Below are 51828 nucleotides of genomic sequence, written 5' to 3'. Positions count from 1 at the left end.
TGGCGTATTCCTTAGGATTCGATGTTATCGGTAAGTATTTAAGACATAAAAGTTATGCCTGTTCGGTTTTTCTTATCTGATTTTTAATATCTAAATATCCTGCTATATTTTAGCACTACAAAAAGTCTCTTAAAGAAAACTAGTTTGTATATCGATATTATGCTTCTCAATGTATGCAATTAGTTCGCGGTACGAATTCAAAAGATACGGTCTGTTACCCCAGTTATTTCCTTCATCATTAACGCCAGGATGAATAAATGTCCCATTTTGATTAATAAAATGTTTGCTATCTTCTAGACATAACTGAGTGTGTGTCCAATCAACATTAAAAATTGCATCAAAAGCTGTTAGAAATTCTGATATTAAACGATTTAACTCTTTGTGTGCTTTAAATCCGCCTGATTTTTGGATAGCTAAAGCCCGAGATAGGTCGAGTATTTCTTCAAGAAGGTTTCTATCAGAACGCAAGTCAGCAATGTCTGCTCTATCACTACTTTTTTTAATTATATCTCTAACTTTTTCTTCGAGTTCAGGCCAAAACTGCTCAAACACTTTATGAAGTACACCTTCTTCCAGTGTGTTGGAATTGTTGGCTTTATTTAGATCTGATATTAACCTCTTAAAGTCAGATTTTTCAAATAATGTTGCTTGGAATTGTGTTAGTGGTCCATGTATATCACTAGTTTCTAGTCCAATTAATATAGGGCAAACTAAAGAGTTTTCGACTTTTTTGGAGATTGCACCGGCCTCAAACATTAGCCACTGACTATTTATATTTTCGGGAGTAACACAAAATATTCCTGCCATCGAACTGTCTAGTTCAGCAGCGATATCGGATGACCAACGTGTACCTTTTTCAATATCACTGGGAGTGAAATAAGGTTTTATAGTCTGTAAAACAGTTGGTAGCCATTCTCGAATGCATTCGGCAACTCTTTTACTTATATCGCCAGACCAACTAATAAATACTTTCATTTTATATAGACCTTTTATATTTCTGATTTTTAATAAAAACCTTTAAATTATTCGTATGAATTTTTTTGGTTAACTTAGTAAATGTATAATTTATTATTTAAAATAATTTATCAGTTTCCTAGTCTGTCTACTATTTAAATATAGTCTAGACGTAACATTTTTTTAATGGACAGCTAAAGTCAAGGGTAACTTATTACACATGTTCCCTGCGAAGTTGTCGCAGGCTCGGGCACATGGATGTGCCATCTGAGCCGTTAGGCGATTTTTGTTGGAGTATGAGACCTTGCTGTTATTAATGAATGAGCAATGCATGTAACTTCGCTAGGGTGAGTGCTGCGTAGCAGCGTTTTGAACGAGAGCCAGGAATGGCGAACTGGCAGTTAGACATGGACGTTGTTCGCCGAGGGATTTCCAAAAGGGGAACAGGCGCTTTTTCCCTTTTGGTCGGGTGTTGGGTGAAGCCCCACGACTTTGATGTAGATTTTGATTTAAAAATCCAAACGAAGTTTGGAAATGGGGTATGCGTGAGCCATCAATTATAATCAATGGCTCCTTTGAGAGGTGTACTGGCCTAATCCATCATTTTTGCGTCACATTCCGGTACGCTTGTCGCAGGTGTCAGCGTTTTGAGGAGTGCAAAACGTAACTGGTGTGTATATTGTTTCTTCATACTTTTGTTTTGTGACAATTTTATAAAGCGTCAAAATTGCCTGTCTTCCCATTTCATATGGATTTTGACCTACATTGACATGAGCAAGACCATCTTTCAGCATCGTTAACTGCTCTGGTGACGTATCAGTAATAATGATGACGATTTCTTTGTTGTTAATTTTTTCTTGGTATGGAGTAATCATTTCACGATAGATCGCATCATTATTTTGTGCCCAACCACCAACGGCGATAAAAGAGTCTGCCTTCACAGGCTTACCTTTCATTACTGATTCCATTTGTTTTACGGCTTGACTAAGTTGATCAAAGTTAAAAAAAGGTTCTCTAACTTCTGTCCAGCCAAAGTCGCCATTAAGTAATTCCCCTGGCGGAGTATCGTATTTTTGCCCTGATAAGGCGGAACGTACACCCATAAGTCTTAAATTCAGATTGGGGGAATCTGGCCGCCCAGAATGCATTATCAACGTTCCGCCATTTGGCCGTAGCTTTTTTAACTGTTCACCCAATGACTTACCCAGTTCAAAATTGTCAGTGCCTATATAAGCTAGGCGTAAATTCTTAGGTTCTTCTTTGATAGAAGCATCAAAATCAGAGTCATAGGTAACAATTGGTATTCCGGCTTCTTTTGCTCTTTTTAGGCTATTTTCAACGAGGTATTTAGATTGTGTAACCGCGACCGCGATACCATCGATACCTTCATCAATCAGTTGATTTATTACCTGATCTTGCAATCTAACACTGCTTATTTCGGGTCCTCGATATATACATTCCACGCCTTCAATTTGTGCTGCAGCATCTATACAGCCCGTTTTGCTTTGATCAAAAAAAACACTATAAAATTTTGGCACTACGGCAAATTTCAGTTCTTTTCCATAGACTGATGATATTAGTAATTGGCTTAATGCAATGAACAACAAAAATAATCTCACCACACTTCCTCCTAAAAAATAATCAGACAGCAACTTAACGCTTTACAATCGAATGTAGCAAAGGAATGGATTTAAAGATATGAGATACCTCCGTGTTATTGAACATTATTGTTCAGAATCAGTAGTCCACAATAGAATGGCGAACGGGTAGTTAGATATGAACTTTGTTCGTCAAGGGATCATCCAAGGGCGAAGGCCAACGGCCGTTTTGAGCGCGAGATAGGGATATCGAGCTGGCAATTTAACATGGACGTTTTTGATAGGACGAGCAGTCCTCCTTGGTCGATTCTCTAATAAAAAATCAGGGGGTGAAGCCCCACGACGTTGATTTTGATTTCGATTCGAAAATCAAAACGAAGTTTGGAAATGGGGTATGCGTGAGCCACCAATGATGATCAATGGCTCTTTCGAGAGGTTATTCTTCTGGAACAGTAAATGCGGCTTCAACTTTTTCTAACTCTTGCTCGGTTTTAAGCTGAAACGCTTGTTGCTTTTTAAGCTTGGCTTCTTCTTCAAGTGCGGCTTCTCTTTGTTTAAATTCGTGTCTTTCTAGTTTAGTCAGAAACTTAAACGCGAGCTTGTTGCCTAGCACGTAGGTGACCACGTCTTCACCTTTTGTGCGACGTTCATCGACGCGTTGTGAAAAACGGGCGTTATCGCGGGCTTTACGTTCTGCGGCATTTAACTTACTCATAATCTGTTCTCCTCATTTAGTTAATCACGGTAGTGTTCCACTACGTTCAGTTAAACAAATGAGTTGTGTTGCACATTCATAAAGCTGATTGGGCGGGATTCTACCATAAGCGCTCACGAAAGCTGTGGGATTAAAATCTACCATCCCATCACCTGCGTTAACTTTGCGCACATAAGAAAGATGCGGCTGGAGTCTCTTTTAAGATACACCACGAACACCGAAGCGACAGGCATTCACCTATTCCTGCGAACTGACCGTTAGACATGGACCTCGTTGGCAGAGGAGAGCCAAGAGGGGATTGCATGTGATTCTCTTTAGGTCGGCTATTGATTTGTCCTTTGGTTTAGAAATTCAAACGAAGTTTAAAACTAGACTTTCTTAGTGGCGTAACGCAAATGCCGTAACTGTATTGTTGCAAACCGTACCGTTGCAAACTGGTCAAGGCTTGCGTAAAAGCCGAAACAACATTGGTATTCAAAGGCAACTCTCAGTAAACTTTCGCTCCCATGTTTTGATCCGGTGTTGTGATGACCTTTCCTGAGCTTTCTTCTTTCCCTGAGTCGTTAACTTTTGCTGAGCTTGGCTTAAATTCGGCGTTACTTGAGGCCTTGCCTGCAAGTCTTAAACATCCGACTCGGGTGCAGCAACTCGCGATTCCGGCCATTCTTGCGGGACGGGATTTGTTAGCCTTAGCACAAACTGGTAGCGGCAAAACCTTAGCTTTTGGTTTGCCACTTCTACAACAACTTTTGTTGCAACAGCAAACACAGTTGCAGGGGGCTAAATCTGTGCAGGCCCAAAATGCGCAGGCTTTAGTGCTGGTGCCTACACGGGAATTAGCGCTGCAAGTGACTGAGGCGCTGCAAACCGTGGCTGGTCAATTATCGACTCCGTTGAACATTCAGCTTCTGTGTGGCGGGGTCGCATTGGAAGACCAATTGGCCGAACTCACTGCCAAGCCGCAGGTGTTAGTGGCAACCCCTGGGCGTTTACTGGATTTATGTAAACAATCTCACATCAGCCTCGATTCGATAAAACATCTAGTACTGGATGAAGCTGACCGCCTGCTAGAAATGGGGTTTTGGCCTGATGTGCAAAAGCTGATGGCATTTATGCCTAAGCTTAAGCAAACCTCGTTGTTTTCTGCCACTTTGCCCGAGGCTTTGGATACATTAACCGAAAAGCTGCTGGTGAATGAGCCGCTGCGGGTCGAAGCCCACAAAGTGAATTCAGTGGCTGGTGAAATCGAAGAACAGCTCTATTTAGTCAATAAGGGCAGTAAAGCGCAGGTATTGATTGCGCTGTTAAAACAATATCAATGGCCGCAGGTGCTGGTGTTTATCAGCGCCCGTGATGATGCCGATGCCGTTGCTAAACGGCTCGCCAAAGCGGGGATGAAAGTCGCCGCGCTACACGGTGAAAAAGATCAAACCGTGCGCAGCCAAACCTTGGCCGACTTTAAAGCCAATCGCATTCAAGTATTAGTGGCGACAGACTTAATGGCGCGTGGCATTCATGTTGATGCTTTGCCAGTCGTTATCAATTTGGATTTGCCCATGAGTGCGCCTGTGTACGTGCACCGCATTGGCCGCACCGCCCGCGCTGGCGAAAAAGGGTTAGCGATTTCCCTCGTGTGCCACGGTGAAATGGCAACTTTAACGGCAATTCGCAGCTTAACCGCGCGGGAGTTACCGCTGGCATTATTGGCTGACTTTCCAGTAACCGATAAGCCGAGTGAAAATACCAGTGATGGCACCGCAGATAGCAAGGTTGAGCGTAAGCGACCACCACGTGATAAACAGGCGAATCGCCGTAGCATCAATAAGCATAGCGCCAAAGCGTTTAAAGGTAAGCGCTGAGCTTGAGGCTATTCATTATGAAGCTAGAGTAGAGTGAAACTGGAGTGATGCAATCCTGAAACAAGAGTGAAGCCATCTTCAAGCAAGGATGGAAGCGATTCATAACGTTCAAGCTTGGCGTGCTGCTATCACTAAACCGATAACAGAATAAAGCGCATTGGCCGCTGTTAACGCTTTCGCTCTGGGTGTAACGTAGTGACTTATTTACATTAAGGGAGCTAAGTTATGGCATCGACATTGGCGTTAAGTAAAGCACTTCATAAAGTGGTGAATAACGGTTTAACGACTGAGCACTTTGTACTTAGGCCATTCCAGCGAGCGGATCTTGAGGCCTTTACCGCCTATCGAGCCGACCCTAAGGTCGCCCAATATCAAAGCTGGACGGATTACCGCTATAGCGATGCAGTCGCGCTGTTCGACAATATGGATTACGCACAATTTGGTGCGGCGGATACGTGGTTTCAACTGGCGATTGTCAGTGGCGCGTCGGGAGCGATACCTGCCATGTTGGTAGGCGATCTGGCGCTGCACTTTATTGATGAGCAGCAGGTGGAAATTGGCTTTACGATTGCGCCTGAGCATCAAGGTAAACATGTCGCTTTTGAGGCCGTCAGCGCATTGCTGGATTACCTCTTTATTGAATTACATAAGCATCGCGTTATTGCGATCACCGACGCACAAAATCTTGCCAGCTGCCGCTTACTCGAAAAACTCCACTTTAGGAGCGAAGCCCATTATGTGAAAAACATCTTCTTTAAAGGCGCGTGGGGCGATGAGTATCTCTATGCCTTGTTAAAGGAGGAGTATTAATAGACCAAGGCAAAAACAAAACCGCATAAAAGAATAACAGCACAAAGGTAGCTAATGCGTTTTTCATTTTGGGTAAATTGAGTAAGCCTTGGATCATCTTGTGTAGAGAGAAAGCCATGTTGTAGTGACTCGTGAATGTAGGCGCTTCTGGCTGTTCTGAGCCGGGTTTTCATCGGATTCGCCGAAGCTTTATGCCATTCTTCTGGGTAATACTTTTCAACGTGACGCTGGATGTTAGCAAAATTTTTAAATCGAACGACTAACAGAATAGTTATACATAGGTTCGCGATTACGATGAAATACATGATGGTAAAGAGTTTATTCAATAAAGACAGATAGCTAAACTAATCTAATGCAGGCTTAAAAATCTAGCTGTAACTTTTTAGAACGTTAAAGTCCGACTTTTGCATGAGCCATATATGAGCCATTGACCTGCGGGTTTTGTACTTGGTGTAGAGTATGAAGCCAAGCAGAATGCCCAATCCCATTTGGCTTATCTTGTCTATCTCAGTAAAATCTCTTCATTAGTTGAGCCAGTTTGGCTCAAGGATCTTCACGCCCGTCATGGGATTTAAGGAGTGCCAGATGAAATCAATGCGTTTAGGCTTAGTGGGTTTGGCGGTCGTGCTCGGATTATCGGCCTGCGCAACCACGCAATCGCCAACTGGGCGGGGGCAGACTTTGCTCTTTTCAGCGGCGCAGATGCAGCAGATGGGTGATGCTTCTTTTGAAGAGATGAAAAAGCAGCAAAAGGTGAGTAGCGATAAAAAGCTGACGCAATACGTGAATTGTGTCGCTAATCGGGTAACAGCAGTGCTACCGGATCAAACCCAGCGCTGGGATGTCGTCTTGTTTGACTCTGAACAAGTTAACGCCTTTGCACTGCCGGGCGGCCACATTGGTGTCTATAGCGGCTTACTGAAGGTCGCCAATGGTCCTGATCAGCTTGCCACTGTGCTCGGTCACGAAGTGGCGCACGTGTTGGCGCAACATGGTAACGAGCAGGTTTCTCGCGGACAGTTAACGGGCGTCGGTATGCAAATAGCCGATGCGGCGTTGGGGGCGAGTGGCGTGTCGAATCGCAACTTATATATGTCGGCGTTAGGACTCGGTGCTCAGGTTGGGGTCATTCTGCCTTTTGGCCGCGCTCAAGAGAGCGAAGCCGATGTGATGGGCTTAGAGCTGATGGCGCGAGCCGGTTTCGATCCGGCGCAAAGTGTGACCTTATGGCAGAACATGTCGAAGGTGGGCGGCAGTCAGGGGCCAGAATTATTATCGACCCATCCTTCGAACAGTAACCGTATCGCTCAGTTGCAACAACTGCAAGGGCAGATGCAGCCACTCTATGCCAGTGCTAAAACCCAAGTGAAGAATCAATGTGTGGCGCCGAAATAAGCTACACGCTGCATAGCGAAGTGCCACTTAGCTGAGTGTTAGCGGTTGTTTTCTGGCCGATATGCGTCCTTAGCCTATTTACGCTTTTGGATAAATACGCAATAAGTGTGTAAAAAAGCCGCCTTAGTTAAATAAGCAGTCAGTTTATCAGCATAGGTCGCGGAACTATGGTAAACTGGCGCGCAAAATTCCACTGATAAATTGAGAGTCGTTAATTATGTCTGATAAATTCAGTACTGTTGAACAGCAAGCAAGCTACGGTGTAGGCCGTCAAATGGGTGAGCAACTGGCCGCCAATTCTTTTGATGGTGTGGATATTCCAGCCGTTCAAGCGGGTTTAGCCGATGCGTTTGCCGGTTTAGAAAGTGCTGTGTCTATGCAAGATCTGCAAGTTGCTTTCACTGAAATCAGCGGTCGTATTCAAGCTGCTCAAGAGCAAGCTGCTGCAGCTGCGTCTGCTGAAGGCGATGCGTTCTTAGCTGAAAATGCTAAGCGTGATGGCGTGACTGTGACTGACTCTGGTCTGCAGTTCGAAGTATTAGTCCAAGGTGACGGTGCTACTCCAACTTACGAAGATACAGTGCGTACTCACTACCATGGTTCTTTCATCAATGGTGATGTGTTCGATAGCTCTGTAGTTCGTGGCCAACCAGCTGAGTTCCCAGTATCTGGTGTTATCGCTGGCTGGACTGAAGCACTGCAACTGATGCCAGTAGGCACTAAGTTGAAATTATTTGTTCCACATCACCTAGCTTACGGTGAGCGTGGCGCGGGGGCATCGATTCCTCCTTATTCAACTTTGGTATTCGAAGTTGAATTATTAGATATCATCTAATATTGATAAAACGCCTAAGCCTGTCTTAGGCGTTTTCTTATGGAAGACAAAGAAAGATTGAGGAGATTGAAATGAGTGGACAAGTGAGAGTGGCAATCGTCGGTGCCGGTGGTCGTATGGGACGCACTCTTATTGAAGCGGCTTACAATCACGACCATATATTGCTGGGTGCCGCTATTGAGCGCGCTGGCTCTAGTTTAGTGGGCGTGGATGCGGGTGAGCTAGCTGGTGTGGGTAAATTAAAGGTCATGATCATGGATTCGCTGGATTACGCGACCGATGATTTTGATGTCTTGATTGATTTCACTGCGCCAGACGCCAGTATTGTCCATTTAGATTGGTGTGTGCGCCATAAGAAAGCCATGGTGATTGGCACAACCGGTTTCAATCATGCTCAAAAAGAACAGATCAATGCCTTTGCCGAGCAAACGCCGGTAGTGATGGCGCCGAATATGTCTGTGGGTGTCAACCTGATGTGGAAATTGCTCGAACTGGCTGCCGAAGTCATGGGTGATTACACGGATATCGAAATTATCGAAGGTCACCACAGACACAAAAAAGATGCGCCGTCGGGGACAGCCCTGAAAATGGGTGAAGTGATTGCTAAGACCTTAGGTCGCGATCTAGAGAAATGTGCCGTGTATGGCCGCGAGGGGATCACGGGTGAACGCGATCGTGAAACCATAGGTTTTGCGACTATTCGTGCCGGTGACTTAGTCGGTGAACATACGGCCATGTTTGCCGATATCGGTGAGCGTTTAGAGATCACCCATAAAGCCTCGAGTCGTATGACCTTTGCTAACGGCGCTATGCGCGCCGCCCACTGGCTAGTGGAGCAAAAACCGGGCTTGTATGATATGCAGCAGGTTTTAGGTTTGCATTAATATTAAAAACGCCGATATGGCGTTTTTTTTTGCACCCAGATACCAATGGGTGGACGGTTTCGCGTTTTTCCTGTAAACTCGCTGGAATTTGTCAAAATTTCGTAAATTAGCGGAAATTGGTATCTTAACATAACATAAAAACATTATATTTCAGTGGCTTGGCTCTTTATGGAGGTCGCGTTGACAAAGTCTGCCTTACTCGTACTCGAAGATGGAACTGTATTCTCTGGCACAGCAATTGGTGCCGATGGTCTCTCTGTTGGTGAAGTTGTTTTTAACACTTCCATGACAGGTTACCAAGAAATTTTAACTGATCCATCCTACTCACGCCAGATTGTAACATTAACCTACCCACACATAGGCAACACTGGTACCAATGATGAAGATGTTGAATCCGATGGGGTTCACGCTTGTGGTCTTATCATTCGTGATCTTCCGCTCATCGCAAGTAGTTTCCGCAATCAACAAAGCTTAAGTGATTATCTCAAAGCGAACAATGTCGTTGGCATAGCAGATATCGATACCCGCAAGTTAACTCGTATTCTCCGTGAAAAAGGTGCACAAGCCGGTTGTATTATGGCAGGTGCAGATTTAGACGAAGCAAAAGCGCTCGCCGCTGCCAAAGCCTTCCCCGGTTTAAAAGGCATGGATCTCGCTAAAGAAGTCACAACTAAAGCGGCCTATCCATGGCGCAAAGGTAGCTGGCGTTTAGTGGGCGGTTTACCTGCAGATACGCCAGAAAATGAGCTTAAATACAAAGTAGTAGCCTACGACTACGGCGTTAAGCAAAACATTCTGCGTATGTTAGTGGACCGCGGTTGCGACGTCACTGTTGTGCCAGCTAAAACCTCTGCCGCCGACGTGCTGGCGATGAATCCCGATGGTGTGTTCCTTTCGAACGGCCCTGGCGATCCAGAACCATGCGATTACGCAATTGAAGCGATTCAACAGATCCTGAAAACCGACACACCGATTTTCGGTATCTGTTTAGGTCATCAGTTGTTGGCTCTGGCCTCAGGTGCAAAAACCTTAAAGATGAAGTTTGGTCACCATGGTGCAAACCACCCAGTGAGCAACATCGAGAAAGGTAACGTGATGATCACCAGCCAAAACCACGGTTTTGCTGCCGATGAAACCACGCTACCCGCCAACATTAAGGTGACGCATAAGTCGCTGTTTGATGGTTCACTGCAAGGTATCCATCTTACGGACAAACCTGCGTTTAGCTTCCAAGGTCACCCTGAAGCGAGCCCGGGCCCGAACGATGCCGCACCTCTGTTCGATCACTTTATCGAGCTTATTGAACAATACCGTCAGAACGCCAAGTAGTACGCTAGCTAGGAGAAGAGAGAAGCAATGCCAAAACGTACAGATATAAAGAGTATTCTTATCCTAGGCGCCGGCCCAATCGTGATTGGTCAGGCATGTGAATTTGACTATTCTGGCGCACAGGCGTGTAAAGCGCTGCGTGAAGAAGGCTACCGTGTCATTCTGGTGAACTCTAACCCTGCCACCATTATGACTGACCCAGAAATGGCCGATGCCACTTATATCGAGCCGATTCACTGGGAAGTGGTCCGTAACATTATTGCTAAAGAACGCCCAGATGCGATTCTGCCAACCATGGGCGGCCAAACCGCACTGAACTGCGCATTAGAACTCGAAGCTAAAGGCGTACTGAAAGAATTTAACGTCGAGATGATTGGCGCGACCGCCGATGCCATCGATAAAGCTGAAGATCGTAGCCGCTTTGATAAAGCGATGAAAAGTATCGGTCTTGACTGTCCACGTGCGGGTATTGCCCACAACATGGAAGAAGCTTACGGCGTACTCGATCAAGTGGGTTTCCCTTGTATTATCCGTCCATCTTTTACTATGGGTGGCTCGGGCGGCGGTATCGCCTACAACAAGGAAGAGTTCGAAGAGATCTGTTCACAGGGCTTAGAATTATCGCCAACGAGTGAACTGCTGATCGACGAATCACTGATCGGTTGGAAAGAATACGAGATGGAAGTGGTACGTGACCGCAACGATAACTGCATTATCGTCTGCGCCATCGAAAACTTCGATCCTATGGGTGTACACACTGGCGACTCTATCACAGTTGCGCCAGCACAAACCCTGACAGACAAAGAATACCAAATCATGCGTAACGCCTCTATGGCCGTACTGCGTGAGATTGGTGTTGAGACAGGCGGTTCGAACGTACAGTTTGGTATCAACCCGAAAGATGGCCGTATGGTTATCATCGAGATGAACCCACGTGTATCGCGCTCTTCAGCATTGGCATCAAAGGCAACGGGTTTCCCTATTGCGAAAATCGCCGCTAAGTTAGCGGTCGGTTTTACCCTTGATGAGCTGATGAACGACATCACTGGCGGTCGCACGCCAGCGTCATTCGAGCCTGCTATCGATTACGTTGTGACTAAAGTGCCACGCTTTAACTTTGAAAAGTTTGCTGGCGCCAATGATCGCTTAACCACACAGATGAAATCTGTGGGTGAAGTGATGGCGATTGGCCGTACTTTCCAAGAGTCACTGCAAAAAGCCTTACGTGGTTTAGAAGTTAACCGTAACGGTTTGGACCCTATCACAGATATGGCAAAACCTGAGGCAATGCAACGTATTCGCCTTGAGCTTAAAGAGCCAGGTTGCGACCGTATTTGGTACATAGCCGATGCGATGCGTGCGGGGCTGAGCTTAGATGAAATCTTTAAGCTGACCAATATCGACCCTTGGTTCCTCGTACAAATCGAAGAGCTGATCAAGCTTGAAGGTGTGGTTGCTGAAGTTGGGCTGGCTGGTCTGGATCATGACTTACTGCGCAAACTGAAACGTAAAGGTTTTGCTGATGCGCGTCTGGCCGATGTATTAGGCGTGAACGAAGCCGAAGTGCGTAAGCTGCGTGACAAGTTTGACCTGCACCCTGTCTACAAACGTGTGGATACCTGTGCGGCTGAGTTTGCAACAGACACAGCTTACATGTACTCAACATACGAAGAAGAATGTGAAGCTAACCCATCGACCCGTGACAAAATCATGGTGTTAGGTGGCGGGCCAAACCGTATCGGTCAAGGTATCGAGTTCGATTATTGCTGTGTGCACGCGGCGTTAGCGCTACGTGAAGACGGTTATGAAACCATCATGGTGAACTGTAACCCTGAAACCGTTTCAACCGACTACGACACTTCAGACCGTCTGTACTTCGAACCAGTCACACTGGAAGACGTATTAGAAATCGTCCGTATCGAGAAGCCAAAAGGCGTTATCGTGCAGTACGGTGGTCAAACGCCATTGAAATTGGCCCGTGCCTTAGAAGCCGCTGGCGTGCCTGTAATTGGTACTAGCCCAGATGCAATCGACCGCGCCGAAGACCGTGAGCGTTTCCAGCAAGCGATTCAACGCTTAGAGATGAAGCAGCCTGAAAACGATACCGTGACTACGGTTGAAGGTGCTGTGATTGCCGCTGAGCGTATCGGTTATCCGTTAGTTGTGCGTCCATCCTATGTACTGGGCGGCCGCGCGATGGAAATCGTCTACGACAAGCAAGATTTGCTGCGTTACTTCAATGAAGCCGTGAGTGTATCGAACGCGTCGCCAGTATTACTCGATCGCTTCTTAGATGATGCGATTGAAGTGGATATCGACGCAGTATGCGACGGTGAAATCGTGGTGATTGGCGCGATTATGGAGCATATCGAACAAGCGGGTGTTCACTCAGGTGACTCAGGCTGTTCGCTGCCGCCATACACGCTAAGCCAAGAGATCCAAGATCGCATGCGCGTTCAAGTCGGTAAGTTGGCGATGGAACTCGGTGTTGTTGGCTTGATGAACGTACAGTTCGCCGTGAAAGATAACGAAATCTATATGATTGAAGTTAACCCACGTGCTGCCCGTACTGTGCCATTTGTGTCTAAAGCGACCGGTGTGCCTTTGGCTAAGATTGCCGCGCGCGTGATGGCGGGTCAAAGCTTAACGTCGCAAAACTTCACTAAAGAAGTGATCCCACCTTTCTACTCAGTGAAAGAAGTGGTGTTGCCCTTTAACAAGTTCCCGGGTGTTGACCCACTGTTAGGCCCAGAAATGCGCTCTACCGGTGAAGTCATGGGCGTGGGCGATACGTTCGCCGAAGCCTATGCCAAGGCGCAGTTAGGTGCCACTTCTGAAGTGCCTAAGTCGGGTCGTGCATTATTGTCTGTGCGTAACAGCGATAAGAAACGCGTTGCCGATTTAGCGGCTAAGTTAATCGAGCTCGGTTACCAAATCGATGCCACTCACGGTACTGCGATTATCCTTGGCGAAGCGGGTATCAACCCACGTCTAGTGAACAAGGTACACGAAGGTCGTCCACACATTCTCGATCGCATCAAGAATGGTGAATACACTTATATCGTGAACACTACCGAAGGTCGCCAAGCGATTGAAGATTCTCGTCAATTGCGCCGCGGTGCACTGCGTTACAAAGTTAACTACACCACGACCATGAATGCTGCATTCGCCACGTGTATGGCCCATGCCGCTGATGATCGTACTAACGTGACTTCAGTACAAGAACTGCATCTGCGCGTACTGGCTAAATAAGCCACAGCGTTAATGCCGTGAATTAGAGGGCCGCATAACTTAGGTTATGCGGCCTTATTATTTAGGCCCGTGTCTGTTTTTCTAAGTTAATTAGTCTGTTTTATCGAATTATTGGGTTTATTTTATTTAGCCTGTTTTATTGAGTTGTGCCGTTTGTTTTGAGTATGACTTAACTCATTTGATTTCCTACTTAGGTTGCCTGAAAACTATGTCTGCTCCTGCCGCCGATAGCCTTGCCAAAGTCGATACTTTTATTGCGCCGCCTTGCCTCGGGCAAATACGCGTGCTTTATCAAGATAGCGACATTCTGCTGATTGATAAGCCGAGCGGATTATTGAGTCTGTCGGGGAAGAATCCGCTCAATCTCGATTCAGTGCATTATCGCTTAGTGCAGGATTTTCCGACGGCCACTTTGCTGCACAGACTCGATTTTGGCACTTCGGGCATCATGCTGGTGGCGCTGAATAAAAGCGTGAATGGCTTGCTGACCAAGCAGTTTCAGGCACGCACGGTCGAGAAGCGTTATACAGCCTTGCTGCACGGACATATTGCCGCTGACAGCGGGGTGATTAATCTGCCGATCGCTAAAGATAGTGACCATTTCCCACTACAAAAGATTTGCCACAGTACAGGTAAACCTGCGATCAGCGAATATCGGGTGCTTGAGCGGTTAACCGCCCCTTTTGCCACGCGGGTCGAATTTACCCCTGTCTCTGGCCGAACCCATCAACTGCGGATCCACAGCCAGCAATTTGGTCACTCGATTCTGGGGTGCGATCTCTATGGTGGCGTGGGTGAGAGTGTGGCTGATAAGGCTGCTGCACTTGAGTCTGACATTACTAAGGTGTTGAGTAACAGCAGATTAATGCTGCATGCGACCCGCTTAGCGTTTGATCATCCGATCACGGGTGAGCGTATCGACTGGATTTGCGAGTGTCCTTTCTAAGAGCTTGCTAAAGAGTGATAGAGTTTTGCGCTTAGCACTTAGAAATCAAAACTTAGCACTTAAAACGTAGAACAATCGATTTAGTTGCCAAGTCCGATACGTTCGGTCTGCATTGGCGGCGCATCGTTGGGGAGCCAAGTATGGTAAATCGTTGCGAAGGTGCCATCCGCTTTTATCGCTTCTAGGGCGCTTTTCCACTGCTCGATCACCTCATTGGGCGTGCCTTGTGAGAAGGCAATGTAGAGATGATTAGCGCTAATCGTGAAGAGGGACTCTACATCATCAATACTCGCGCCAGCATCCGACAAAATACTTGGCGCGGTGAGATTGGCATTACACCAAAGGTCGATGCGGTGCTTCATCAATTGTTTCGCACTCAACAAGGGCGTTGATGAGGCGGCGACATTGGTAAAGCCGTGTTCGGTAAGCAAGCGCTCTTCCACTGAGGCACGATAGACACCAATCGCCTTCGCCGTTTTAGCATCTTCTATTGAGGTAATTTTTATACCGCTATTTTTTAAGGCATAAAAATTGGTCGTACCGACAGCAACGGGTCCTATCATAGTAAACATCTGTTCCCTTTCTGCGGTGCGCGTCATAGTGAACAACACAGTATTGGGCTGCTCGGTCAGCATTTTCCAGCCGCGAGCCCAAGGTACGACTTTAATTGGATCTGGGTTCTTGATGCGTTTTTGAATTTCTTCTACGACTTGTACCGCTAAACCAGCAGGTTTGCCATCGATAGAGAAACTGATCGGTGACCATTCTTCTGTATAGATGTTTAGCGGCTGTGCGCGCAGGGGAAAAGCGCCGCAGAAGATAAGTGATAGCAAAAAGTTTGTGACTAATTTCATTAATAACCCTAAAAATTAGAATGTTATAATTGAGTCTCACTGCTTGCTCTTGAAACGATTAAAGATGAACGCTGTGTTCAAATCAAGTATAGCTAGGGGTTCATTTTCTAAGAGTAAATTTAATATACCGTTTTGAACGATAAAAAAAGAGCGCGAGTATGGCGCTCTTAGGTAGGTTTTATCAATGCGACTGCAGCCTGTTAGAAAACATCAGGCGCGATAGACGTCACGCATCAGATTATCAATACAGTGCACAACGCGCATACTGGCATCTTCCATTGAGTGCAGTTGTTTGACCATCTCAGGTAAATTACCTTTTTGTCTGGCATTGAGTGCGGCTTTACCCGCTTCGTGCACCGCTTTATGCGGTGCATCTAAGGCTTTGAAGTTACTCAAATGCTGATAATTCTCAGCCCCAAACCCTTTGAAATACCATTGTCCGAGACGGCACTCAGTGTGCGAGTTTACACTGTGATTATGCTGTGGTTTTTCAATTAATTGATAAACGCTGCTTTTCCAGACCGCGTGGTCGAGCTTAGTGGTATTTAAGAATGACGCGGTAGCAGCGTTATGGATAACCTGCTGCATTTGCTTTGAGCGATGCAGTACATCTTCAACCACTTGGCCGATTTGGGTAGAAGAGCTGGCAACATCGATAGCGCTGCTTTGATTGTTATGGACAATTTCTTTAATTTCAGCTGCTTGAATGACGATTTGTTTCACGAGTTTTTCAATGTGGCTACTGGCTTCGTGGGCTTTACTGGCAAGTTGGCGCACTTCATCGGCAACTACTGCAAAACCGCGTCCTGCTTCACCTGCGCGGGCGGCTTCAATGGCGGCATTCAATGCCAGCAAGTTCGTCTGTTCTGAGATACCTTGAATTGCGGCAACAAACTGGTTGATTGAAGAGGTCGTCGCATCTAGCTCAGTAACGGCTTTCATGCTGCTCGACGCTTGCTCATTAATATAAGTCGCCCTAGTGCCTAAACTTGCCACGGCGATGCGGGTTTGATCAAAAATCTTATCGAGCTCTGACAGTGAATCTTGTTCAGCGGTAAGTAATTCGGCGCTGTTGGCTAAGCCTTCGCGCACCGCATTGAGCATGTCTCCACCTTGGTTTTGGCAGGCAATGACCTCAGTGTAGTGATCCGCATTTTGCCGTGATTGCTGCTGCATAGTCTCATTTTCACGGATCATGCTACGTAGTTCATCGATTTCATTTTGGCGTTGTTGTTCTAATTGGATGAGTCGCTCTTTAAGCGCCTTATTTTCAGCTTTGAGCTGGGAATTAAACCACATAAAAAACCTCTAACGTCGCAAGGACTATGGCTATTGCTTATCGATTTACAGTGACTGGGCTCTGCGGTAAATACTGCAATGTTAATAAAAAGTAAAACCATTTTGGTGTTGAAATATTAACTGATCCTTGCGCTTTATTCTTAATTTTTTTAGGTTTTTTGTCGCTTTAATGCGTTGGCGCAAATTAACCCTATTTTTTGAATGAAAAGTGAACCAAGCTAACATTGAAAACTGGGTCAAGTCAGCTGGTTCACTTCGAAGTTTTATCGCTATTGATTAGCGCTATGAAGGCTTTATTGCATGCCTATGGCATGGGTAAGTCGAGCACCATAGTTGCAATGCTGAAATAAACCAGCACGCCTATGATATCGGCGATGGAGGTGATGAGTGGCGCACTCGCCGCCGCAGGATCCATCTTCAATTTGCTCAGTAAGAAGGGCAGAGACATACCAATCAAGCTGCCAATAATCACCACAATTTGCATAGTGAGCGCGACAACCAGCGCGATTTCAGGCCCGCCACGCCAAAATCCTAGCAAGGACACTGCCGCTGCCATGCTGGCACCTAATAATCCGGCGACAAATAACTCACGCCCTAACATAGATAGCCAGTCCTTGAGTACCACTTCTCCCGTGGCTAACCCGCGTACCATTAAGGTCGCCGATTGTGATCCCGCATTACCGCCGCTATCGATCAGTAGCGGCAGGAAGAAGACCAAGGAAACATAACTGGCAATCGTGTCTTCGAAGAAGGCGATTCCTGCCCCTGAGAAGATATTACCAAAGACCAAAATCACCAGCCAAACCACGCGCTTGCGGTAGAGTAAGCCTATGCTGGCGGTCTTGAGGTTATGGTCAATATTGCCGATGGCCGCGGTTTTCGTGAACTCAAGATCCGCCTGTGAGCTGGCAATATCCATAGCATCATCATAGGTGACGATACCGACAAGCTGGCCTTTACCATTGACTACAGGCAGCGCCATCAAGTCGTAATGGGCGATCATCTGCACCGCTTCTTCGCGAAACGCATTGGCATCGAGCGCGACGGGGTCGGGCTTCATAAAATCGACCACTCGCTCGTGCGGCTGCGCCAGCAATAGCTGTCTTAAAGACACAGTACCAATCAAGCGACCTAACATGTCCACCACATAGGTTTGATAAATGGTTTCCTTATCGGCGGCCTCAGTGCGTAGGGTATCGATGGCTTCTGCCGCAGTATGGCGGCTATTCAGTAATGTGTAATCCGATGTCATGACAGCGCCAACCTTGGCTTTATCATAGGCGGCGAGGGTGCGCATATCTTCCCGTTTGGCCAATGCGAGCGCAGGTAAAATGGCCGCTTGCTGGGTTTCATCGAGCAGATTGTAAAGGTCGGCACGTTCATCGGCCGCCATGTGCACTAGCAGCGCAGAAAGCGTGGTTTTGTTTAGCTGCTGAACTAAGCTCGCCTGCAATTCGTCGGTCAGGTAGCGAAACAAATTGGCGCAAACCTTAGGTGAGGCCAGTTGCAACAATAGGACTTGTTGCTCTTGATTAAAGACGTTAAATACCGCTGCAATATCGGCAGGGTGGCGCTTTTCGGCTAATTCAGCCATGGCGCTGGCACTGCGTTGCTCGATAATCATTTGCAGGTTATGGATGATTTTTTTAGTGTTGTTTGTGCTGTTATTCATGTTCATAGTTCATTCTCTCAACGATCTAGTGACCAAAGTAAAAGGTGATGTCTGCGCCAAGTTGCAGCGCGTTGCCACGAAGGGCATTGCCTAAGCTCAATTCCAGCTGTAGCTGCCGTTGCGGCGTGTGTTGATAGGCGAACTGATAGGCCGCCTCACTCAACTCTTTTTGATAAAGCTCGGCTATCACGCGATGGTGACTACTGAGTTCATAGGCCGCCGCGATGCCCGCAAGTAATTGGGTCGATTCATTAAACTCATGGGTGAAACCTAAGTTGGCATACAGGCTGACATCGGAATCGCCTAAGGTTTTGCCAATAATGCCAAAGGCTTCGGTGGCAAATCCGTTGCCGTTATCGAGGTTTTTCTGCAAGTTGATCACCACTGCGCTGTGCCAATCATCCTGTTGCCGATCTGAATCTGAGTAAGAGCTTAAGTTGAGCGGTAGCTTGATACCGACTTCAGCTTGCTCCTCACGAATAGCGTCATTGGCATTGGACGCTAATCCTAAATGCCATTCCCATTGATTGCGGCTACAAGTCGTGGTTGTGTTAAATTGTGGGCGAGCATGATCCGACCTAGGTTGTTGCCAGCCGAGTTCTAATTCGCAGTGTTCTGCGAGGGCGGGATCATCCACTTCGAGATGGGATGCTGCCGCACTCATGCTGTAGTACAAGCTGAAACTTGCACAGGATAAAGACCGCAAAATTGCTGCGTTGTTTATGTAAGCCATGTTAAGGCTCCTCAGGTGTAAACCCTTAGGTGTTAATCCATCGGGTAAACGGAGGGTACTGAGGCAAAAACTTGCTTTGAGATGCAAAAAATACACATAACTGAACCCCAGCGAATATGCTGGAATTGCGAAAAGCGCAGCCATAGGCTCAGGCTTTATGGTTTGTGATTGATATTTTGGGGGAGGCGGAGTGAAGAATGGTTCACACTACTACCCTGCTTAGCAGGTAGCAGCAAAATATTGCGGGCTAGTGCTAGGCGTTAAATCCTGTCTTTTGGACAGGGCATCTACTGTCGCTTATGTGTGTGCCCACAGTGGGTCTCCGCAATGATTAAAAGTCGCCATCATTCTAATGGGCCAAAAGTTAAAGTCAACCGCACAAGTCGTTACCTATGTTTTTGTTTAAATTTAGATTTTAATTAAATGTTAACATTATGATGCTGCTTAGGTCTGTGTATGGTTATTGGGCTGCTTGATGAATTTATGTACAGCGGCTTGTTGTTGATTTGTTTGTTTTATGGGCGTTGGCTGTAATGATGTCTCTATGAGGTGTCTAATCTTTATTATCGGATATTGGGCATTGGGTATTGATGTCTCGGGATCGGATATTGATGCGTCGATTAAGTTTGGCTAACACCTTATCTCAAATGGATTATTTGGCATTGATGCGCATCGGGTATACCCTTGTTGTGTCTGTACCTGTGAGTCAAAGTGATCATTCAGACAGGTTCAGACAGGTCAAGACTGGTCGCCGTATTCAGATTTGGAGGTATTAAGCTGTGGCACACAATATCGATGTTGATGAGTTGGACTCCATAGCTGTGGCTGTTGAGCATAATGATATCGCCCAGATGAGAGTCGCCAATATCAAGATAGCCAGTATCAATCTGTTTAACTTTATAGAGCCGCCTTTGGCTTACTACGACTTTGAAAATATCTATAGCCATGGCCAGTGGCAGAAAAAGTGCCAATGGCTGAGTGAGTTTCTCGCCCATCGTCAGCCCGATATTGTCGGATTTCAAGAAGTGTTTAGTCCTGAACCGCTCAAACGAATCGCCAGCGAGCAAGGGCTAGTGCATTTTGCTGTCATTGATGCGCCAACTCTTATCAGTGATTACATTTATCGCAGCCCTGTGGTCGCGCTTGCCTCCCGTTATCCCATAGTGAAAATCAGCAGTGTCGAACCTGATGCGCGCTTAGTGGCGGCGATGGGATTATCGAGTGAATTTACCTTTAGCCGTAAGGTGCTGCGCGCAACCATTGAGGTGCCGCACATTGGTAAGTGTGATTTTTATGTGGTGCACTTTAAATCAAAACGCGCTGGATTAGCGCTCGAGCCTAAGCTAATTGAACCTAAGCGATTTGAACATCAGCCACTTGCTTTAGATAACTTGGCACCCGCAGCGAGCATGAAACTGCATTCAGAAACCCAATTACTCACCGAGCAAGCTTTGGGTCGCTGGGCATCAACCATGCAGCGCGGCGCGGAAGCTGCGTTATTATTCAATGGCATATTAGTACGCAGGCAAGCATCTAAACATCCCGTCATAGTGATGGGAGACTTTAATGACAGCCTGACGATGGGCGCTTTAGATGCGCTAACGATACAGGGCGAGAGCCTTCACAGTAATGATATTAAAGCCGCTGGCCTTGGGCATTTATCGGATGCGGCGTTAGCGGCGGTGTTTGCTCAATATCAGCTTAAGGATGCCTATGAGTTATTTATTGAAGCGAACTTGAGGGACAGTTTGACGGGTAATACCGCTTACCATAGGGAACACAGAGCGGCGACCCATTACTATGGCCCCAAAGGTTCTGTTCTGGATTATATTTTGCTTTCGAGCGAGTTCGATGCGAGCCATGGCCGCAGTTTGGCTCAAGTGGTGGATTATCAAACCTGCGACAGGCACTTAGTCAGACCCGAATATGAGCGCGATGCCTACAGTACAGATCATGCGCCAGTGATTGTTGAGTTGGCGCTGCGGAGTTAATTACTCATTCAGTTGAGCTCGCTAAATCAAGCCAAATAAAACAACTTAAACTGACTCAAGTTAATTCACTTTAAATCTGGCTAACACTCAATCCCTCAAACCGATTTGTGCATCAGGCGATGTCGCGGATAAGCCCCATTTGAAACCAAGCTTGCAGTGCCTGCAGCACTTGCATCGGCGCCTGCGCGTCACTAAAAAATGCCAACATCATTTCGCATTGTTCAGCAAAGGTGGCACCGCCAATAAATCCCAGCAGCAGGGCGAGTTGATATTCTGACAGGGAAATAAACTCAGTTAATCGGCTTTCGCCGCGCCAAAGTAACCAAGCTCGTTTGCCTTGATAATCGGGACTGGGCGGTGATTCTTGCTGTTTTAATGCTTGCCAAGTCTCAACCGCATTACTGTTGCATTGGAATAGCTGAACGCTGGGGTGAAAACGCAGTTGGCAACCCGGCCATTGCTCGGCTGGCAGTGCTTGCAGGCGGGCAAAAGTGGCACGCTCGGTATCAAAAGCATCGAAGGCATTCAATAAACTCCGCTCGAAGCGAGCAATATCGGCAATGATCGGATACTGACTGAAAAACGCATCTTGGGTTAAGTAGTCGGGCAGGGCATCGGCAAAACTGCGCAGTGAAGTAAACGCCGATGGCTGACTGGCAATATAACCTTTGGCCATACGTTCAAAGAGTTCATCACCCAGATAGATGCCCAGCATTTCGTGGTCGGTTTCGAGGGTTTCGGTTAAACGAATGCGATAGGCATTGGCATAAATCTGCATCCGAATATCGGCATTAATGCCGCCTTGCTCAGCAATCTTATCTTTGAAGGTTTGCGTGGTTTGCTCAAGTGTGGGCGGTGTATCAACCGCAGCACTCGCCAGCAGATAATTCATAAATGCGTGTTGTAGCTGCTGAAGTTGGCTCATGCGATAACCTTTCCTTCATGCATGTTCTTCCTACTTTTGGCGGCGTTGAGTGGATGTACCTCACCTAAGGTATCGCGGGCGATATTTCTTGCAATTGTGAGTTCGGCTTCGAGGGCGGAAAACTCGGGGATATTGGCGTCGCGCTCTATCATAGTGCTGATGCCGCCAAAACGTTTCAGTGCTGCACAGTAGAGGTCCCACACGCTGCTCGGTACATCATGGTCGTGCGTGTCTATCACATAGTCGCCATAGTCGCTGTGTCCGGCGAGGTGAAATTGCTGCACCCGTTTGGGATTGATTTTATTCAAGTAGTCCAACGGGTTGAAATTGTGATTGCGGGCACTAACGTAAATATTATTGATGTCTAACAAGATTAAACAGTCTGCTGCCTCAGCAACGGCATTAACGAATTCCCATTCGTCCATGCTGGAATCTTGATAGGACAAATAGCTAGAAACGTTTTCCATCAAAATGCGGCGACCTAAAAAGTCTTGGACGGTTTTAATCCGCTGCGCCACATGCTTAACGGTTTCTTCGGTATAGGGCAGTGGCAGGAGATCATGGCTGTTCACCCCGTGAATTGAGGTCCAGCAGATATGATCGGAAATCCATTGGGGCTGCACATCGTTGACGAGCTGCTTTAAGGCTTTAAGGTAATCCATATTGAGCGGGTCGGTACTGCCAATCGACAGAGAAACACCGTGCATCACCAGGGGATAACGCTCGCCAATTTCCTTGAGGTAATAGCGGGGTTTGCCGCCAGCAACCATGTAGTTTTCCGAGAGCACTTCAAACCAATCGATATCGGGCTCAGTATTGAGCACGGCATCAAAATGTTGTGTCCTAAGACCTAAGCCAAAACCTAACGGTGCTTGCGTGATGACATCTTGCGCCACATTGACTCCTTATCCTTAAGTCTTCTGCTGAATGTGTGGTAAACAGGGCGATAAACGTGACCAGCACAAACTGGTCACGATTTTTAATCAGCATATTGGCGTTTAAGCGCCTGCTTTGCCGCCGATATCACCGCAGGATTTTGCCGGTGCTGCGACAAAACCACTGCCTTTACAGCTGGCGTGGCCCGCACAGGCATTGTCGGCAGTTTTACAATCGTTATGGCCTTTGCAGGTGTTAACGCCATAGCAGTGAACGAGTTCGGCGTTAGCAATTTTACCCACCCAGTCATCTGCGACTTTACCGCCGACATCACCACAGCTTTTTGATGGCATAGCTACAAAACCACTGCCTTTGCAGCTGGCATGTCCGGCACAGGCGTTATCGGCGGTTTTGCAATCGTTATGGCCTTTACAGGCATTCACGCCATAACAATGTACGAGATCGGTACTGTCGGCGCCAGCCATAGGTTCGGCGGCATTGGCATAACCCGCCATGCTTGCCATTGCCATCGCTAATGCGGCGCCCGTCAGTGCAGTTTGTGTTTTCTTATTCATGGTTCTAATCCTTTTGAGTGTGACTGCTAATGAGTAATCTTGATTTGGTTGCTTTGATAACGACTGCTGTATATCGACGACTTATAAAGCAATGACTAATAAACACAGGAGTAAGCCTAGTTGTTATCGAGCGATTCGTTTGAATATCTTGTGCGCTGGCTAAACGAGCCTTTCGAATGCGCAGTGCTTTTTCCTGTTGCGTTAATGAGACCCGCACTTAGACCAATATCTTTCAATTTAAGTTAAAATGATGTTGTGAAAATCGAGACCTGCGCGATCGAGAGAGTCGGGAAATCGCCCTATTTATGGAAAAAAATGGCGTTTCTTACACAGGTTTTACGACGTAAATAAGGTATGATCGGCAACCCGTGGATGATGGTAAATAAGCGCTTCGGCGTGTTCGGTACTCGCACTTAGGTGACATTGGGTATATCATCCGTTTCCCATTTTTTAGACTGCAGCCCTTTTTTAGTGGCGGCACTATTTTTAAAGGCAACTATGGCTATCAGAATCAAACTTAAACCCGGCCGCGAGAAGTCACTCGAGCGTCGCCATCCTTGGGTATTTTCCAATGCTATTCATAACATTAAGGGAAAACCTGAAGCGGGTGAGACGGTCGATGTGGTCGCTCATGATGGTCATTGGTTAGGTCGTGGTGCTTGGTCGCCTGAGTCGCAAATCCAAGTGCGGATTTGGACTTTCGATCGCGAAGAAGAAATTGATCGCGAGTTTTTTGCCAGACGTTTACAGCGGGCGCAAATTGGTCGTAACGATTTAATCCGCGAGCAAGGCTTAACGGGTTATCGATTAGTGGCTGCTGAGTCCGATGGTTTACCTGGGATCACCATCGACAGATATGCCAATGTGTTGGTGTGTCAGTTACTGAGCACGGGGGCTGATTTATGGCGCGATACCTTAGTTGAGTTATTGGCTGAGCAATATCCTGATTGTGCTATCTATGAACGTTCCGATGTGGATTCCCGCAAGAAAGAAGGCCTGCTGCCAGTTACCGGTTTACTGCACGGCACGCTGCCTGAAATGCCGGTGATTATCGAAGAAAACGGCATCAAGATCGCTGTCGATGTGATTAAAGGCCATAAAACAGGTTTTTATCTCGATCAACGTGATAACCGCGCTATTGCCGCCCGTTTCGTGAAAGATAAATCGGTATTGAACTGTTTCTGCTACACAGGCACCTTTGGTTTGTACGCCGCGAAAGCAGGCGCGGCCAGCATAGAAAACGTCGATGTGTCTTCTTTAGCATTAGCGACGGCGCGCCAGAACATGCAAGTGAACGGTTTGAGTGATGACAATGTGCATTACAACGAAGCCGATGTGTTCAAGTTGCTGCGTCTATACCGTGATGAAGGCAAAACCTTCGATGTGATCGTACTCGACCCGCCTAAGTTTGCCGATAACAAGGCGCAGTTGAACGGGGCATGCCGTGGTTATAAAGACATCAACATGATTGCATTGCAGTTGTTGAATCCGGGCGGGGTGTTATTGACTTTCTCTTGCTCGGGATTAATGCCTGCGGATCTATTCCAAAAAATCGTGGCCGATGCGGCGCTGGACGCGAAACGCGAAATCCAGTTTATCGAACGCTTAAGCCAAGCGAGCGATCACCCAATCGGTAGCGCCTTCCCAGAAGGATTCTACTTAAAAGGCTTAGTCGCAAGAGCTTGGTAGATAGTCGCAAGAGCTTAAGCCAAGCGCTTGATATAAGCTGCCTGCGATGTGGGTTTAGTTAGGGAATAGGCGGCTTAGTCAGAGAATAGATGGCTTAGTCAGATAACATTTAACCCTAAAATTGAACCATAAAAAATGCCAGCCCTTGAATAAAGTGGCTGGCATTTTTGTCGCGTATTTTAACCGTGTTTTTACATCTGCAGCCGTGTGACTGGGATGTAAGTATTAACGCTTAACTTATTCGGCGGTAAAGGTTTTTACGCCATCAGGGGTGCCGACTAACAACACATCTGCGCCGCGTTTAGCGAACAGACCGTTAGTGACGACACCGACGATCTCATTGATCTGACTTTCCAATTCTTTTGGATTAAGGAGCTTAAGATTGTACACATCGAGGATCACGTTGCCGTTATCGGTCACAACGCCTTCACGGTACACAGGATCGCCGCCTAGCTTAACTAACTGACGTGCCACATAAGAGCGCGCCATAGGGATGACTTCAACTGGCAGTGGGAATTCACCTAGGATGTCGACTTGCTTAGTGTTATCCACGATACAGATAAACTTTTCAGCCACAGCCGCGACAATTTTCTCACGAGTTAACGCCGCGCCGCCGCCTTTGATCATATCCATACGGTCGTTGATTTCATCGGCACCGTCCACATAGACAGACAAACGATCGACGCTGTTTAAGTCATAAACGGGAATACCCAGCGCTTTCATTTTCTGAGTTGATGCCTCAGAACTAGAGACTGCGCCTTCGATATCAGCTTTCATGGTCGCCAGTGCATCAATAAAGTGATTCACAGTCGAACCAGTACCAACACCAACAATACTGTCTCTTTCAACGTACTTGAGTGCGGCCCAACCGGCAGCTTTTTTCATTTCATCTTGAGTCATGTTGACATCCTGTAACGGCAAATGAGTAAAAAATTCTGCGCTTAGTATACTCTTTTCCGATAAATAATGTGGCGCAATTCAGCCTTAGGTGTGATCTAGATTGCAGGCTTGTCGACATGAGTCAATGATCCCAATAACCTAAGCAACAGAAGCAGTTATGTTGGAAAGCATTTCGCTATACGCCACTAATCTAACTAAGCTACTATGGCAAAAGTAGAATGGTTTATAGATGATTTGTAGAGGGATTTAGCATGGCTGGCGCAAGTTTATTAACCTTACTTGACGATATCGCATCGATTTTGGATGACGTAGCGGTAATGAGTAAAGTGGCGGCAAAGAAAACCGCGGGTGTACTTGGGGACGATTTAGCCCTCAATGCCCAGCAAGTCACTGGCGTGAGTGCCGAGCGTGAATTACCTGTCGTTTGGGCGGTAGCTAAGGGATCGTTTCGTAATAAATGCATTTTAGTGCCCGCAGCCCTGCTGATCAGCGCCTTTATTCCTTGGGCGGTAACGCCGTTATTGATGTTTGGTGGACTGTTTTTATGTTACGAAGGGTTCGAAAAGCTGCACCACAGCTATAGCCACAGAAAAGGCCAGCCACACAGCGAAACGCAGGAGGAAAGCGAACTCCCAGACATCAAAGATTTAGCCGCTTACGAGGCTGAAAAGGTCAAAGGCGCGATTCGCACCGACTTTGTGTTATCGGCGGAGATTATCGCGATTACCTTAGGCATAGTGGCGGACAAATCCCTATCGACGCAGTTTTTCACCTTATCCGTTATCGGGATCATCATGACCATAGGTGTGTATGGTTTAGTGGCCGCGATTGTGAAAATGGACGATGCGGGTTTGTACTTGAGTCAGCGTGAAGGCGAGTCGGCATTAACGCAAATGAACCGCAAACTGGGTTTTGGTTTATTGAGCGCCGCACCTGTGCTGATGAAAAGTTTAACCATTATCGGCACAGCGGCCATGTTTATGGTGGGCGGCGGGATTTTAACCCATGGCTTACACATGATTGGCGAGCAAATCCAGCATGCTGAGCAAGCCGTCGCGGCGATGAGTTTTGTCGGACCTGTGCTGGCCGTGCTGACGCCAAGTGTGCTCAACGGCCTATTTGGCGTTGTTGCTGGCGCAGTCGCACTCGCCGTGATGACAGGGATACAAAAACTGCGTGGCGAGTGAGGAGCGCGCATCGAAAATCGAGGATTAACTCAACAAGGAAGGGCGACGATGAAGTTAATGAAATACTGTATCTCCCCGAGTAAGTTGGCTTGGTTACGCAAAGAATTGGGTAAAGATGCCAACGGCTTGATTGCGGCAATGGATGCTGCGGGCACTGCTTATCTCGATAAGCTCAATGCATCGACCGAGGTGTTAGAGGGAGAGCCGTTAGAAGGTGAGGTGGCGGCCGAGACTGACACGCCCACCAATGCGAAGACTCAGACTCAGACTCAGACTCAGACTCAGCGGCAAGCGCAGCGTCAGTTGGCGTATTTGTGGTTGCAGCAGCGGATTGCCTTAGCGACTCGTATCGATGATGCTGACATGGCGGCACTAGCTGCCTTTGAATTTCAACAGATCCACATTGAGGTTGTTCAACCATCGGAGTTTGATGCGGTTGTCGCGCGATTACTGGCTGAGCCAGTCTTAGGTTTTGATACTGAAACCCGTGCGAGTTTTGAGCGCGGTGTACAACATCCCCTGAGTCTTATCCAAATCGCGACAGCAGACGCTTGTTATCTATTTCAACATGCCATTTTAGGTGAGCAATTCACCCAGTTAAAAACCGTATTAGAAGATGAAAATATACTCAAAGTCGGCGTCGGTTTACGCAGTGATGCGCAGGCCCTCAAGCGTCAATGGGGCATAAATGTCACTTCAAAGTTAGATTTAAACTGGGCACTGGCGCAACTTGGGGCGGAGAAAGAAATGGGGACGCGCCAGTTAGTGGCGACTCTGCTCGGCACTCGTATCGATAAACCGAAAAAAATCACCCTATCGAATTGGCAGCATGTGCCATTATCTGGCGCGCAAATCAATTATGCCGCCGCCGATGCCTTGGTGGCACTCATGTGTTTCAATGCGTTAATCACTCAGCTGACGCCTTTTTATCATGCATCGAGTGCCACAAAAGCTGCGCCGTTAATCCCCTTGAGTCTAGCGGCGCCATTGGCGAAATATTTTAAGGATGTTGAATGACGCGCAAAACCCAAGATGCCGCAAAGGAAGACATCAGGCCATTACACTCGGATATGAGCTCGCAGGGCACCAGTACTTTAGGTTTGATTTACCGCGTGCTGGGCATGTTGATCCTGTTAGCGATGATCACCCTTGGGGTAAATGCCTGGGCATAGTGATTTTGTGATCATCAGTGCCAACAGGTAAAAATAAAGGAGAACGCTATGTTAGATGCCATTTGTGAACTCGAAACAGAGGATCATTTAACAGCGAGAACCACTTACAGTGTTTTTAAGTTTCAACAATTATCCGATGACGATATCGAGCGTTTGCGGCAATGGTTAATTTGCCCTGCGTGCGGCGGTAAAGCGTATTTTCGTAAAGCTTCAAAGGATGGCAAAGCCGCCTGTTTCGGCTCGCGTTATCACCAAGCCGATTGCATTGAATTTAAACCCTCGGCGCAAAAATTTCGCGAGGAGCAAGATGCCATCGAAGTGCATCAGCAGCTGGTGGACGCCGATGCCTTAATGATCGATTTCAGTCGTAAGCCTCGCCGCCATTCTCCCGCAAACAAAGCGTCAACCGCGCCATCTGCAAGTAAGACTGCGCCAACGTCTAAGTCGTCTTCTATATCTGAGTCATCTGCTATATCTGAGTCGTCACCAGTACCTGTTGCATCGTCAGCGGACGGTCAAGTGCAAGAGTCGAAAACAGACTATCAAGTTAACACTGCAGCGCGCACAACCGAGAAACGGGTGCCAAGCCAAGGGCTCGAAAAGTTACTGCACAGTTTATTGCGCGGTACAGATTTGGCAAAATCTGATCTCTGGGTATACACAGACACTGAGCGTAAATACCGTTGGCGGGCGAAGAACCTGTTCGTCAACTTTGCCGATGCCGACCCGCTTGATAACAAACCCCACATGTATTGGGGCACAATATCCCATACAGACCCGACCATGAGCTGGCTTAATCCCGCTGACAGTAAAGATATCGGCATTCCTATCGATGGGATAAAACAGCCATTATTGGCGCAATTTGAAATAGAAGATAAACGCGATCTAGAAGGGGCGGGATTGATTTTATTTGGCAAATGTTTTTGGAATAAAGAAAAGACCCGCAAAATTATTCAGCTGTGGAATAACGATTTGCAGCGGATTTTTATCTCGAAGCTGGAAGATTAGCTTTGGGCAGAAACTAGAATTGGGGAGAGAAAAGGGGCTATTCCCGACGTACAAAAACGTCACGGCAAAAGTCCCTATCTATTTTTCGCTGATTAAAGCGCTTACTTGCCGCAGCACTTCTTGAATTTTTGACCGCTACCACAAGCGCAAGGCTCGTTACGATTCGGTTTTTTCTCGAACGTTGTGGTCTTAGGCTTATTCAATAAACCTTCTAACTCAAGGATATCTTCAGCCACATCGGCATTGACTTCGATATTAGCAAACAGTTGGTGTTCGGCAACAATCGCAGCAACTTCGAGTTTACGCGCTTCATCTGCAACGATTAATTGCAGAGGTAAGGCTTCTGTACCCGGTTTAGCGGCACGCTTAGTGTTGTAGCCAAAGCTCTCATGCTTTGGCTTAGGCGTTTTACGACCTTTGAAGAAAAATTTGTCAGACATCTTGGTTCCGTCGAGCAGTGTATGAAATTGACGATGCTTATACTATAAAACGCCGATTTTATAAATCGAACTCAGATCTTTTTTCGATAAATGCGTGGCTTTTACCCTTAAGCGGCCCAAAACTTGTCGAAACAACCATATCTGTCGAATTTACTGCAGTGATTCTAGCTAGGACATTAGGGCGGCTAATTCTCTAGATAATGTATCCGTTAAAACATTGTGCCCGATATGCGGTGACTTTTTAATCTCAGTGGTAATTAATTCAACAGTAATCGTCTGACTTGTTTGAAAAACCTTCAGTTAATGAGTTTTGTCATAAAAAGTACTTTACCTTTGAGAGTGCTTTTAGCATAATGCCCCACGTCAACAGGGGTGTAGTTCCAATTGGTAGAACAGCGGTCTCCAAAACCGATGGTTGCGGGTTCGAGTCCTGCCACCCCTGCCAAATAAAACAACGGCTTGCATAGAAATATGCGAGCCGTTTTATTTTGCGTAGAATAAAACGTAGAAAATGATTTTACTCGGATTGAATAAGTAGTCATTTTTTAACGCTACCAATTGTCGGTACTATTTCCACTTTCCTGTCGTAGGTGTTCACTTGTGCCAAGGTTTTATGGCCCGAGTATTGTTGCTTCTCTGACAGTGTTCCCTCAAAGTCTGATACACCTTTAGCTTTAATATCATGGAACGTGCAAGTGCGTTCAATCTGCGGATAATTCATTTCCATTTTTGCCTTCGCTCGCTTCCAAGCACTGCGCAATCCATCTTGTGTTAATTTCCTGCTGGGCCGTTATTGGGTGTACCAAGAATTGGGCAAGGGGTTTTCGAACCACAGCGCCTGCGACCGTTTAGGTGAAGCACTGGGCGGTGGCAATTTAAAGCACGAACTCAAGGTGCCAGTTTACGTCGCCCATTACCTGTGCAAAGAGCAATGGGCCTTAATGGGATTTGACAGCAAAAAGTCCTACATCTTCTGGTTAATTAAAGTGGGAATAGACTGCTAGAAAGGATGATCTAGGGAGATTTTTACAATTGTCGCCATTAGATCTGGCGACAATTGTGTTGGCGTACTTTCTGTTGATTAAAGAATAAATGTTGCTACTTGAGCAGTTAAATCATTTGCTCTTGATTTTAACTCTCTAGCTTGCGCAAGTTCTGCTGTGGCTGCCGTCGTTATTTCATCGGTCACATCTTTAATTGCAACAGTATTCTGAGTGATTTCATCTGTTACTTGGGTTTGCTCTTCGGCAGCGGTTGCTATTTGACCTGCCATATCAGAAATTAAATTTACCGCCATGGTAATTTCTTCGATTGCCATAGCTGCAGCATTAACATCTTTTACACTGTGCCCTGCTAATGCTTGGCTACTCTCCATAAGAGCCACGGCTTTAGCGGTTGTGCGTTGTAGCGTTTCAATAGTGGTATGTACTTCTTGGGTTGAGTTTTGGGTACGATGGGATAATACGCGGACTTCATCTGCTACAACTGCAAAACCTCGACCTTGTTCACCAGCTCTGGCAGCTTCAATTGCAGCGTTTAAGGCTAACAAGTTAGTTTGCTCTGCAATACTTTGTATGGTGCTTAAAATACTTGAAATAGCCTGAGCGTGGTGGCTTAATTCTTCGATAACTTCAGTCGCTTGGGTAACTTCTTTGGCAAGGATGTTGATTGAGCTTCTTGTTTTGTCGACTAATTCTTTACCTTGAAAGCTACTGGCCGCCGATTGTTGTGCAGCAGTAGCAGTATTTTCGGCATTAACTGCAATTTCATTAGTAGCACTTGCCATTTCGGTTACTGCTGTTGCTACCATTGCAATTTCCTGTTGTTGCCGCTGTAATTCATTTACTGACATCTGGGTGCTGGCTAGGCTGCGTTCCGCTTCTGCATCTAATTCAGTAGCAAGCTGACGAACGTGGCTGATGAGCTGATGTTGACTACCAACAAAGCGGTTAAAACTGTTGGCTAGCATTCCTACTTCATCTTTGTTTTGTACTTCAATCCGTTGAGTGAGATCTCCATTGCCATTTGCTATGTGTTCAAGGGCTTGAGATACATTATTTAGTGGAACCAGCAATATATTTACTAACCATGATATACCTATAATACTAAGTAATAATACGACTGTTGATATGCCTAGGTTCGTTAATAAAAGAGACCTTAAAGGTGCTTCGAGAGCAGCTTTATCGAGCACAATTATGAGTTCCCAATCAGACTTTGGTATATCTTGGGGCCAAACAAGTTTTTCAGCTTTATCATTATCAAAGTACATAGCAATAAATTGATCTTTTTGAAGATTTTTTGAAAATAGGTCTCTATTTAAGTTGTTGTCAATTGTACTGACAGGTTTCATCACTTTTTCTGAATCTTTATAAGCTATAACCGTACCATCTTTATGAATTAATATAGCAAAACCATTGGCAGGTATGGACATGTTGTTTATATCATCAACTAGTTTTTTGATTAATACGTCAGCTGCAAATACCCCTTGATTTACCGGGTTTACAACGGTAACAACTAATGAACCATGGCCGATGTCAACGTAAGGCTTAGTAATTGCACTTTCATTTTTTTGTTTTCCTAAGTTGTACCAATCACGGGTTCGTGGATCATAACTACTATAATCTATAGTTAAATCGGTATCGATCATCTCTCCGTTATTACTACCATAATATACAGATTCAAATTGGTGGGTTGCATATACTTGTAACAGTTTTTGACGTAAGTTTTCTTGAGTATCGACTTCAAGTGAACTGACAATGTGTTGTCTAATGCTTAACCAGTCACCTATGCGTTCTGCTTGTTGTTGGCTGGTCTTTTTTACTTGCTCAAAACTTGATTGTAATAAAAGTTCTCGTTGCGATGAGTAACATGTCCAACTCAATATGCTAATAACAAGAGACAGTGCTATGGCAACAGAAAATAAGATTTTCTGCTTGAGTGATAAGTGTGTTATGTATCTCATAATAATTAAATTTAGCCCTTAATGGTAGTTAAGTATTAATTAATAGTAGCTAACGATTAATTAATAGTTGATAAATAAAGGTATCATTTTTTGAGTTAGTATTTTTTGGAGAAGTTATTGTTGAGTGATTATTTCATACTTCTTTAAAATAAATGTGTGTACTGCTGCACATAATTAGATTTAATGCAGGTGTTGCCAATGTTATTTTTTTAATAATGATTTTTGTAAAATAGAACTCTAGTGATTTTAACAATGCTGGTTTTTATTCCGTTATTAGGTAATTAATGCATTCAAAAGGATTGGTATACGGAAAAGTCAGTACAGGAGCCAGTGAGTTCGTGGATTTGATTGCTGGCTATAATAGGACGCATGATGTTATAGAACATACAAATTTGTGAGGTATAATAATTTTACCATTGAATGGAATTTCTGAAGTCGACCTGATTCACTCAATTCAAACCTAAACCCTGAATTCAACTCCGAAGTGACACTCGCCAATTAAGCGCTAATTGGTTAAGCACTACCGCTGGTAGTTTAAACTTCAAACATTTCTTAGGTCGGTAGTTAATTCTGCTCTGAGCAAATTTGATTAACTCATCACTCACTGGCCTTAAATCACCCCCCTTTTTAACATACTGTCTCAGTAAACCGTTGGCATTTTCAGTTGCGCCTCGTTCACCGGAACGATGCTCATGATATTTTGCACTTTCAGTTAGTGCAGTACCGAAATGACTTTCGTCATCTCGGCTGTAATACATTCTTCATTAGAAGCTTGGGTAAAGAAAAATAATAGGTTGGACATCTTTAATTCAGAATTTCTAATGCACAAGGCAATTCTTACTTCAAGGCAAGCGGTTGATCAAATTCTATGATGTGAGTTGGCTGCCAAACTGATTGGTTTCGGTGCGAAACGACAACCAGTGTGCAGCTTTGTTCGCAAATAGCTTTGGCAACGCGCTTTTCTGTCTCCTCATCCAATGCCGAGGTGGCCTCATCCATTATCAGAATCGGCGCATTTTTGATAAGCGCGCGTGCTAAGGCAAGCCTTTGGCGTTCCCCTCCCGATAACCCCGCACCTTGTAAGCCGACTTCTTGGTATATGCCCAGTTCTGATCTGTCTAATACTTCATCCAGTGCCACTTGGCGTGCCGCTTTATCTACGGCTTGATCGTCGGCATCAGGGTTACCAATGCGAATATTACTGGCAATGGTGCCTGTAAAGATGAGTGGATCCTGCGGCACATAGGCGAAAAAGCGGGCAAGTTCAGCAGCAGGGATTGACGTGAGTGGTACCTTGCCCAAATTGATCAGGCCTAGGGTGGGATCATCAAAGCGCATTAATAGCTTAAGTAGGGTTGTTTTTCCAGAACCGCTAGGGCCACAAATCAGTACGCGTTCACCTGGTTCGATAATGGCATTGATATTTTGCACCGCAGGGGGAAATGTTACGTTATTCAGTTCGATTGTATGATTGTGCGGTGTCTTTTGTTGCGCTTGGCTTGGCTCTTTGAGCGTTGGCGCATTAGTCGCTTGTCGATAGTGTTTAATAGCCGCTAACTGATCATGAATGCCTATTGCCGCCACGGCGAGAGTCTCAAGTGGCGCTGATGCGCGCATGGTCAACATCAAGACAGCGAGCAGCATTGTCGTATTGTTTACGCCTGATAACACGAGATAGAGAGCCATGCCGGCAATAGGTAAAAAGCTGGCGATAGCCGACAGTAATGTTGCTATAGCGGCGGCGCGATTAGTTCGACCCAGTGCGATTTCTTGCGCCTGCCAGTTTTGCTCTAAACGCTCGGTCGCACGACTGTATCCCGCTGCTGTACGGAGTAATTCTACGTGATCTATAAGTTCAAGAGTGGATTGATTCGTTGCCAGTTCAGCGTTATTTCGGTCCATATCTGCGCGGGCAAGGGCCCGTTGCGCCATACTCTGAATCACAAATGATAAGAGCAACAAGCTCGCCAACATCATTACCAGTGGTATGCCACCGATCAATCCGATGCCAAAAGTAATGCAGAGCGGAATAAGCGGTGCATGAATAAAGACCTGAAATTGATGTGCCGGAATACTCATAAAGCCAGGAATACTCCGAGAGACGGTTTCTATGAGTAGTGTCCTGACACTGGCTGTAAACCAAGAGAGCTTAGCTTGTTGCATGGTTGTGCCTAAGGCACTGTAGAGCGCATTGGCTAGCCGTGCGCCAGCCCAAAAACCTGAACGCGAAGCCAGTATAGTGGTGAGTATGGTTATCGCGGCAATGGATAGCACTTTTTGTGGTGATTGCTGCTCAATAATGGCTAAAGCCAGTTGAATGTAGCATGCCGCTTCCAATATGGCCGCCACAGCCCAACCGAAGGCAACAGGTATTAAGTGTTTTATGGCAGCGTAATCTTGGGGACGATTTATCATTGGCCTTCTCCTTCTATGTGATGATGCTTGAGTGTGAGCTTGTCATCCGCCAGCTCAGAAAGCGTTAAGTCATGGGTGACCATCACAATCGTTTTGTGGTTTGTTTTTGCGTGATGGCTTAGTGCTGTGAGCACGTTAAATGCCGTTTCGCTGTCTAGGGCCGATGTAGGTTCATCAAGCAATATCACGCGAGCGGGTGAAAGAAACACACGGGCAAGATTAACCCGTTGTATTTCACCACCAGACAAGGTGCTTGCATGAGTAGTTAAGAATTTATCCAATTGCGCGCAGTGTAATGCCACTAAGTAATCTTCATCCGTGGCATCAGGTGCGGTGAGCGCGAGATTGTCGGCGATGGAGGTTGCCAGTAGTCCCGCACTTTGCGGTAATAGCATGATCGCGCGATTAATTGAGGCTTCACCCATCTCATTGAGTGCAATACCAGCGAGTCGAATATCTCCGGCATTTAGCGGCTCCATGCCAGCTAATAAGCGCAGTAATGTGGATTTGCCAACACCACTGAGCCCTGTCACTGCCGTGACTTTGCCAGATCTAAATTGATAGTTAATGGGCACTGTTTTACTGTTTGTAGACAGTGAAGGCACGACATCGGTGAGAGTGAGCTGCATAGGTGTATTAAGCTCAATATTACCGCTACCAACAGGGACTCTCGACTGCTCAAGAAAATCCGTTAGTCGCTGAGCAGCAGCGCGGCCCGTGGCAAGATAATCAAGCCCATGCCCAAGCTTTAGGGCTGGCGTGACAATGGCCAGACTGAAGAACAAGGCTGCAGCAAGCTTTTCTGGGGGCCATTCATACCCGATGGCATAGACAATCGCAAAAGTGCAAACAGCCTGTAGTAGTGATGTGGCCACTGCGACTGAAGTGGATACCTTGCTTACCCGCTCAATGATCTCCTCAATAAAATGCTTAGTTGCCTTTTGGTAGTCGGCTATTGCGCCAGTTTGATCGCCATAAATTCTAAATACTGGTGCACCACGCGAGTAATCATCCACTGCAGCAGTGATATTTCCCATCACATTAACTCGTGCTTCACCCTGTTTAGCAGCAAGTCTTGGGACTACCACCAAATAGAAAAGCGCGGCGACGAGGCCTGGGATAAGGGCAAGTAATGACACTGGGCCCGCGCTTAAGATCAGCAAACCGATAGTAATGGCAGGGACAATGAGAAAGGTCGCTAATTCTGAGGGTAAATGCGCGATCATATGATGCAATGACGCTATGTCATCGACCATTAATCGCTTTAACTTTTCGCCCTTATATTTTGCCAAAGTACTTGGTGGCAACCTAACAAGATGCGCTGCAACATCACGCTTTAATCTTCCAGAAAATTGCGCCTCAGCATTGTGATTAATCCAAGAGGCGCTACCAGAAAGCAGTGCCGACAATATCCAAAATATGAGCGCACCCGCTAACCAAAATGAATGATACCCAGCAATAAGCTGTATTACGCACCAGAGTGCGCTTAGTGCCATCACGCCGGTACCAGCCGCTAGTAATGTTCCGATAGTGAGTGCGGGAATCGCTGGACGTAGGGCGAAGGCTAATTTTGAAGTGGGACTGAAAAGTCGCTGCATTTTAATGTTCACCTAAAAAATCGAAGTGGAACAGGCTGGGCTTCGTTCTGGAAAGTGTGATTAACACAAGCCAAATTAAGTAATGAAGTCTTGATATTGCGGAGTAAAAAATAGTCTGAGTGCCAGAGTTTATGGGCAAATGAACATCCACGAGCCAAATTCCTTGTTTCATAAAAATTGAACCATCTTGAGATGGCGACCATATTAAGCGGTCATTTTTATTTATCAACATTGTGTTGATAAATGTTTTGAACGGCGATAATATAATTGATAACCATTCTCATTGGCAACAAATCTTTCGTATAAGGAGTTATTAAACATGCCCCGATTTGGTAAGTTTTACCCACAATCAAAGTGGGTTATCGGTTCTCTTGCGCTGGGGCTTAGCGCTATTTCCGGCTCAACTATTGCTGACAGTGGAGCTGCTCCAGATAAGCAATCCAAGCAACAAGATGCAGCGGGAAACATTGAAGTCATTACAGTTTACGGTCAGAAAATCGAGCGAACGTTGAAAGAAACTGCGAGTTCAGTGACGGTCATCACTGAAGAACAGTTGAGGAAAAATGCGGACCAATCAACGATTTCAGAAATTCTCGGCGGTACACCAAATTTAATTTATGCCGGAAATACCGATGCGCCCATTATCCGCGGCACGGATACCAAAGGGCCTGTAGCAGCGGGTAATGCCTATTTATCTAAGCCTGTACCCGGAGCAACTATCAGTGTTGATGGTAAATATCTGAGCCCCGCAGAACTGGATTTAGGCGCCGCAGGCGTGTGGGATGTGTCGTCTATTGAAGTTTATCGTGGTCCGCAAACGACCAGTCAAGGAGCCAACAGTATTGCTGGCGCCGTAGTCATTCATACCCATAACCCCACTTATACGCCAGAATTTGCAGCGCAAGCACTTTATGGCAGTCGGAATAAGAAGCGCTTTTCGGTCATGGCGTCCGGTGCGCTAAGCAATGACTTTGCCGCAAGAATTAGCGCAGATTACAGCGCTAGAGATACCTTTGTTGATTACGTTAATCCAGAATTTACAGCCCATGATTTGGATTTTGAGTTTAAAAACCAAAATCTACGGGCGAAGTTGCTATGGGAACCCGAAAAATACAGCAACTTTTCCGCCATGCTCACTTATTCCTCCACTGAGGCTAAACGTCCCAGAAATGAGGTGGTATCAGAACCCTATAATGACTTAGAAAATCGTTCAATTTTTCAGGACAATCAAGAAGTCAGTAATCATGTCGGGATTTTTGATCTTGAATATGTGTTCGACAATGGTATGAAGTTGCATAACCAACTGCAGTACTCAGAAGGGCAGTTTGATTATCGATTTGCAGCACCTTATCAAGGGATCGCAAAACGAGATAATGAAAACTTTTCGAATGATATAAGGCTGAACTTTGGTGACAAGAGTTCAGAGTTTAGTGGGGTTGCCGGTGTCTTCTACTGGGACGATAAAACGAATAACAAGCTGAACAACGTATTTGGTAATGCCGACGCCGATCTGAGGCATACCAGTTTTGCCCCCTACGGTGAAGTCATATGGCGCTTCTCGCCTAAGTGGGCATTCACCAGCGCACTTCGTTATCAGTCTGATGAAATTAGCCACGATGGTATTGCCAGCTACATCCCAGGTGTGCGCCATCAATATGAAGAGACGTTTACGGCGTTATTACCTAAGGTTGCCCTGTCCTATGATCTGACTGATAACGTCCTAATCGGCGCTATGATCAGTGAAGGCAATATTCCTGGTGGTACAGGCATTAACTTCCGCGGCGGCGAATATTATACATTCGATGCCGAGTCGGCATGGAACTATGAACTTTTTACTCGTATCGATCTGCTTGAACAACGCTTGATCATAAATAGCAATCTCTTTTACACCCGCTTTAAAGATTCACAACGTTCAGTTACTGACTACCTCGATGGACGTCCCTTTGGTTCTGTCATTATTAATGCCGATGAAGCGCAAAGCTATGGGATTGAATTAGATTGGAACTTTAAAGTGGTCGATAGTTTTAGCCTATATGGTGGGCTGGGTTTACTTGAAACTGAGATAAGTGAATTTAATGACTACCGTGGCGAGGAGTTTGTCGGCAACGAGTTTAGTAAAGCGCCAGGATATATGTTCAATCTTGGGTTTGACTATGCGATCACAGACGCCTTTAAAGTGAGCGGTGATGTGCGTCATACGGATGGATACTTTTCAACGGATACCAATGAGCCTGAGTTAAGAGTGGGGTCTTACACAACGGTAAACCTGAATTCTTCCTATCAAATCAACCAATATTTTGAAGCCTTTGTTTATGCGCGCAATTTACTGGATGAACGTGCTCCTGTGGCAAAAATGGCTGACAGAAGTACCGGAGGCGTGGATGCATATTTACTTGAACCACGAGAAATAGGCGTAGGCGTTAGGGCGAAGTTTTAGCGGCTCGCTTCTACCCGCTGTATTGGGTATTGCCATGCAGCGGGTAGCAAGAGCGGTTAGAATGGCTTTTTTGCCTTGGAAACCTTATCGATATGACACAAGTACCGGATCAACCCACTCAAAAACGTCAGCGTGGCAGACCTAGCCGTATTTCCCGTGATGCTATCGCCAGAGCCGCGTTGGAGATTGGAGTTGATCAAGCGACCATCCCAGCTATAGCGGCGCATTTAAAGGTCGATCATTCTTCACTTTACCATCACGTAGCAGGTCGAAATGACGTTATCTCCATTGCCGCTGAGCTTGCAATTAATGAGCTGGACTGGCGAGCGCCAGCAGCCACCGATTGGCGGAGTGAATTGATCATATTGACCGATGCCATTTGGACACTCTATGAGCGTCATCCTGGCCTCGCTGAATCTATCCATCAGGCCAGTGTTACACCGTCATCGGGTATACGTTCTTTTGCTGAATCGGTCGAAAAGCTGCAACTCAAAGGCTTCTCCCTTGATGAGGCAGTGCTTGCCGTTGATATCTTAGTTGACATGGTGGGGGAGTGTTTTTTGGGATGGTGGTCAACCACTAAACCAGAAGCCGATGGCCGAACGCGTAAAGAGCGAATTATCGCAATTTGGGAAGATGAAGCCACCAAGCTCCCTGATAAAGCTGAGCAGATAAATGCGATGGTAGACATCATGAAGGTCGGTGCCCGCAAATGGTGGGAGCGAAAACGTGACTTAGTGTTAGCGGGTATTGCCGTTACCCATGCTCAAAAGGCAGGGGGATCCGATAAGGTTCAAACATAGTGCATCGATATGAACATTTCATAGCGGCTGCAGATTAGTACAAGATTTATTGCGTATAGGAAGTATCAGTTTGTGAAGGTAGTTTATGCACTGACGTGCTTTTTTGTGCTTTGTTTCGCCTCACTGCTGCTAGGTGCAAAGTATGCCTCTGTGACGCAGATGCTGACGTTCTCGGATGATGTCTGGTTGGTGTTATCTGCAAGTCGTCTGCCGCGGCTCTTTGCCTTGATTTGCTCAGGCGCAGGGCTCGCTGTCTGTGGTGTGATTTTGCAGCAGATTGTGCAAAACAAGTTTGTTGAACCTGCTACTTGTGGCGGGCTTGATGCCGCCAAACTAGGCATATTAATTTCAATCATTCATGCTCCAAGTATGGGTGTCACCGCCAGAATGTTAGGCGCTTTGGTTTTTTGCCTGCTTGCGAGCTTAGCCTTTATTCTGATTATTCGTGGTATTCGGTATAAGAGTCCGGTGCTCATTCCAATTATTGGGATTATGTTTGGCAGTGTACTCAGTGCGATAGCGGAACTCTATGCCTATCAAAACAATATGATGCAGAGTATGCAGGGATGGATGCTGGGTGATTTTTCAAAAATCGTGCAAGGTAACTACGAAATCATCTATCTGATCCTTCCCATAGTCATGCTGACCTACCTTTATGCACAGCGCTTTACCATTGTAGGAATGGGCGAAGGCTTGGCTACCACACTAGGACTGAGTTATTTCAGTCTAGTTATCTTAGGGTTAGTACTGGTTTCCCTAACCATAGCCACCACAGTTATCACAGTCGGGAGTATTCCATTTATTGGTTTAATTATTCCTAACCTTGTCGCTATGCGTTACGGCGATAATTTAAAACGCACTTTGCCTATTATCGCCTTTGCTGGCGCAACGCTATTGATTATCTGTGACCTACTTGGTCGGCTTATTTTATATCCGTTTGAAATTCCTATAGGTCTAACGGCAAGCTGTTTAGGTGGGCTCATCTTTTTAGTTATCGTTTGGAAAATCAAATGAAAAACAGTGCATGGCATTTTTTGAGCTGGGGGCTGCTTGTAATATTAGCAGTCACATTTTTATTGATGGGCTCAGGTTTTGATTTTGACTATGTCATACCTAATCGATTGGTGCGTTTGGGTACAATTTGCCTTGGTGGTGTCTGTATTGCGTTTTCCTCGATACTGTTTCAGACCTTAGCTGGAAATCGCATTTTAACGCCATCTATCATGGGGTATGAAGGGGTTTACTTGATTTTGCAGGCACTGCTGATCCTTATCTTAGGGACGGGCAGCAGTATTTTGATCACCGCTAACAGTAATTTCTTTGTTTCAGTCGTAGTGATGTTGCTTTACTCAATGGCGATTCATCGTTGGCTATTTAGCGGAGATCGACATGATGTATTCTTCCTACTGCTTGTTGGCTTAGTACTTACTGTGGTGTTAGGCAGTTTTACTCAGTTAATCCAATATTCTATCAGTCCTGGTGAATTTTCAATTTTCCAGAGCTATAGCCTAGCGTCGTTCAACCGCGCTCAACCAGAGCAATTACTTATTTCTTTAGTGCTTGTCGGTGCCGTGTGTATTGTCGCTTGGAGATCGCGAGCTGTGCTCGATGTATTACTGATGGGACGAGAGCCGGCAATTTCTCTCGGTATTGATTATCAAAAAGTGGTCCGCCTGTTATTAGGCCTTATCGCGGTATTGGTCGCAATATCAACCAGCTTAGTAGGGCCTACGGCCTTTATGGGGATATTTGTCGCGAATATGGCCTATACACTGGCAAGGCATCCGTCGCACTCATTTACCTTGATAACAGGATGCGCCGTTGCTATCTCAGTTTTTCTTATCGCACAAATACTTGTTGAGCACCTGTTTAATTATCAAACCAGTGTTGGGCTGTTAATTAACTTATTTTGTGGTGCCTATTTCTTTGTATTAATTCTTAAACCTCGGAGCGCAGTGTGATTACCGTCAATAACTTACATCATTCTTATGGCGCGAAACCTGTGCTTAAAAATGTTACCACGCAATTTCCCGAACATCAGATTACATCACTCATTGGTCCCAACGGCGCTGGCAAAAGTACCTTATTGATGTCGATTGGTCGGTTACTGAATATCCAGCAGGGCGAGGTATTACTCAAAGGTACTGCTATCCACAACATTCCCCTGAAGGATTACGCCAAGCAAGTGGCAACCATGCGTCAGTTTAACAGCCTCAATTTACGCCTGACGGTCAGGGAGTTAGTGGCATTTGGTCGCTTTCCCTATAGCCAAGGGGCGCTCACAAAGGCAGATCATTGTGCCATTGATGAAGCTCTGTCGTTTTTAGCTTTACAGTCATTAGCTAATGCATTTATCGATGAGCTTAGCGGCGGACAACGCCAAATGGCCTTTCTGGCAATGGCGATTGCACAGCAAACAGATTATTTATTGTTAGATGAACCACTCAATAATCTGGATATGAAACATGCCGTTAGCATAATGCGGGCGCTTCGCCATCTGTGTGACGACTTCAAGCGAACGGTAGTGTTAGTGGTTCACGATATCAATTTTGCGGCTAATTACTCCGACTATATTGTCGGCATGAAGCAAGGCGCTGTGCATTGCGAAGGACCCGTTGAAGAGGTTGTTACAGCACAAAGGTTAAAAGCACTGTACGAACTGGATCTTGAAGTGCTGAAAACGAGCCAAGGAACAGTTTGTAACTATTTCAACTTCAACTTACAAGGAGAATACAAGTGACGTCGAAATGTAAAAGCGGTACTAAAGTGATGGCGATTCTGTTATTTAGCTCGGCTTTTTTGCTGGCCTGCGACAATAAAAGCGAGCCAGTACAGCAGACGATTCTTGCAACGTCTGATACTAGCGAGTCAAATTTTACACCTGTTGAAATAACCCATAAGTTGGGCACTACAGTTATTACAAAACGGCCGGTACGCGTTGCGGCCCTCGATATGAATGAAGTCGATTATCTCGAACAGCTAGATATTCCCATTATCGGCATGCCAAAGGATTTTGTTCCTTACTACCTGCAGGACTATAGCAACAACAATGATATCGTTGATTTAGGCGCCATAGTTCAACCCAATATGGAACGTATTTATGCACTTAAACCCGATTTGGTGCTGATGTCATCCGTTCAAGCTAGTCATTATCAAGCGCTTTCCAATTTGGCACCAACCATTCATTTGGATATTGATTACCAAGACAGCAACAGCGATTACTTTTATATAGTCACAAAACACTTATTGATGCTGGGGAAAGTATTTGATAAGCAAACCTTGGCAAAACATAAAGTGGATGAACTGGAAACTAAGATCCAAGCCGCCAGAATGGTTATTCAGGATAGGCCTGAGAAAGCACTCGTGGTGTTGCATAATAATGGTGCTTTTCGATTCTTAGGTATTCGTTCTCGGTATGGGTTCATTTACAGTGGGCTAGGGGTTAAACCCGCTAGTTTATCAGAGCAGATGGGATTGCATGGCCAACCCGTGTCAAGCGAGTTCATTCTTGAAAACAATCCTGACATCATTTACGTGGTAGACAGAACCGCAGTAATGGAGCGAAGCCCTGTATTGGATAAACAGTCCATAGATAACCCTCTCTTGCGTGAGACGAATGCTTGGAAGACGGGGAACATCATTTTTGTAGATCCTGAGGCTTGGTATATCACAGGGGCCGGAATAACATCCCTTAACATCATTATTGATGATGTATTAAAGGGCTATGTAAAGGAGCCGCTGGCTGTAAGTCGTTGACTTACACCAGCTAATGATTCACTAGATAAATGCGTTATTTAGTCAAAATAGTGAATAAACTTGTTAGAAAAGTAAATTTTTAAATTAATTAAATCATAGGGTTATTTTATTTTTCACTCAGTGTCTTTTTCTAAGTAACAGGATAAAGACTTGATATTCGATTGTTTACGTCTGGACTCCAAAACCGATGGTTGCGGGTTCGAGTCCTGCCACCCCTGCCAAATAAAACAACGGCTTGCATAGAAATATGCGAGCCGTTTTATTTTGTCTGCCATTTAGCCTCAATATATTCAGTACTCCCTCTATTCATTCGCGGTTATCGCCTTTTCTCACAAATACTGTTTCTCACAAAACTGTCGTATACCTCTTGTAACATTTAAGCCCTGCGGCTTAGGTAAATCGGTTTGCAACTTTAGTTGTGCTTAACATACAATCGCCTGCTAAATTATTTGAGGAAGTATGGTTTGAATCGTGTGATGCAAACAAGACGCACCCTAGCAATATGGCTTGCCGCCATGTTGGTGCTATTGTCTGTGGCCATTGCTGTTCACAGTATTTCCCATGCTAGTGAAGACTCTAAGGCCAATTGTTCGCTGTGCTTACATCAGCACCAGTTGCAACATGCGATAACCAGTACGCCCTTTCATTTTCAATTGGCTCAGCAGAGTTATATCTCGGTTGAGTTCCAAGCCATTTCCTTTAAGCGACCTTTTAGTCGTTTCTTCAATAGTCGTGCTCCGCCGTTAACAGCATAAGTTACTGTTTATTCAATTTATCTTAATTAACTTTGAGCGCCTTGGCTTAGCTAAGGCGCCGATGCTGTTTATTTTCGGAGTGAAAATGACCTCTTTTTATATTCCCAAGCGCGCTGCGCTTTTGCTGGGCGCCTTGTTTGTGCTCAATCCTATTTCAATGCTGTTGGCTGCGGAGGATGCTCAATCTGGTAATGCTATTTTAGAGACTGACATTGAGCGTTTAAGTATCCACTATCGCCAAGCTTACCGTGGCAATGTGTCTGCAACTGAACTTCCGCAAGCGATAAGTGTGTTAGATGAGCAATTGATAAAAGATGCGGGGCTGACGCGGTTTCAAGATGTACTGGATTATTCCGCCAGTGTGGCGCGGCAAAACAATGGCGGCGGTTTATGGGATAGCTTTTCTCTGCGCGGCTTTCCGGGTAATGAAAACATGCCATCGGGCTATTTAATCAATGGCTTTAATGGTGGTCGAGGTTTTAGTGGTCATAGAGATTTATCGAATGTGGCCTACGTGGAGATCTTAAAAGGCCCTGGTTCGGCGCTTTATGGTCGCTCAGAGCCCGGCGGTACAGTCAATATTGTGACTAAGAAACCTCAGTATCAAACCAGTGGTTATTTAAAGGCATCGGCAGGGAGTTTCGATCAATATCGATTAGAGGGAGATGTGACTTCCGGCTTGACCGACAATGTGGCATTTCGAATTAACGGCGCGTGGCAGGAACACGATAGTTTTCGCGATCATGTGTTCAGCTATAAAAAAATCGTCACGCCGTCAGTGCGTTGGCAGATTTCCGATAAAGCCTCGCTACTCTATGAAATGGAATACCTCAAGCAGGAACAGTTATTCGATCGCGGCATTATTGTGCTCAACAACGATATCAATACTGTGCCACGCTCGCGTTATTTAGGTGAGCCTAATGATGGCGCAACTGTGGTCAATGCCACTGGGCACCAGCTGACCTATGACTATGAATTAAATGATGATTGGTCACTCACCGCGGGCTATAACTATCGCGATTCTAGCTTGAAGGGCTATTCGTCCGATGCCGAGTTGGCAAAGGGTCGGCAATCACTATTTGATGATGGTCGCACGCTCACCCGGCAGCACAGATACCGAGATTATGCCTCCGAGGATAATTCACTGCGTCTAGAGTTAAGTGGCCATGTGGATACGGGGTTCATTCGCCACAATTTGCAGCTCGGCGCCGATGCCTATCACTACAGTTTAAAGACGGGGTTGTATCGCTATCGCGGCCAAAAGGGCGAATATGCCATTGATATTTATGAGCCTCAATATGGTGGGCCTCAGCCTGAGGTGAGTTTGTTGTATGAGAATAACGAAACCCAAAAGGCGTGGGGCACATACCTGCAAGATCAAATGGATTTAACTGAAAAGTGGAAGTTGCACCTTGGGTTAAGGTTCGATAGCTATCAGCAAGATATCAGTGAAGTCGCTAAAAATACGTTATCAGAGCAAAACGATAGCAGGGTTAGCCCTAAAGTGGGTCTGGTGTATTTATGGTCCGATGCCTTAAGTTTCTATAGTTCTTATTCTGAAGGCTTTTTACCGCTTTCTGGAACCGACTTTGCAGGTCAGCCCTTCGAAGCCGAAGAGAGCAAGTCAGTTGAGCTAGGGATGAAGTTTAATGGCAATTGGTTTAATGGCTTAGCTGAGAATGGCATAGCAGTAAGTGGCAGCTTGGCGGTGTTTGATGCACAAAAGAGCAATATTTTGACCTCAGATCCGCTCAATGTCGGATTTTCTGCCACCTTAGGTAAAGCAAAAAGTAGCGGCGTTGAACTCGATTTAGTTGCCGAGCTGACGGAGGATTTGCAGGCCAAATTATCCTACGCCTATTTGAATACCCGCACTGCCAACGACAGCTTGAATCCAGACTGGGGCGTGCTTATTCCTGCGGGAAGTCCACTGGTGAATGTGCCAAAACATACTGCGAGTGTGATGCTGAAGCGGGATCTGAATGCATTTTCTATCGATGGACATTTAGGCATGAGTTGGCGATATGTGGATTCTCGTCTGGGTGATTCTGCCGATCCGAGTTTCCAATTACCGTCGTATCAGTTGCTTGGAGTGTTTATGAATACTCACCTGAGCGACAACTTCGTCCTTGGCGTCAATCTGGATAACTTACTAGATGAGCACTATATCGCCAGCAGTTATTCGGCGCTCTGGGCGGTACCCGGTGAGCCATGTAGCATTAAAGTGAGTGTTAGCTATGAGTTCTAATATTAGTAGTTCTAATATTAGTCGTTCTAATATCAGTTCTAATATCTGCTCGAATATAAACACTCGTCCTGAGTTACCGTCAGGTTTTGCTGAGCAAGAACTGAGTCGTTCTATTGGCCGTAGCCGTATCAATAGTATCGATATGATGCGCGGCCTGGTGATGCTTATCATGCTGCTCGACCATGTGCGGGAACGGTTTTTCCTGCATATGCAGGTGAGCGACCCTATGGATTTGAGTTCGACCTCTTGGGGACTGTTTCTAAGCCGCTTTGCCGCGCATTTTTGTGCGCCAGTGTTTGTGTTTCTAACGGGTGTTTCAGCATGGCTTTATGCCAATCGCAGTCATGGCGAGCCGCGTTCAGCGCGGGCGTTTTTGATTAAACGTGGTTTGTTTTTAATCGCGCTCGAAATTGTAGTGATTAACATCTCTTGGATGGGTAACTACCACACGCTTTGGTTGCAGGTCATTTGGGTGATCGGCCTGAGCATGTTAACGCTGGCGGCGCTGATAAATCTGCCTAGAGCTTGGATGGCACTTTTAGGCTTTGCGATTGTTTTTGGCCATAATCTGTTGACGCCAATTGGTTTTCAGCCGAGTGAATGGGCTTATAGCCTATGGACCCTATTGCACGACCGCGGATATCTTGTCAGTGAAGGGGCGCTTAAGATCAAAGTGAGTTATCCCGCGCTGCCTTGGATGGGTGTGATATTGCTGGGTTATGTCGCTGGGCCCATTTTCAGTCAGAAACCGAATGCTAATCCGCTTGAAGCTTCGCAGCGCCAGCAAACACTGCTGAAGTTAGGGATAAGCTGTTGGGTACTTTTTGCATTGCTACGCGGGTTTAACATCTATGGCGAAACCTTGCCTTGGCAGGCGGGGGCACATTTGGGTGAAACCTTAATGTCGGTACTCAACTTAACTAAATACCCACCATCATTAAGCTTTTTACTGGTGACCTTAGGCGGCATGTTTTTCTGCTTGGTGGTGTTTGAGCGACACTTTTCATCAGCAGGAAAAGCGGGCGAGAGTGGTAGTGAGAGATTAGCGCGAGTCGGCCATGGGTTGTCTGTGTTTGGCTCAGTACCTATGTTCTTCTATATCTTACATTTGTACGTGTTATTAATGCTTTATAGCTTAGCGAAATTCATTTTTGGTGCGAACCATGGTGAATTATTTGGGGTGAATAGTATGGGATGGATTTCGTTAATCGCGGGCGTGTTAGTTATTGCGCTGTATTATCCCGTTAAGTGGTTTAGTGAATATAAAAAGCACAGTACTCAGGCTTGGATTAAGTACCTCTAAATTTAAGTGCCTCTAATTTAAGTGCCTCTAAATCTAAGCACTTCTAAACTTGAGTGATATCGCTTTAAAGGAAAAGTCGCCAAGCGTAACCGCTTGGCGACTTTTTTGTTTTGGTTAGCGAAATAATACTGCTAGCGAATTATTCCGTTAATAAGCTGCGTAGCATCCAGGCATTTTTCTCATGCTGTTGAATGCGCTGGGTAAGCAAGTCCGCAGTGGCTTCATCATTAGCTTGATTCACCAGTGGATACAGGGCTCTAGCATTACGGATCACTAACTCTTGATCGTTTAACAATTCGCGGATCATGGTTTCGGCTTTGGTGACGCCCTGATCTTCTTTAATTTCAGTCAGTGCGGCATAAGCCGAATAGGACCCTAGCGCTCTGGCGCCTAATGCACGTACTCGCTCTGCGATAAGGTCGACCGCAAGGGCAAGCTCAGTATACTGCTGTTCAAATAGCAAATGCAGGCTAGTGAACATGGGGCCGGTAACGTTCCAGTGAAAGCTATGGGTTTTAAGATACAGGCTGTAGCTGTCGGCTAATAGTTGGTTAAGGCCAGCGGCGATTTCTTCTCTGTTGGCTTGATTGATACCTATGTTAATCATGGCGTTCTCCTGCTATTGTCTTACTGAGTGTATTCAGTCTAATCTTCTGATATTAAATGTAAAATGAGTAAATTAGATTTTGTAAATCTATAAATTCGATTGAACTTTTCTGCGTTAAATGTCGTAATTGTGCTGCCATTAATCGGCTTGTGCCCAACTCCTTTAGCCGCATGGCAGTAACAATGCCTAGGCAGAACTGCTATCCTAGCGGCATGTTGTGAGTCGATACTTGAATTGAATAAAACTGACCCTAATGAATAAATCAGCCTATTTAACCGCCATGAATGTGACAACTTGGCGAGTGCGCGACACTAAGGTGAAACCTTATTTAGTGATTTGGGATGAAAACGGTGAGTTACCCGAGGCTGAACCGCTTATCGAAGCTGTGCTAAAGCTTATCGACGTCAAACGCGAAGAGTGTGATTTTGATTGTGAGCCACATACGGGTAAACAGATTGTCTGGGATTTGCGACGCCATAAAGTCAGGCCACGCACCGCATGGTTAGTATCTGAACCCTTAGCCGATTTATTAGTGGGTTGGCAGGCTAAAAGCGCACTCTGGCAGCAGATTTACCAATGGCGCGAGCAAGTTAGCGGCCAAGCTCCAAGCAAGTCTTGATCTTTACTCGTAAATATCATTAATAACCAATACTTTGGAATACCAGCGTTGAACATCCCACCAGAAGATAGTCTATTCACAACACCCTTCGCAGCACAATTGACAGCAGGTTTGCCTGTTGAGCTTGTGGCACTCACGCTTAAAGATGTTCCTCAAATGGCGCAGCTTGAATCTATGGCCCATAGCCACCCCATGAGTGAGGGCAATCTTGCTGATTGTTTCGGGCATTTATACCGAGTTCTAGGTTTAAAGCAGGCGAAACCTAACGCAGCTTCAGTTTCGGATTCGGTTGATGGCCTTTTAGGCTTTGCAATAGTGCAGCAAATTGTTGATGAAGTGACTTTATTGGATATTTGCCTATTACCAAGCCAGCAGGGTAAAGGCTACGGCAAGTTATTACTGAATGCTGTGGTGGCTTCGGCCAAGGCATCAGCCGCCGTGGTGCTTATGCTAGAAGTGCGAGAGTCCAATCTTGCCGCTCGCGCTTTATATCAAAAGGCCGGCTTTATTGAATCAGGACGCCGCAAAGGTTACTACCCAATAGCAGGCGGTAAAGAAGACGCTATCTTGATGGATTTAGCGATAACCCAAGAATAAGCTGAGCATTTGCATTCATGTCGTAAAACGATAGCAATGCTAACAGTTTTTATAAACGGCAGTCATAAAAAATTCCATAAAAAAACAGCGCTTAAGCGCTGTTTTTTATTTGGATAACCCTGAACTCTATATCACTTAAATTCAGCATCACCTGAAGTTTGCATCAAGGTTATCCGCATCTAAGTCAGAAGGTTATTTCACTTCTTTACCTTGGGCTTGCAAGTCTGCATGGTAGCTTGAGCGCACTAATGGGCCACAGGCTGCATGGGTAAAACCTAGCTCATCGGCTAAGGCTTTAAGCTCGTCAAACTCTGCTGGTGGCACATAACGTTCAACTGGCAAGTGGAACTTAGACGGCTGTAGGTATTGGCCTAAGGTCAGCATTTCAACGTTGTGTGCGCGCAAGTCACGTAATACTTGAGCGATTTCGTCGTTGGTCTCACCCAGTCCCATCATCAGGCCAGATTTAGTGGGCACATTTGGATGACGTTCTTTAAAGCGTTTGAGCAGATCGAGCGACCATTGGTAATTCGCACCTGGGCGCGCTTTACGATAATGCATTGGCGCCGTTTCTAAGTTGTGGTTGAACACATCAGGCGGCTCAGTCGATAAAATATCTAAGGCAGCATCGATACGACCACGGAAATCAGGCACTAAGGTTTCGATCTTGATGTCTGGATTCAGTTTGCGAATTTCGCGGATACAATCGGCAAAATGCTGGGCGCCACCATCACGTAAATCATCACGATCTACCGAGGTAATGACCACGTATTTCAGCTTCATATCGCGGATTGTTTGCGCCAATTTAACCGGCTCTTCGGCGTCAGGCTTAAGCGGACGACCATGGGCTACGTCGCAGAATGGGCAACGACGCGTACAAATCGCACCCAAAATCATAAAGGTCGCAGTGCCGTGGTTAAAGCATTCTGCGAGGTTAGGGCAAGATGCCTCTTCACAGACCGAGTGCAGGCCATTTTTACGCAGCGCTTGCTTGATCTCTAAAATGCGTTGATTCGATGCCGGCAGTTTAACCCGTAACCAATCGGGTTTACGCAACATAGTGTCGCGCTCTGAGGGGACGATTTTGACCGGAATACGAGACACTTTATCGGCATCTCTTAATTTTACTCCGGGTTGTAAACGTTCAGGCCTATTCATGACGCTGCTAATCCTTGATGATGAACTAGGTGTTGATAGCCCAGTAATTGGCTAAAAGTAATGGTGAGTTGCTCGCCCGCTTCAGTCACAGTTTGTGGTCCGCCAAGCGCTTTGCATTGCACCATTTCAAGACCGGCATAACCACAAGGGTTGATGCGGCGAAATGGCGCCAGATCCATGTCGACATTGAGTGCTAATCCATGGAATGAACAGCCTTTACGAATGCGTAATCCTAGGGAGGCGATTTTGCGTTCATCCACATATACGCCTGGCGCATCTGCCTTGGCATAAGCGTTAATGTCGTACTTGGCGAGCATATCGACAATGCTTTGCTCTATATGGGTGACGAGTTGACGTACGCCGACTTTACTACGTTTTATATCGAGAAGAGGATATACCACTAGTTGGCCTGGGCCGTGGTAAGTGACTTGACCGCCGCGGTCCACTTGGATAACCGGAATATCGCCAGCATTTAAAATATGCTCGCTTTTGCCGGCTTGGCCTTGGGTAAACACGGGCGGATGTTCGACAATCCACAGTTCATCATGGCTTTCGCTGTCGCGCGTATCAGTGTAATGCTGCATCGCATGCCACACTGATTCGTAATCTTGTTTTCCAAGATGTCGAATGTGCAAAGTCGTGTCTTGCAAGGGCAACCTCTCCCCTTAGAAA

Annotated in this window: 45 protein-coding genes, 1 tRNA gene and 1 pseudogene; 27 read left to right on the top strand and 20 right to left on the bottom strand. The window is 46.0% G+C overall.

Annotated features, from left to right (window positions below):
- Positions 1-129 precede the first annotated feature (129 nt).
- The 3 genes from NE536_RS11300 to NE536_RS11290 all read right to left on the bottom strand — a co-directional run bounded on the left by NE536_RS11300 (position 130) and on the right by NE536_RS11290 (position 3267).
- Positions 130-975: a toll/interleukin-1 receptor domain-containing protein gene (locus NE536_RS11300; RefSeq protein ID WP_261272740.1), complete on the bottom strand. Its 846-nt coding sequence runs from the start codon at positions 973-975 to the stop codon at positions 130-132.
- 590 nt (positions 976-1565) lie between these two features.
- Positions 1566-2576: a sugar-binding protein gene (locus NE536_RS11295; RefSeq protein WP_261272739.1), complete on the bottom strand. Its 1011-nt coding sequence runs from the start codon at positions 2574-2576 to the stop codon at positions 1566-1568.
- Between the two features lie 412 nt (positions 2577-2988).
- On the bottom strand, positions 2989-3267 hold the full coding sequence (locus NE536_RS11290; protein ID WP_261272738.1) for a DNA polymerase III subunit epsilon: 279 nt from the start codon (positions 3265-3267) through the stop codon (positions 2989-2991).
- A 527-nt stretch (positions 3268-3794) separates the two neighbouring features.
- On the opposite strand from NE536_RS11290, the gene NE536_RS11285 reads away from it, so the two are divergent.
- The 8 genes from NE536_RS11285 (at position 3795) to NE536_RS11250 (ending at position 14577) form a co-directional block, all read left to right on the top strand.
- Complete coding sequence (locus NE536_RS11285; RefSeq protein ID WP_261272737.1) at positions 3795-5126, top strand: DEAD/DEAH box helicase; 1332 nt, start codon at positions 3795-3797, stop codon at positions 5124-5126.
- Positions 5127-5351: 225 nt separating this feature from the next.
- Complete coding sequence (locus tag NE536_RS11280) at positions 5352-5936, top strand: GNAT family N-acetyltransferase (protein ID WP_261272736.1); 585 nt, start codon at positions 5352-5354, stop codon at positions 5934-5936.
- Positions 5937-6521: 585 nt separating this feature from the next.
- The gene (locus tag NE536_RS11275) at positions 6522-7331 is read left to right on the top strand and encodes a M48 family metallopeptidase (protein ID WP_261272735.1); all 810 of its coding nucleotides are present in this window, start codon (positions 6522-6524) and stop codon (positions 7329-7331) included.
- Between the two features lie 217 nt (positions 7332-7548).
- Positions 7549-8166: a BamJ family beta-barrel-assembly machinery protein gene (gene bamJ / locus NE536_RS11270; protein ID WP_006083907.1), complete on the top strand. Its 618-nt coding sequence runs from the start codon at positions 7549-7551 to the stop codon at positions 8164-8166.
- A 71-nt stretch (positions 8167-8237) separates the two neighbouring features.
- Positions 8238-9050, top strand: coding sequence for a 4-hydroxy-tetrahydrodipicolinate reductase (dapB, locus tag NE536_RS11265; RefSeq protein WP_006082785.1), 813 nt, complete (start codon positions 8238-8240; stop codon positions 9048-9050).
- Between the two features lie 168 nt (positions 9051-9218).
- Complete coding sequence (carA, locus tag NE536_RS11260) at positions 9219-10379, top strand: glutamine-hydrolyzing carbamoyl-phosphate synthase small subunit (protein WP_261272734.1); 1161 nt, start codon at positions 9219-9221, stop codon at positions 10377-10379.
- 27 nt (positions 10380-10406) lie between these two features.
- Complete coding sequence (carB, locus tag NE536_RS11255; protein ID WP_261272733.1) at positions 10407-13631, top strand: carbamoyl-phosphate synthase large subunit; 3225 nt, start codon at positions 10407-10409, stop codon at positions 13629-13631.
- A gap of 208 nt (positions 13632-13839) precedes the next feature.
- Entirely contained in the window at positions 13840-14577 is a 738-nt protein-coding gene (locus NE536_RS11250) for an RluA family pseudouridine synthase (protein WP_261272732.1), read from the top strand.
- 80 nt (positions 14578-14657) lie between these two features.
- On the opposite strand, the gene NE536_RS11245 is transcribed toward NE536_RS11250, so the two are convergent.
- The 4 genes from NE536_RS11245 to NE536_RS11230 form a co-directional block, all read right to left on the bottom strand.
- Entirely contained in the window at positions 14658-15431 is a 774-nt protein-coding gene (locus NE536_RS11245) for a substrate-binding periplasmic protein (RefSeq protein ID WP_261272731.1), read from the bottom strand.
- A 210-nt stretch (positions 15432-15641) separates the two neighbouring features.
- Positions 15642-16730: a methyl-accepting chemotaxis protein gene (locus NE536_RS11240; protein WP_261272730.1), complete on the bottom strand. Its 1089-nt coding sequence runs from the start codon at positions 16728-16730 to the stop codon at positions 15642-15644.
- A gap of 304 nt (positions 16731-17034) precedes the next feature.
- Positions 17035-18408 (bottom strand): magnesium transporter, encoded by a 1374-nt coding sequence (gene mgtE / locus NE536_RS11235; protein WP_259541056.1) that lies wholly within the window; start codon positions 18406-18408, stop codon positions 17035-17037.
- A 19-nt stretch (positions 18409-18427) separates the two neighbouring features.
- Entirely contained in the window at positions 18428-19135 is a 708-nt protein-coding gene (locus NE536_RS11230) for a hypothetical protein (protein ID WP_261272729.1), read from the bottom strand.
- A gap of 779 nt (positions 19136-19914) precedes the next feature.
- On the opposite strand from NE536_RS11230, the gene NE536_RS11225 reads away from it, so the two are divergent.
- Entirely contained in the window at positions 19915-21126 is a 1212-nt protein-coding gene (locus NE536_RS11225; RefSeq protein WP_261272728.1) for an endonuclease/exonuclease/phosphatase family protein, read from the top strand.
- Positions 21127-21238: 112 nt separating this feature from the next.
- Here the strand turns inward: NE536_RS11225 and NE536_RS11220 are convergent, their stop codons facing one another.
- The 3 genes from NE536_RS11220 to bufA2 all read right to left on the bottom strand — a co-directional run bounded on the left by NE536_RS11220 (position 21239) and on the right by bufA2 (position 23502).
- Positions 21239-22051 carry an HvfC/BufC N-terminal domain-containing protein gene (locus NE536_RS11220; RefSeq protein WP_261272727.1) on the bottom strand — a complete coding sequence of 271 codons (813 nt, stop codon included), beginning with the start codon at positions 22049-22051 and terminating at the stop codon, positions 21239-21241.
- Positions 22048-22947, bottom strand: coding sequence for an MNIO family bufferin maturase (bufB, locus tag NE536_RS11215; RefSeq protein WP_261272726.1), 900 nt, complete (start codon positions 22945-22947; stop codon positions 22048-22050). Before bufB ends, NE536_RS11220 begins: the two co-directional genes overlap by 4 nt.
- Before the next feature lie 102 nt (positions 22948-23049).
- Positions 23050-23502: a BufA2 family periplasmic bufferin-type metallophore gene (bufA2, locus tag NE536_RS11210; RefSeq protein WP_006083895.1), complete on the bottom strand. Its 453-nt coding sequence runs from the start codon at positions 23500-23502 to the stop codon at positions 23050-23052.
- A gap of 498 nt (positions 23503-24000) precedes the next feature.
- Between bufA2 and NE536_RS11205 the strand changes: the two genes are divergently transcribed.
- Complete coding sequence (locus NE536_RS11205; protein ID WP_006082773.1) at positions 24001-25191, top strand: class I SAM-dependent rRNA methyltransferase; 1191 nt, start codon at positions 24001-24003, stop codon at positions 25189-25191.
- Between the two features lie 237 nt (positions 25192-25428).
- Here NE536_RS11205 and rpiA read toward each other — a convergent pair whose 3' ends face one another.
- On the bottom strand, positions 25429-26091 hold the full coding sequence (gene rpiA / locus NE536_RS11200; protein ID WP_261272725.1) for a ribose-5-phosphate isomerase RpiA: 663 nt from the start codon (positions 26089-26091) through the stop codon (positions 25429-25431).
- Positions 26092-26342: 251 nt separating this feature from the next.
- Here rpiA and NE536_RS11195 point away from each other — a divergent pair, with 251 nt between their 5' ends.
- Genes NE536_RS11195 through NE536_RS11180 form a run of 4 tightly spaced genes read left to right on the top strand, consistent with a single transcriptional unit; the run spans position 26343 to position 29458 of the window.
- Entirely contained in the window at positions 26343-27278 is a 936-nt protein-coding gene (locus NE536_RS11195) for a DUF808 domain-containing protein (RefSeq protein WP_006083893.1), read from the top strand.
- Positions 27279-27326: 48 nt separating this feature from the next.
- Positions 27327-28295, top strand: a complete 969-nt coding sequence (locus NE536_RS11190; RefSeq protein ID WP_261272724.1) for a 3'-5' exonuclease — start codon at positions 27327-27329, stop codon at positions 28293-28295.
- The gene (locus NE536_RS11185; protein WP_261272723.1) at positions 28292-28450 is read left to right on the top strand and encodes a hypothetical protein; all 159 of its coding nucleotides are present in this window, start codon (positions 28292-28294) and stop codon (positions 28448-28450) included. The genes NE536_RS11190 and NE536_RS11185 overlap by 4 nt, the downstream gene beginning before the upstream one ends.
- Positions 28451-28498: 48 nt before the next feature.
- Positions 28499-29458, top strand: a complete 960-nt coding sequence (locus tag NE536_RS11180) for a dihydrolipoyllysine-residue succinyltransferase component of 2-oxoglutarate dehydrogenase complex (RefSeq protein ID WP_261272722.1) — start codon at positions 28499-28501, stop codon at positions 29456-29458.
- Between the two features lie 101 nt (positions 29459-29559).
- On the opposite strand, the gene NE536_RS11175 is transcribed toward NE536_RS11180, so the two are convergent.
- The gene (locus NE536_RS11175; protein ID WP_012089999.1) at positions 29560-29898 is read right to left on the bottom strand and encodes a PBPRA1643 family SWIM/SEC-C metal-binding motif protein; all 339 of its coding nucleotides are present in this window, start codon (positions 29896-29898) and stop codon (positions 29560-29562) included.
- A 368-nt stretch (positions 29899-30266) separates the two neighbouring features.
- Here NE536_RS11175 and NE536_RS11170 point away from each other — a divergent pair.
- A tRNA-Trp gene (locus tag NE536_RS11170) sits at positions 30267-30343 on the top strand.
- A 93-nt stretch (positions 30344-30436) separates the two neighbouring features.
- Here NE536_RS11170 and NE536_RS11165 read toward each other — a convergent pair.
- Positions 30437-30625 (bottom strand): site-specific integrase, encoded by a 189-nt coding sequence (locus tag NE536_RS11165; protein ID WP_261272721.1) that lies wholly within the window; start codon positions 30623-30625, stop codon positions 30437-30439.
- Between NE536_RS11165 and NE536_RS11160 the strand changes: the two genes are divergently transcribed.
- Positions 30624-30902 carry a hypothetical protein gene (locus NE536_RS11160; protein ID WP_342455080.1) on the top strand — a complete coding sequence of 93 codons (279 nt, stop codon included), beginning with the start codon at positions 30624-30626 and terminating at the stop codon, positions 30900-30902. The two genes, NE536_RS11165 and NE536_RS11160, sit on opposite strands and share 2 nt — an antisense overlap.
- Before the next feature lie 77 nt (positions 30903-30979).
- Here NE536_RS11160 and NE536_RS11155 read toward each other — a convergent pair whose 3' ends face one another.
- The 4 genes and pseudogenes from NE536_RS11155 to NE536_RS11140 all read right to left on the bottom strand — a co-directional run bounded on the left by NE536_RS11155 (position 30980) and on the right by NE536_RS11140 (position 36873).
- Positions 30980-32851 (bottom strand): methyl-accepting chemotaxis protein, encoded by a 1872-nt coding sequence (locus NE536_RS11155; protein WP_261272745.1) that lies wholly within the window; start codon positions 32849-32851, stop codon positions 30980-30982.
- Positions 32852-33333: 482 nt separating this feature from the next.
- A pseudogene (locus tag NE536_RS11150) lies at positions 33334-33555 on the bottom strand (hypothetical protein); the annotation flags it as partial.
- 142 nt (positions 33556-33697) lie between these two features.
- Positions 33698-35275, bottom strand: coding sequence for an ABC transporter ATP-binding protein (locus NE536_RS11145; protein WP_261272719.1), 1578 nt, complete (start codon positions 35273-35275; stop codon positions 33698-33700).
- Positions 35272-36873 (bottom strand): ATP-binding cassette domain-containing protein, encoded by a 1602-nt coding sequence (locus NE536_RS11140; RefSeq protein ID WP_261272718.1) that lies wholly within the window; start codon positions 36871-36873, stop codon positions 35272-35274. The genes NE536_RS11145 and NE536_RS11140 overlap by 4 nt, the downstream gene beginning before the upstream one ends.
- Positions 36874-37192: 319 nt before the next feature.
- Here NE536_RS11140 and NE536_RS11135 point away from each other — a divergent pair, with 319 nt between their 5' ends.
- The 9 genes from NE536_RS11135 to NE536_RS11095 all read left to right on the top strand — a co-directional run bounded on the left by NE536_RS11135 (position 37193) and on the right by NE536_RS11095 (position 48175).
- Entirely contained in the window at positions 37193-39310 is a 2118-nt protein-coding gene (locus tag NE536_RS11135) for a TonB-dependent receptor (RefSeq protein WP_261272717.1), read from the top strand.
- 92 nt (positions 39311-39402) lie between these two features.
- A complete protein-coding gene (locus tag NE536_RS11130; protein WP_261272716.1) occupies positions 39403-40113 on the top strand; it encodes a TetR/AcrR family transcriptional regulator in 711 nt (236 codons plus the stop codon).
- A 72-nt stretch (positions 40114-40185) separates the two neighbouring features.
- Entirely contained in the window at positions 40186-41127 is a 942-nt protein-coding gene (locus NE536_RS11125; RefSeq protein ID WP_063883358.1) for an ABC transporter permease, read from the top strand.
- The gene (locus tag NE536_RS11120) at positions 41124-42074 is read left to right on the top strand and encodes an iron chelate uptake ABC transporter family permease subunit (RefSeq protein WP_012089962.1); all 951 of its coding nucleotides are present in this window, start codon (positions 41124-41126) and stop codon (positions 42072-42074) included. Before NE536_RS11125 ends, NE536_RS11120 begins: the two co-directional genes overlap by 4 nt.
- Positions 42071-42853 carry an iron ABC transporter ATP-binding protein gene (locus tag NE536_RS11115; RefSeq protein ID WP_261272715.1) on the top strand — a complete coding sequence of 261 codons (783 nt, stop codon included), beginning with the start codon at positions 42071-42073 and terminating at the stop codon, positions 42851-42853. The genes NE536_RS11120 and NE536_RS11115 overlap by 4 nt, the downstream gene beginning before the upstream one ends.
- Positions 42850-43869: a siderophore ABC transporter substrate-binding protein gene (locus tag NE536_RS11110; protein WP_342455079.1), complete on the top strand. Its 1020-nt coding sequence runs from the start codon at positions 42850-42852 to the stop codon at positions 43867-43869. The genes NE536_RS11115 and NE536_RS11110 overlap by 4 nt, the downstream gene beginning before the upstream one ends.
- 464 nt (positions 43870-44333) lie before the next feature.
- Positions 44334-44624: a DUF2946 domain-containing protein gene (locus NE536_RS11105; RefSeq protein ID WP_261272714.1), complete on the top strand. Its 291-nt coding sequence runs from the start codon at positions 44334-44336 to the stop codon at positions 44622-44624.
- An 85-nt stretch (positions 44625-44709) separates the two neighbouring features.
- Positions 44710-46872 carry a TonB-dependent siderophore receptor gene (locus NE536_RS11100; RefSeq protein ID WP_261272713.1) on the top strand — a complete coding sequence of 721 codons (2163 nt, stop codon included), beginning with the start codon at positions 44710-44712 and terminating at the stop codon, positions 46870-46872.
- Positions 46862-48175 (top strand): acetyltransferase domain-containing protein, encoded by a 1314-nt coding sequence (locus tag NE536_RS11095; RefSeq protein WP_261272712.1) that lies wholly within the window; start codon positions 46862-46864, stop codon positions 48173-48175. Before NE536_RS11100 ends, NE536_RS11095 begins: the two co-directional genes overlap by 11 nt.
- Before the next feature lie 139 nt (positions 48176-48314).
- Here NE536_RS11095 and dpsA read toward each other — a convergent pair whose 3' ends face one another.
- Positions 48315-48782: a DNA starvation/stationary phase protection protein DpsA gene (dpsA, locus tag NE536_RS11090; protein WP_006082763.1), complete on the bottom strand. Its 468-nt coding sequence runs from the start codon at positions 48780-48782 to the stop codon at positions 48315-48317.
- Between the two features lie 253 nt (positions 48783-49035).
- On the opposite strand from dpsA, the gene NE536_RS11085 reads away from it, so the two are divergent.
- Together NE536_RS11085 and rimI are read left to right on the top strand one after the other, a co-directional pair.
- Positions 49036-49401, top strand: coding sequence for a DNA polymerase III subunit psi (locus NE536_RS11085; RefSeq protein WP_261272711.1), 366 nt, complete (start codon positions 49036-49038; stop codon positions 49399-49401).
- A 48-nt stretch (positions 49402-49449) separates the two neighbouring features.
- A complete protein-coding gene (gene rimI, locus NE536_RS11080) occupies positions 49450-49998 on the top strand; it encodes a ribosomal protein S18-alanine N-acetyltransferase (RefSeq protein WP_425347531.1) in 549 nt (182 codons plus the stop codon).
- Between the two features lie 192 nt (positions 49999-50190).
- Here the strand turns inward: rimI and lipA are convergent, their stop codons facing one another.
- Both lipA and lipB read right to left on the bottom strand, forming a co-directional pair.
- Complete coding sequence (gene lipA / locus NE536_RS11075) at positions 50191-51156, bottom strand: lipoyl synthase (protein ID WP_261272710.1); 966 nt, start codon at positions 51154-51156, stop codon at positions 50191-50193.
- On the bottom strand, positions 51153-51806 hold the full coding sequence (gene lipB, locus NE536_RS11070; protein ID WP_261272709.1) for a lipoyl(octanoyl) transferase LipB: 654 nt from the start codon (positions 51804-51806) through the stop codon (positions 51153-51155). The genes lipA and lipB overlap by 4 nt, the downstream gene beginning before the upstream one ends.
- Positions 51807-51828: the final 22 nt, after the last annotated feature.

It is taken from the genome of Shewanella septentrionalis, assembly GCF_025370265.1.
Lineage (GTDB): Bacteria > Pseudomonadota > Gammaproteobacteria > Enterobacterales > Shewanellaceae > Shewanella > Shewanella hafniensis.
Note: the sequence above shows the minus strand (reverse complement) of the source record. Positions and strands in the feature narration are given on the sequence as shown.

Excerpts from the sequence above, each read along its gene's own strand:
- NE536_RS11120 (WP_012089962.1), top strand. The coding sequence starts at position 41,124 with ATGAAAAACAGTGCATGGCATTTTTTGAGCTGGGGGCTGCTTGTAATA.
- NE536_RS11205 (WP_006082773.1), top strand. The coding sequence starts at position 24,001 with ATGGCTATCAGAATCAAACTTAAACCCGGCCGCGAGAAGTCACTCGAG.
- carB (WP_261272733.1), top strand. The coding sequence starts at position 10,407 with ATGCCAAAACGTACAGATATAAAGAGTATTCTTATCCTAGGCGCCGGC.
- NE536_RS11220 (WP_261272727.1), bottom strand. The coding sequence starts at position 22,051 with ATGAGCCAACTTCAGCAGCTACAACACGCATTTATGAATTATCTGCTG.
- rpiA (WP_261272725.1), bottom strand. The coding sequence starts at position 26,091 with ATGACTCAAGATGAAATGAAAAAAGCTGCCGGTTGGGCCGCACTCAAG.
- NE536_RS11180 (WP_261272722.1), top strand. The coding sequence starts at position 28,499 with ATGTTAGATGCCATTTGTGAACTCGAAACAGAGGATCATTTAACAGCG.
- NE536_RS11245 (WP_261272731.1), bottom strand. The coding sequence starts at position 15,431 with ATGAAATTAGTCACAAACTTTTTGCTATCACTTATCTTCTGCGGCGCT.
- NE536_RS11290 (WP_261272738.1), bottom strand. The coding sequence starts at position 3,267 with ATGAGTAAGTTAAATGCCGCAGAACGTAAAGCCCGCGATAACGCCCGT.
- NE536_RS11130 (WP_261272716.1), top strand. The coding sequence starts at position 39,403 with ATGACACAAGTACCGGATCAACCCACTCAAAAACGTCAGCGTGGCAGA.
- NE536_RS11230 (WP_261272729.1), bottom strand. The coding sequence starts at position 19,135 with ATGGCTTACATAAACAACGCAGCAATTTTGCGGTCTTTATCCTGTGCA.
- dapB (WP_006082785.1), top strand. The coding sequence starts at position 8,238 with ATGAGTGGACAAGTGAGAGTGGCAATCGTCGGTGCCGGTGGTCGTATG.
- NE536_RS11285 (WP_261272737.1), top strand. The coding sequence starts at position 3,795 with ATGACCTTTCCTGAGCTTTCTTCTTTCCCTGAGTCGTTAACTTTTGCT.
- NE536_RS11280 (WP_261272736.1), top strand. The coding sequence starts at position 5,352 with ATGGCATCGACATTGGCGTTAAGTAAAGCACTTCATAAAGTGGTGAAT.
- bamJ (WP_006083907.1), top strand. The coding sequence starts at position 7,549 with ATGTCTGATAAATTCAGTACTGTTGAACAGCAAGCAAGCTACGGTGTA.
- NE536_RS11175 (WP_012089999.1), bottom strand. The coding sequence starts at position 29,898 with ATGTCTGACAAATTTTTCTTCAAAGGTCGTAAAACGCCTAAGCCAAAG.
- bufA2 (WP_006083895.1), bottom strand. The coding sequence starts at position 23,502 with ATGAATAAGAAAACACAAACTGCACTGACGGGCGCCGCATTAGCGATG.
- NE536_RS11085 (WP_261272711.1), top strand. The coding sequence starts at position 49,036 with ATGAATAAATCAGCCTATTTAACCGCCATGAATGTGACAACTTGGCGA.
- dpsA (WP_006082763.1), bottom strand. The coding sequence starts at position 48,782 with ATGATTAACATAGGTATCAATCAAGCCAACAGAGAAGAAATCGCCGCT.
- NE536_RS11135 (WP_261272717.1), top strand. The coding sequence starts at position 37,193 with ATGCCCCGATTTGGTAAGTTTTACCCACAATCAAAGTGGGTTATCGGT.
- NE536_RS11190 (WP_261272724.1), top strand. The coding sequence starts at position 27,327 with ATGAAGTTAATGAAATACTGTATCTCCCCGAGTAAGTTGGCTTGGTTA.
- NE536_RS11165 (WP_261272721.1), bottom strand. The coding sequence starts at position 30,625 with ATGGAAATGAATTATCCGCAGATTGAACGCACTTGCACGTTCCATGAT.
- NE536_RS11140 (WP_261272718.1), bottom strand. The coding sequence starts at position 36,873 with ATGCAGCGACTTTTCAGTCCCACTTCAAAATTAGCCTTCGCCCTACGT.
- lipA (WP_261272710.1), bottom strand. The coding sequence starts at position 51,156 with ATGAATAGGCCTGAACGTTTACAACCCGGAGTAAAATTAAGAGATGCC.
- NE536_RS11250 (WP_261272732.1), top strand. The coding sequence starts at position 13,840 with ATGTCTGCTCCTGCCGCCGATAGCCTTGCCAAAGTCGATACTTTTATT.
- NE536_RS11300 (WP_261272740.1), bottom strand. The coding sequence starts at position 975 with ATGAAAGTATTTATTAGTTGGTCTGGCGATATAAGTAAAAGAGTTGCC.
- NE536_RS11095 (WP_261272712.1), top strand. The coding sequence starts at position 46,862 with ATGAGTTCTAATATTAGTAGTTCTAATATTAGTCGTTCTAATATCAGT.
- NE536_RS11145 (WP_261272719.1), bottom strand. The coding sequence starts at position 35,275 with ATGATAAATCGTCCCCAAGATTACGCTGCCATAAAACACTTAATACCT.
- NE536_RS11240 (WP_261272730.1), bottom strand. The coding sequence starts at position 16,730 with ATGTGGTTTAATTCCCAGCTCAAAGCTGAAAATAAGGCGCTTAAAGAG.
- NE536_RS11100 (WP_261272713.1), top strand. The coding sequence starts at position 44,710 with ATGACCTCTTTTTATATTCCCAAGCGCGCTGCGCTTTTGCTGGGCGCC.
- mgtE (WP_259541056.1), bottom strand. The coding sequence starts at position 18,408 with ATGAACATGAATAACAGCACAAACAACACTAAAAAAATCATCCATAAC.
- carA (WP_261272734.1), top strand. The coding sequence starts at position 9,219 with ATGGAGGTCGCGTTGACAAAGTCTGCCTTACTCGTACTCGAAGATGGA.
- NE536_RS11195 (WP_006083893.1), top strand. The coding sequence starts at position 26,343 with ATGGCTGGCGCAAGTTTATTAACCTTACTTGACGATATCGCATCGATT.
- NE536_RS11185 (WP_261272723.1), top strand. The coding sequence starts at position 28,292 with ATGACGCGCAAAACCCAAGATGCCGCAAAGGAAGACATCAGGCCATTA.
- NE536_RS11275 (WP_261272735.1), top strand. The coding sequence starts at position 6,522 with ATGAAATCAATGCGTTTAGGCTTAGTGGGTTTGGCGGTCGTGCTCGGA.